The organism is Cupriavidus oxalaticus (genome assembly GCF_016894385.1).
Lineage (GTDB): Bacteria > Pseudomonadota > Gammaproteobacteria > Burkholderiales > Burkholderiaceae > Cupriavidus > Cupriavidus oxalaticus.
Window position 1 is genome coordinate 3,557,718 of the sequence record NZ_CP069812.1, and the last position, 44,783, is coordinate 3,602,500.

The following is a 44,783-nucleotide window of genomic DNA, read 5'->3' on the forward strand; positions in this document are numbered from 1 at the left end:
AGACCTGCGGGCGGCCAGTTCTCGAGCTTCATGCCGAGGGTCAGGCCACGCGAGGCGAGGACTTCCTTGATCTCGTTGAGCGACTTGCGACCCAGGTTCGGGGTCTTCAGCAGCTCGTTCTCGGTACGCTGGATCAGGTCGCCGATGTAGTAGATGTTCTCGGCCTTCAGGCAGTTGGCCGAACGCACCGTCAGCTCCAGGTCGTCGACCGGGCGCAGCAGGATCGGATCGATCTGCGGCGTGCGGCTCGAAGCAGCCTCGGCTGCCGACTCGGTACCTTCCAGCGCGGCGAACACGGACAACTGGTCGACCAGGATGCGGGCCGACTGGCGGATCGCTTCCTCGGGCGAGATCACGCCGTCGGTTTCGATGTTCATCACCAGCTTGTCCAGGTCGGTACGCTGCTCCACGCGAGCGGACTCAACGGCGTACGACACGCGGCGCACCGGCGAGAACGAAGCGTCCAGCACGATGCGGCCGATGACCTTGCCCGACTCGTCGCCGAACTTGCGCACGTTGCCCGGCACGTAGCCACGGCCTTGCTCGACCTTGATCTGCATGTCCAGCTTGCCGCCGGCCGACAGATGGGCGATCACGTGGTTCGGGTTGATGATCTCGACGTCGTGCGGCAGCTCGATATCGGCAGCCGTGACAACGCCTTCACCATCCTTGCGCAGCGACACCGTGACTTCATCACGGTTGTGCAGCTTGAACACCACGCCCTTCAGGTTGAGCAGCAGGTTGACGACGTCTTCCTGCACGCCGTCGATGGTGGAATACTCGTGGACCACCCCAGCGATCGTGACTTCGGTCGGGGCATAGCCGACCATCGACGACAGCAGCACGCGACGCAGGGCGTTACCGAGCGTATGGCCGTAGCCGCGCTCGAACGGCTCCATCACGACTTTGGCGTGATGGTCGCCCAGAGGCTCGACGGCGATGATTTTTGGCTTGAGGAGTGCTGTTTGCATTAGGTTGTCCTTTTCAATACCCTCGGCTCGTTACACCGATAAGGCTGACGTTTGGAACCTGAAAATACCCATCGCAACGATGGGCGAAGCCCGACCGCGCGTAGCGCGCGTCGGGCTGGAAGAGAAGCTTTGCGGAGAACGCAAGCGCTGGGCCGTCCGCTCGCGGATTAACGCGAGTACAGTTCGACGATCAGGCTTTCGTTGATGTCACCCGAGATATCGGCGCGATCCGGAACTTGCTTGAAGGTACCTTCGAACTTCTTGGCATCCACGGCAACCCAGGTCGGGAAGCCCGACTGCTCGGCCAGCGACAGCGCTTCGGCGATACGGACCTGCTTCTTCGACTGCTCGCGGATGGTGATGATGTCGCCCGACTTGATCTGGGCCGACGGCACGTTCAGGGTCTGACCGTTCACCAGGATCGCCTTGTGCGAAACCAGCTGGCGCGCTTCAGCGCGGGTCGAGCCGAAGCCCATGCGGTACACCACGTTGTCCAGGCGCGATTCCAGCAGTTGCAGCAGGTTTTCGCCGGTGTTGCCCTTGCGGCGGTCGGCTTCGGCGAAGTAGCGGCGGAACTGGCGCTCGAGCACGCCGTAGATGCGCTTGACCTTCTGCTTTTCGCGCAGCTGGTTGCCGTAGTCCGAGGTGCGTGCACCCGAGGTGCGGCCATGCTGGCCCGGCTTGCTGTCCAGCTTGCACTTGTCGGCCAGCGAGCGGCGCGAGCTCTTCAGGAACAGGTCGGTGCCTTCACGGCGGGAAAGTTTGGCCTTCGGGCCGGTATAACGTGCCACGTTGTCTTCCTTTGATCGATCGCGGCGCCTTCTTGACGCGCCGCGAGTCCGTCAACGCAGTGCCTCCCAGAGCCCTGGGAAGACCGTGACGGACGGTGGGCTTATGAAGCGCGCCCTGGCCGGAGCTGGCCGGGTACGACGCTGAAAGCATTTACAGTGCATCGACACCGGGATGTGCTTTATGCGACATTCCATCGATGCAAAACGAAAACCTGCCGCATCAAATGCAGCAGGTCAACGCGCGATACTACCATATCCAAAACCGGCAGGTAAACCCACCGGCCTCGGACACGCCAACGCTTAGATGCGGCGGCGCTTCGGCGGACGGCAGCCGTTGTGCGGAATCGGCGTGACGTCTTCGATGATCGCGATCTTGATGCCCAGCGCGTTCAGTGCGCGGACAGCCGACTCACGGCCAGGGCCGGGGCCCTTGATGCGCACTTCCAGGTTCTTGATACCCTGGTCTTGCGCCACGCGGCCGGCGTTCTCGGCAGCGACCTGGGCAGCGAACGGGGTCGACTTGCGCGAACCCTTGAAGCCCTGGCCACCGGCGGTCGCCCACGACAGGGCATTGCCCTGACGGTCGGTGATCGTGATGATGGTGTTGTTGAACGAGGCGTGGACGTGCGCAATGCCGTCGGCAACGTTCTTCTTGACCTTCTTACGCGCGCGAGCGGCGTTATTCGGACCTTTTGCCATTAGTTTCTTCCTCTGCCTTCGGCTTTACTTCTTCAGAGCCACGCCGGCCTTGCGCGGACCCTTGCGGGTACGGGCGTTGGTACGGGTACGCTGACCGCGCATGGGCAGGCCCTTGCGGTGACGCATGCCACGATAGCAACCAAGGTCCATCAGACGCTTGATGTTCATCGTGGTTTCACGACGCAGGTCACCCTCGACCGTGACCTTGCCCACTTCGTCACGAAGCTTTTCCAGGTCGGCGTCGGTCAGATCCTTGACCTTCTTGTCAAACGGTACACCGGTGGCCTCGCAAATCTTGCGGGCGCGCGAGCGGCCGATACCGTAAATGGCGGTCAGGCCGATTTCGGTATGCTTGTGGTTCGGGATGTTAACCCCTGCGATACGTGCCATTCGTCAATCCTCTTTCCGATTAGCCTTGGCGTTGCTTGTGGCGGGGATCCGACGAGCAGATCACGCGCACGACACCGTTGCGCTTGATGATTTTGCAGTTGCGGCAAATGCGCTTAACAGAAGCCAGCACTTTCATAATTTTCCTCTTCCTTCAATTCCTGTTCGCTCACTTCGTCCGGAAGACGATTCGTGCGCGCGACAGATCATATGGGGTCAATTCGACCGTCACCTTGTCACCCGGAAGGATCCGGATGTAGTGCATTCTCATCTTGCCGGAGATATGGCCCAACACTACATGGCCATTCTCCAGCTTGACTCGGAACGTCGCATTGGGCAGGTTTTCCAGGACCTCGCCCTGCATCTGGATGACGTCGTCTTTAGCCATACCTAGCCTGTACCGATCCGAAGTCAGCGCAAGGTCAGATTGCCCTTGAAATTCGCCTTCTTCAGCAGCGACTCATACTGCTGCGACATGACATAGGACTGAACCTGGGCCATGAAGTCCATCGTGACGACCACGATGATCAGCAGGGAGGTTCCGCCGAAATAGAACGGAACGTTCCAGCGCAGCACCAGGAATTCCGGCAACAGGCAGACCAGTGTGATGTAGATCGCACCAGCCAGCGTCAAACGCACCAGGATCTTGTCGATATAGCGCGTCGTCTGCTCGCCCGGACGAATGCCCGGAATGAAGGCACCGCTTTTCTTCAGGTTGTCTGCCACTTCACGGCTGTTGTAGACCAGGGCCGTGTAGAAGAAGCAGAAAAATACAATCGCAGCAGCGTACAGCAGGATGTAGACCGGCTGGCCTGGCGACAGCGTGGCAGCCAGGTCCTTGATGAACCCACCCACCGAGCCGGTCGCGTCAGACGTAAACCAGCCCGCGATCGTTGCCGGGAACAGGATGATCGACGATGCAAAGATCGGCGGAATCACCCCTGCCATGTTCAGCTTCAGCGGCAGGTGCGACGACTGGCCGCCATACACCTTGTTGCCGACCTGACGCTTGGCATAGTTCACCAGGATCTTGCGCTGGCCACGCTCGACGAACACCACGGCGAAGGTCACCCCGATCACGATCGCCACGATGAAGATCGCCGCGATGATGCTCATGGAACCCGTGCGGACCAGTTCGAACAGTCCGCCGATCGCGTTGGGCAGGCCCGCCGCGATACCGCCGAAGATGATGATCGAGATGCCGTTGCCCAGACCGCGCTCGGTGATCTGCTCACCCAGCCACATCAGGAACATCGTGCCGGTCACCAGCGTGATCACTGCCGTGGCCCGGAACATCAGGCCAGGATCCAGCACCAGCCCGGGCTGCGACTCCAGCGCCACCGCAATCGACAGCGCCTGGAACGTGGCCAGGACCACGGTGCCGTAACGCGTGTACTGCGTGATCTTGCGCTGCCCTGCCTGCCCTTCCTTCTTCAGCGCTTCCAGGTGCGGCAGCACGATCGTCAGCAACTGCATGATGATCGACGCCGAGATGTACGGCATGATGCCGAGCGCGAAGACGGTAAAGCGCGACAGCGCCCCGCCCGAGAACAGGTTGAACATCCCGAGGATGCCACCCGACTGACTCTGGAAAAGCTTCGCAAGCTGCTCCGGATCGATACCGGGCACCGGAATATGAGCGCCGATGCGGTACACGATCAGGGCCAGCACCAGGAACATCAGCCGGCGCTTGAGGTCGCCGTACTTCGCCGTGTTCCTGGCTTGCGCGCTTGCATTGGGTTTCGCCGTGGCCAAACGATGCTCCGACTGTAACTGCCTATGCTGCGATAAATGCCGTTATCAGGCTGCGATCTGGCCGCCGGCGGCTTCGATCGCGGCCTTGGCGCCAGCGGTGGCGCCCAGACCCTTGATCGTCACCTTGCGGGTCAGCTCGCCGGCCTTGATGACCTTGGCGCTCTTGACCAGGTCGCTGACCAGGCCAGCCTGCTTCAGGACCAGCAGGTCGACTTCGGCCGCTTCCAGGCGCTCGATGTCACGCAGCGTGACTTCGGCGGTGAACGCCTTGGTCAGCGAGGTGAAGCCGCGCTTCGGCAGGCGACGATACAGCGGCATCTGGCCGCCTTCGAAGCCCACCTTGTGGAAGCCGCCCGAACGCGACTTCTGACCCTTGTGACCGCGACCGGCGGTCTTGCCCAGGCCGGAGCCGATACCGCGGCCGACGCGACGCTTGGCGTGCTTCGAACCGGCAGCCGGTTTCAGGTTGTTCAGTTGCATCTTGCTCTCCAAGTCCCGATCAGGCCAGAACCTTGACCAGGTACGAGACCTTGTTGATCATGCCGCGCACGGCGGGCGTGTCCTGCAGCTCCGACACCGAGTTGATGCGGCGCAGGCCCAGGCCACGCACGGTGGCGCGATGATCCTCGCGCGTGCCGATCAGGCTGCGCACGAGTTGCACTTTTACGGTTTTCTGCGACATTGCGTTCACCTTAACCCAGGATGTCTTCGACCGACTTGCCACGCTTCGCGGCGATTTCGCCCGGCGTGCTCATCTTCTGAAGGCCGTCCAGCGTGGCGCGAACCATGTTGTACGGGTTGGTGGAGCCGTGCGACTTGGTCACCACGTTGGTGACACCCATCACTTCGAAGATCGCGCGCATCGGGCCGCCGGCGATCACGCCGGTACCTTCCTTGGCGGGCATCATCAGCACCTTGGCGGCGCCGTGCTTGCCAACGACTTCGTGTTGCAGCGTGCCGTTCTTCAGCGAAACCTTGACCATCTTGCGACGGGCTTCGTCCATTGCCTTCTGAACGGCAACCGGCACTTCCTTGGCCTTGCCCTTGCCCATGCCGATGCGGCCATCGCCGTCACCGACCACGGTCAGCGCAGCGAAACCGAGAATCCGGCCACCCTTCACCACCTTGGTGACACGGTTGACCGAGATCATCTTCTCGCGGAGGCCGTCGTCGCGTTCGTCCTGTTGGACTTTTGCTTGCATCTTTGCCATGACGTATCTCTCTCTATGCGCTTAGAACTTCAGGCCGGCTTCGCGGGCGGCGTCTGCCAGGGCCTTCACGCGGCCATGGAAACGGAAGCCGGCGCGATCGAACGCGACGGTTTCCACGCCGGCAGCCTTCGCCTTCTCGGCGATGCGCTTGCCAACCACGGTGGCGGCAGCGGCGGTAGCGCCCTTGCCATCCAGTTCCTTGCGCACTTCCACCTCTGCGGTCGAAGCCGAAGCCAGCACCTTGGTGCCGCACTCCGAGAAGACCTGGGCGTAAATATGCGAATTCGTACGGAACACGGTCAGACGATTGACTTTCATCTCCGCGATCTTGGCGCGGGTCTGACGTGCACGGCGCAAACGAGCGTCTTTCTTGTTCATCATTGCACCCCTTACTTCTTCTTGGTTTCCTTCAGGATGACGCGCTCGTCGCTGTAACGCACACCCTTGCCCTTGTAGGGCTCGGGCGGACGGTACGCGCGGACTTCCGCGGCAACCTGACCGACTTTCTGCTTGTCCGCACCCTTGATCAGGATTTCGGTCTGCGTCGGCGTTTCGGCCTTCACGCCTTCCGGCATCTCATGGATCACGTCGTGCGAGAAACCAAGCTGGAGCTTCAGCGCAGTGCCTTGCAGCTGGGCACGGTAGCCCACGCCAACAAGGTTCAGCTTGCGCTCGAAACCGGTGGTCACGCCCTTGACCATGTTCGCCACCAGGGCGCGCATGGTGCCTTGCAGGGCGTTTGCTTCACGCGACTCGTCAGCCGGCGAGAAGGTCAGCGTGTCGTTCTCGACATTGACCTTGACCAGGCTGTGAATCGGCTGCGACAGCGTACCCAGCGGACCCTTCACAGAGAGCACGCCAGCTGCCACGTTCACTTCCGCGCCCTTGGGGAGCGCGATGGGAGCCTTACCTACACGGGACATGGTTCTCTCCTTAAGCGACGTAGCAGAGAACTTCGCCGCCCACGCCAGTGGCGCGAGCCTTGCGGTCGGTCATCAGACCCTGCGGGGTCGAGATGATCGCCACACCCAGGCCGTTCATCACTTGCGGGATGTCGCTGCGGCCCTTGTACACGCGCAGGCCGGGCTTCGAGACGCGCTCGATGCGCTCGATCACCGGACGGCCGGCGTAGTACTTCAGGCCGATGCTCAGTTGTGCCTTGCCGCCATCTTCCTGGACGGCGTAATCGTCGATGTAGCCTTCGTCCTTCAGGACCTTGGCGATTGCCACTTTCAGCTTCGACGACGGCATGACAACCGACGCCTTCTGCACGCCCTGGGCGTTGCGGATGCGCGTCAGCATATCGGCGATAGGATCGCTCATGCTCATACTGTTTCTCCTGTAGCCTGTGCGTAATTACCAGCTGGCTTTCGTCAGACCCGGGATTTCGCCCTTGAAGGCGATTTCGCGGATCTTGTTACGCGCCAGGCCAAACTTGCGGAAGGTACCGCGGGGACGACCGGTGATCGCGCAGCGGTTACGCTGGCGAGTCGGGTTCGCGTTGCGCGGGAGCTGTTGCAGCTCGAGACGCGCCATATAACGCTCTTCTTCCGACTTCTCTTGGTCGTCGATAATGGCCTTGAGGGCAGCGCGCTTGGGGGCGAACTTCGCCGCCAGCTTGGCGCGCTTCTTCTCACGTTCAATCAGAGCCAGTTTAGCCACGGTTACCCCTTAATTGCGGAACGGGAACTTGAACGCACCGAGGAGTGCCTTGGCTTCCTCGTCGTTCTTTGCCGTCGTCGTGATGCTGATGTTCAGACCACGCAGTGCGTCGATCTTGTCGTACTCGATTTCGGGGAAAATGATCTGCTCTTTCACACCGATGTTGTAGTTGCCACGACCGTCGAACGAACGGCCCGACACACCACGGAAGTCACGCACGCGCGGCAGGGCCACGGTGACGAAACGATCGAGGAATTCGAACATGCGCTCGCCGCGCAGGGTCACCATCGCACCGATGGGGTAGCCCTGGCGGATCTTGAAGCCGGCGATGGCCTTCTTGGCCTTCGTCACGACCGGCTTCTGACCGGCGATCTTGGTCAGGTCGCCGACGGCGTTTTCAATGATCTTCTTGTCATTGATCGCTTCGCCAAGGCCCATGTTCAGGGTGATCTTGGTGATGCGCGGCACTTCCATGACCGACTTGTAGCCGAACTGTTCGATCAGCTTCGGCACAACCTGTTCTTTGTAAAACTCTTGCAGACGTGCTGCCATGCTCAACTCCTAAACGTGCCCAGAATCAAGCTGCCACGACGGCGCCGGTGGTCTTCAGCACGCGCACGCGCTTGCCGTCTTCCACCTTGATGCCGACGCGCGACGGCTTGCCATTGGCATCCACGAGCGCAACGTTGGAAATATGCAGCGGCATGACCTTGTCAACCACGCCACCGGTGGTGCCCAGCATCGGGTTCGGGCGCGCGTGCTTCTTGGCGATGTTCACGCCTTGCACTGCAACCTTGTCACCGAGCACAGCCTGCACGGTACCGCGCTTGCCCTTGTCCTTGCCGGTCAGGACGATGACTTCATCGCCTTTGCGAATCTTGTTCATGTCGGCTCCTTACAGCACTTCCGGAGCGAGCGACACGATCTTCATGAAGCGCTCGGTACGGAGTTCACGAGTCACCGGCCCGAAGATACGGGTGCCGATCGGCTCGAGCTTGTTGTTCAGCAGGACGGCGGCATTGCCGTCGAACTTGATCAGCGAACCGTCAGCGCGGCGCACGCCCTTGGCGGTACGCACGACGACGGCGTTGTAGATGTCGCCCTTCTTCACGCGACCGCGCGGCGCTGCGTCCTTGACGGTCACCTTGATGATGTCGCCAACGCTTGCGTAGCGGCGCTTGGAGCCACCCAGCACCTTGATGCACAGCACTTCGCGCGCACCAGTGTTATCGGCCACTTCGAGCCGGCTTTCTGTCTGAATCATGGTGTTTGTCTTCCCAACTTAATCCGCCAGGTGCGATAGCGCCCGTCGGTCAGTCTTGGTCCCGTCGGCTCCGGCCTTGCGCCAGCACCGTCTGGGTTGATCAACTTTGAAGTCGGTAGGAACCCGGCAATCCCGACAGATCGTCGAGGCCGCCTGGCCCTGGCTCGCTAAACAGGCCCGCCCGGGTGGTACTGCTAAGGCGAACGCAATAAAGCGGAAGTCCAGGATTATAGCTACATAATCCTGGACTTGCAAGTCAAGCTAAGAACGTGTTGCTCTTAGATGACGCGTGCAGCCTCTACCAGCCGGGAAACCACCCAGGACTTGGTCCGCGACAGCGGACGGCCTTCCTGGATTTCGACCTTGTCGCCTTCCTTGTACTGGTTGGCTTCGTCGTGTGCGTGGTACTTCTTGGAACGCAGCACGTACTTGCCGTACAGGGGATGCTTGACGCGGTTTTCCACCAAGACCGTAACGGTCTTGTCCATCTTGTCGCTCACGACACGGCCGACCAGGGTGCGGCGAAGCGACTTTTCCGTTTGTGCAGCTTCAGTCATTTCGCGTTCGCCTTTTCAGTCAGCACGGTTTGCACGCGCGCGATGTCCTTGCGAACCTTCTTCAGCTGGCTGGTGTTCTGCAGCTGTTGGGTTGCCTTTTGCATGCGCAGGCTAAATTGGGCCTTCAGCAGCTCGGAGAGCTCCTGGTTCAGGCCTGCGGCGTCCTTGCCGCGAAGTTCGGATGCTTTCATCCCTGCTCTCCTTACGTCCCGACCTGGCGCACCACGAAATTGGTGGCGATCGGCAGCTTGGCCGCTGCGAGGCGGAACGCCTCACGCGCCAGCTCTTCGCTCACGCCATCCATTTCGTACAGCATCTTGCCCGGCTGGATTTCAGCCACGTAGTATTCCGGATTGCCCTTGCCGTTACCCATACGGACTTCAGCGGGCTTCTTCGAGATCGGCTTGTCCGGGAAGATCCGGATCCAGATGCGGCCGCCACGCTTGATGTGACGGGTCATCGCACGACGTGCCGACTCGATCTGGCGAGCCGTCAGGCGGCCACGGCCCATTGCCTTCAGGCCGAATTCGCCGAAAGACACGGCGTTGCCACGGGTAGCCTTACCCGTGTTGCGGCCTTTCTGCTCCTTGCGGTATTTTCTGCGCTTAGGTTGCAGCATCGTTATTCTCCACTCTTCCCATCTGCGCCAGGCGCAGCGCGACGACCGGCACCGGCACCGCCACGGCGGTTGCCACCCGGACGGCCTTCGCCTTCACGGCGGCGGCCTTCCGGACGACCCGGGCGACGACGACGGTCGTCTTGCGGCTCTTCCACCACCGGCGCGTCATTGCGGCCGAGGTGATCCCCCTTGTAGACCCACACCTTGACACCGATGATGCCGTAGGTGGTTTCTGCTTCGGAGAAGCCGTAGTCGATGTCGGCGCGCAGGGTGTGCAGGGGCACACGGCCTTCGCGGTACCACTCGGTACGTGCGATTTCGATACCGTTCAGACGACCGGCGCTCATGATCTTGATGCCCTGGGCGCCCAGGCGCATCGCGTTCTGCATGGCGCGCTTCATGGCGCGGCGGAACATGATGCGGCGCTCGAGCTGCTGGGTGATCGAGTCGGCGATCAGCTGGGCATCGGTTTCCGGCTTGCGGATTTCCTCGATGTTCACGTGCACGGGCACGCCCATGCGACGCTGCAGTTCGGCCTTCAGCAGTTCGATGTCCTCACCCTTCTTGCCGATCACCACGCCCGGACGCGAGCTGTAAATGGTGATGCGGGCATTGCGGGCGGGGCGCTCGATGACGACGCGGCCAACCGATGCGTTCTTCAGCTTCTTCTTCAGGAAGTCGCGAACTTCGATGTCTTCCTTCAGCATGCCGGCGAACTTCGTGTTGCTGGCGTACCAGCGCGAAGCCCAGTTACGGCTGACAGCCAGACGGAAGCCAGTCGGATGAATCTTCTGTCCCATCGTGACTCCTTAGTTGCCGAGCGTCACAGTGATGTGACAGGTTTGTTTCTCGATGCGGTTGCCGCGGCCCTTCGCCCGTGCGGTGAAGCGCTTGAGCGAGGTCGCCTTGTCGACGTAGATCGATTTGACCTTCAGTTCGTCGATGTCGGCGCCTTCGTTGTGCTCAGCGTTGGCGATGGCCGATTCGACCACCTTCTTCACGATCCCGGCAGCCTTTTTCGGGCTGAACTGCAGGACATTGAGCGCGCGCTCGATCGGCAGACCGCGGATCTGGTCAGCGACCAGGCGCGTCTTCTGGGCGGAGATGCGGGCACCGCGATGAATCGCTTTCACTTCCATGATGGCACCTTACCTCTTCGCTTTCTTGTCAGCCGCGTGGCCCTTGAACGTGCGGGTGATCGCAAATTCGCCGAGCTTGTGGCCAACCATGTTTTCCGTCACGTACACCGGCACGTGTTGACGGCCGTTGTGCACGGCGATCGTCAGGCCAATGAACTCCGGCAGAATGGTCGAGCGGCGCGACCACGTCTTGATGGGCTTCTTGTCCTTGCCGCTGACTGCAACTTCCACCTTCTTCAGCAGGTGGGCGTCGCAGAACGGACCCTTTTTAGCGGAACGAGTCATATCTTTAGCTCCTACCTACCGATTAACGCTTGTGGCGCTTCTGGACGATCATGCTGTCCGTGCGCTTGTTGCTGCGGGTACGGTAACCCTTGGCCGGGGTACCCCACGGCGAAACCGGATCACGACCAGCGGCGGTCTTGCCTTCACCACCACCGTGCGGGTGATCCACCGGGTTCATCACGACACCACGCACCGTCGGGCGGATACCGCGCCAGCGGGTCGCACCGGCCTTGCCGATGACGCGCAGGCTGTGCTCTTCGTTGCCCACTTCACCGATGGTGGCGCGGCATTCGATGTGCACGCGGCGGACTTCACCCGAGCGCAGGCGAACCTGGGCGTACAGGCCTTCACGGGCCAGCAGCACGGCGGAGCCGCCTGCAGCGCGGGCGATCTGGGCGCCCTTGCCCGGCAGCATTTCCACGTTGTTGATCGTGGTACCGACCGGAATGTTGCGGATCGGCAGGTTGTTGCCAGCCTTGATCGGCGCTTCCGAGCCATTCAGCAGCGATTGGCCGGCAACCATGCCCTTGGTGGCGATGATGTAGCGGCGCTCGCCGTCGGCGAACACGACCAGCGCGATGTTGGCGCTGCGGTTCGGATCGTATTCCAGGCGCTCGACCTTGGCGGGGATGCCGTCCTTGTCGTTGCGCTTGAAGTCGACCACGCGGTAGTGGTGCTTATGACCACCGCCCTTGTGGCGGGTGGTGATATGACCGTTGTTGTTACGGCCCGACTTCTGGAATTGCTTTTCCAGCAGCGGAGCGTGCGGGGCGCCCTTGTGAAGGTCCTTGTTGACGACCTTCACCATCGAGCGACGACCCGGGGAAGTCGGCTTGGTCTTGACGAGTGCCATGATTACTTGGCCTCCGCTTCAAAATTGATTTCCTGACCCGGCTTCAGCGAAACGTAGGCCTTCTTCACGTGGTTGCGACGCCCCATGAAGCGACCGAAGCGCTTTTGCTTGCCCTTCTGGTTCAGGATCTGAACGGACTGCACCTCGACCTTGAACAGCAGTTCGACGGCGGCCTTCACTTCTGCCTTGTTGGCATCGCGGGCCACTTCGAACACGACTTGTTCGTTCTTGTCGGCGACCAGGGTTGCCTTTTCGGAAACCACCGGCGCGAGCAGCACCTGCATCAAACGATGATCGTTCTTGGCTACTTGCGTCATTTCAGCAACTCCTCGATCTGCGCGACGGCCGCCTTGGTCACCAGCACCTTCTTGTAGTGCACGAGCGACAGCGGATCAGCCTGGCGCGGCTCCACGACTGCCACGTGCGGCAGGTTGCGCGAAGCCAGGTAGAGGTTCTCGTCGAGGCTGTCGGTGATGATCAGCACCGAGTCCAGGCCCATGGCCTTGAACTTGTCGGCCAAGAGCTTGGTCTTGGGCGCGTCGACGGTGAAACCGTCCACCACATTGATACGACCTTCACGTGCGAGCTGCGAGTAGATCGAGCGCATGCCGGCACGGAACATCTTCTTGTTGACCTTCTGGCTGAAGTTCTCTTCCGGCGAATTCGGGAAGATACGGCCGCCCCCGCGCCACAGCGGCGAGGAGGACATACCGGCACGAGCACGGCCCGTACCCTTCTGGCGCCACGGCTTCTTGGTCGTGTGCTTGACCTCTTCACGATCCTTCTGCTTACGGTTACCGCTGCGAGCGTTGGCCTGGTAAGCGACGACGATCTGGTGAACGAGGGCTTCGTTGTAGTCACGGCCGAACACTTCGGGCGACGCGTCAACGCCGGCGCCGATCTGGCCATTGTCCTGGAGGAGCTTGAGTTCCATTACATGCGCTCCTTAAGCTTTGGCTTTGGCCTTGACGGCCGGGGTAACGATGACCTTGCCGTTCTTGGAGCCAGGGATGGCGCCCTTGACCAGCAGCAGCTTGCGCTCTGCGTCGATCTTGGCGATCTCCAGGTTCTGCACGGTGCGGGTGACATCGCCCAGGTGACCGGTCATGCGCTTGCCCGGGAACACACGGCCCGGATCCTGCGCCATACCGATCGAGCCCGGCACGTTGTGCGAGCGCGAGTTACCGTGGGTGGCACGGCCGGAGGCGAAGTGGTAGCGCTTGATGGTACCGGCGTAGCCCTTACCGATGGTCACGCCCTGCACGTCGATCTTCTGACCGACTTCGAACAGGTCGACCGACAGCGAACCGCCAGCTTGCAGTTCGGCAGCCTTGGCTGCATCGATACGGAATTCGCGGATGATTTCGCCGGCTTCCACGCCGGCTTTGGCGAGGTGACCCGCCAGCGGCTTGGTGACGCGGCTTGCGCGTCGTGCGCCGAAGGTGACTTGAACCGCGGTGTAACCGTCGGTCTCGTCCGTCTTGATTTGCGTCACGCGGTTGTCGCCGACCTCGACCACGGTCACGGGAATCGCTTCACCGTCGTCCGTGAAAATACGGGTCATGCCAACCTTGCGACCTACAAGGCCAAGGCTCATGGTTTGCTCCATTCCCAGCTGCGATTGGCCGGGGCTGATTGATACACGAAAACTGTGTTTGCGCTTGTGCGCGGATGGGCTGCGCTAAAGAGGACTGCGCGTGGCCAAAACGGCCAACCCACTACCCGGATACACGGGTAGCCTTACACTATAACCCTTCCCTCAGGAAAGGGCAATAAGCAATTGCGATTTGCCGGTGGGTGTTGCAGGCAGGATTCACGCAGATGTGCGCAAAAGCTGGCACGAAGGCGGCGCGGCGGGCGGCCAGCGCCGCTCGCCGGTGCGCAACGGTCAGGCCGCCACCCGCACAAAGCCGCCGCTGTAGAAGACCAGCGGCTCGCCCTCCTCCGCCGCGATCGACTCCACCGCGCCCACGATCAGCAGGTGGTCGCCAACGGGATCGGCGCGCTCGACGCGGCATGCGAGCGTGGCGAGCGCCTCGTCAAGGTAGGGCACGCCCTGGACGCAGCGGGTGTGGCGCACGCCGGCGAACTTGTCGGCCGCGGGGGTGGCGAAGCGGCGCGCCAGGTCGCCGTGCCCGGCGCGCAGGATGCTGACGCCGAACGGCCGACCCGGCTCGAACAGCCCCGCGTTGGGCGAGTGCGACGCCAGGCTCCACAGGATCAGCGGCGGCGCCAGCGACAGCGACGCGAACGAGTTGACGGTGATGCCGACCGGCCGCTGCTGCGCCGTGCAGGCACCGATGACCGCCACGCCGGTCGCGTAGCGGCCGCAAACCCGGCGCAGTTCGCGCGGATCGAGCGCCGGCGCGGCATGGGTGACAGTGGTGGCGTCCATGTCAGGCAGCCTGCGGCAGGTGGTGGTCGATCAGCTGGTGGCAGGCCTGCGGGTCCATCCACCACGGGAAAAAGTCCGTCGGATTGTCGAAGCCGTTGGCGATACGGGCCGCCAGCGCCGGCGATTGCCCCGCAGCGCCCAGCAGCGCCAGGATATGGGGCGGCGGCGGGGTCAGCAGCGAGTTGGTCCATGCCACCACATCGCCGGCGTATTGCCAGTAGCGGGCGAAGGTCTGCTCCATCCAGTCGCGGTCGAACGGCCGCTCGCCCTGCGCGAGGATGGCGTCGAGGTAGACCTTGCAGCATTTGGCGGCATTGTTGGAGCCTTGCCCGGTGATCGGGTCGTTGACCACCACGGCGTCAGCCATGCCGAATACCAGCCGGCCCGAGGGCAGCGTCAGCACCGGCTTGCGCACCGTCGGCGCGAAGCGGCCCGACAGGATGCCGTTGTCGTCGGTCAGCGCCACCTGCCCGCAACGCTCGGCCTCCCATGGCGCATAGGTCCTCAGGATGCGCAGGCTTTCCGCGAGGTGCTGTGCGGGCGTGCGCGCCTCGGCCCAGCGGTCCATCGGGCCGCCCGGGACGCCTTCGAACACCATGATCTCGCACGGCCCCGACAGCGTCAGCGCGGGGAAGACGAAATATTCGCCGACGCCCGGGATCAGGTTGAAGCACACCCGCGAGAACGGCTCGCGCGGCACCATGCCGGTCACGTAGGTCAGCGCCAGCGCGCGCTGCGGCTTGTCGAACGGACTGCGCTGCGCATCGCGCTCGAAGCGGCTGACGATCTCACCCTTGCCGGCGGCCAGCAGCACCAGCTCGTGTTCGCGCGTCAGGTCTTCCAGCTCGTCCACGCCCACATCGACGATGCGCAGGTCGCCGCCGCGCGCGGCGAAGGCCTCCATCCACGCCGGCATCTTCAGCCGTTGGTCGACCGCCTGTGCCGCCCGGTCCAGCGGCGCGGCCCAGTCGATGACTTTCGCGCCAGGCTGCTCGGGATGCGGCACGGCCAGGCCGATGCCCTCGACCGGAGGGCATGTGTCCTCCCACCAGTTGAGGCCGAGGTCGCGCTCGGTCTGCAAGGCGCGATCGAACATGCACTGGCTTGACATGACCTTGCCGGCACGGACCTGATCCGGCGTGCGGTTGGACAGCAGTGTGACCTGGTAGCCGGCCGCCTGCAGCCCGAGGGCCATTTGCAGCCCGGACTGCCCGGCCCCGACGATGGCGATGCGTTGGCGCATGATGTTGTCTCCTGGTTGGATGGGGATGGCGTGTGCGGGGATGGCGTCAGCCGGCCAGCTTGCCGATTGCCGGGACGTTCTGCTCCGGGCCCATGGCGCTGTAGCCGCCGTCGACGGCATAATCCGCGCCGGTGACGAAGCTGGCATGGTCGGAGCACAGGAACAGCACCACCTGTGCAACCTCGTCGGGCTCGCCAACGCGGCCCAGCAGATGGAACGGCGCAGCGACGGCATCGGTACGGGCGCGGTTGCCGCCGCTGACCTCATCCATCAGCCGGCACCAGGTCCACCCCGGCGAGACCGAGTTCACGCGGATGCGGTCGGGCGCCAGGTCCATCGCCATATTCCGCGTCAGTTGTGCGATGGCGGCCTTCGAGACCGGATAGAGCCAGCGCCCGGTCTGCGCGACGTTGGCCGAGATGCTGGTGAAGTTGACGATGGCGCCGCCGCCGCGCGCGCGCATCAGCGGCTGCACCGCCTGCGCCAGCATCACGCCGGACACGACATTGACATCGAGCGCCGCCAGCCAGTCGGCACGGCTGGAGCGGAAGCCGTCGTCGAGATAGGTGCAGGCCAGGTTGACCAGGAAGTCCACGCCGCCGAAGCGCTGCGCGACCTGGCCCACGGCATCGCGGACCTGTTCGTCCTGCGTGATATCGGCCGCGATAAAAAGCGCGTCCTTGCCCAGCTCCGCGGCAACGCGCTCACCGTTGGCGGCATCGATATCGAAAATCGCCACCCGCGCGCCGGCCGCGACGAAGGCCCGCGCCACGCCCGCGCCGATCAGCGTGGCGCCGCCGGTGACGATGGCCACCTTGTCCTGCAATCCCTTCATGGTTGTCTCCTTGGTTGTCACCGGTACGGCGATAAGGATTGGGCAGGCCTCTGCGGGCCTGCTCCAGGTCGATGCCCCAACGCGCGTTACTTGCCCTCGCTCTCCTGCCAGCGCGCCATCAGCGTGTTCGACGGCAGCATCTCGTCCACCAGCTTGCGCGCTGTCTCCACGCCCGCCACCGGCAGACCCGCCGGGTCGAGCTTGCCGATCTGCACCAGCACGCTGGCCTGGTCCCAGTAGATATGCTCGTGATAGAGCTTGTCGCCGCGGAACTTGACGATGGCGATCAGCGGGATCTCCACGCGCTTGCCCGTGGGCGGCACGCCCGGCAGCATCCAGTCGATCTCGCAGGTATGCGTGAAGCAGAACAGCAGCTCGTCGACGATCTGCGTGGCGCCGACCGTGCGCGACAGCGGGATCAGCGTGGTATCGGCCGGGTTGCTGTGGACGAAGTGGTTCTGGTAGAAGCGCCGCAGCTGCGCGTAGCCGACGCCGCCGGTCATGGTCGGGATGTGGTTCACATAGGGCTGCGGCACCATCGTCGCCATGGTGGCATCGACGTCGCGCGTGGCGAATTCATACTCGCAGTGCTTGTCCCACAGCGCGGAGAAGTCATAGTGCGGACCCATCTCGCGGCGCAGCGCGGCGATCGAGCGCTGGTGCGCCATCAGCGCCGAGGGCTTGTCGAAGTGCTCGCCGCCGGCGCGCGCGAAGGCGTGGTCGACCCCCGGATAGACGTAGACGTCGATGTTGTCGCGCCCGGCGAGGGCTTCGCGGATCGCGGCCTGTGCCTGCGGCGGGCAGAAGCCGTCCTTCTCCGCGATATGCAGCACGAGGCGGCCTCGCACTTGAGCGGCTTCGCCAAGTGCGTGCTCGATGCCCACACCGTAATAGGCCACAGCACAGGCCACGTCCGGCAGCCGGCACGCCGCCAGGTAGGCCAGCTTGCCGCCCAGGCAGAAGCCGAGCACGCCAGTCAGGCCGACACATTCCGGGCGAGCGCGCAGCGCGTCCAGCGCCGCGCCCACGTCCTGCACGCCCCTGGCCTCGTCGAACTGCTGGTACAGGCCCAGCGCGCGCTGGAAATCCTCGCCGCGATCGGTCAGCTCGATGCCAGGCGCGAGGCGCCAGAACAGGTCGGGAACCAGCACCGTGTAACCCTCTTCGGCGTAATAGTCGGCGACCTGCCGCATGGTGGCATTGACGCCGAAGATCTCCTGACACAGCACGATTCCCGGACCCTTGCCTGTCGCGGGAACGGCGAGATAGCCGCTGAAACTGCCTTCGGGGGTCTGGATCTGGATGGTCTGGCCCATGGCCTGCTCTCCTTGTCGTTGTCTCTTTACGGTGTCTGGTGGGGGCTGCCGTGCTGGAATCCATCATGGCGGCTCCGCACCGCAGCAAACTAGCCGCCGGGCGCAGCGGCTATCCGATTAGTGCAGGAAACTGCCGACCCGGTCAACGCCGTGGCGCTGGCGCCGCACGGCGGCCGTGGCCCATCCGCTATAGTGGATCGCGTGGGAAACCGATTGCCGCGCGGCCTTCGACCGCCGGCCCGGACCCTGACCATGCGGTGCGCACGGCGCCAGGCCAGCCTGCCCGGCAGCACCGCGGTCCACGCCAGAGGAGCGAGACAATGCAGCTGCCCCCCGCCGCCACGGCCGCCGGACCGTTGGCGCGCGCCCTGCTCGGCGACCCCGCGCGGTGCGTGTTCGCCTCGACCGACGTAGCCGAGACGCGCGCCGCCGTCGGCCGCGTGTTCAAGCCGCACCGGCTGGAAGTGCGTGGTACCCGGCTGCAGGCGCGCATGCACCATGCCCCGCTGGGCGCGGTGTCGTTCAACCGGTTGGCCTACGGCGCCGATGTCACCATCGATCCCGGCCCGCTGGGCGACTTCCTGCTGGTGCAGATGCCGCTGTCGGGCCAGGCCGATATCCGCTGCGGCGACCAGCACATCCTGTCCACGCCGGACAGCGCCTCGGTGCTGACGCCGGCCGACGCGCTCGCGATGCGCTGGAGCGCGGACAGCGACCAGCTGATCGTGCGCATCGAGCGCAGCGCGCTCGACCGGATCTGCGCCGCCCACCTGGGCCGGCGTCCCGAGCGCCCGCTGCGCTTTGCGCTCGGCATGGCGTGGCGCACCGGCGCCTGGTACGAGCTGATGCGCTACCTCGCCGCGATGCTCGAGACGGCGCCGGAATCGGCCCGGCATCCCCTCACCGCCTGCCAGCTCGAGCAACTGGTGATCGGCACGCTGCTGACCGCGCAGCCGCACAGCCTGTCGGACGCGCTGCGCGAACACGGCAAGCCGCTGGCGCCGCGCCATGTGAAGGTGGTGGAGGAATACATCCATGCCAACGCCGGCGCGGAGTTGACGCCCGCCCTGCTGGCGGAGGTGGCCGGGGTCAGCGTGCGCAGCCTGTTCGCCGGGTTCCGCGAGCATCGCGGGACGGGACCGATGGCCTACCTGCGCACGGTGCGGCTGGAGCGGGTGCGGCGGGACCTGCTGAACGATGCATCGGTGGCATCGGTCAGCGCCGCGGCATTGCGCTGGGGTTTTGCGCATCTGGGGCGCTTCAGCGCGGAATATCGGCGGGCATTCGGTGAATGTCCGGCGCAGACGCTGCGGCGGCGTGGGGCGGGTTGATGTCCGATCTGTACCGGCATACGTGCACCACGCGCTGAACGCAAGCCAACGCCCCTGGTAGAGGCTCCCCTCTCCCGCAGGCGGGAGAGGGGAGCAAACAATCGGCAATTCAAACTTGTCAGCCAACAAAAACGGCGAACCCTACGGTTCGCCGTTTTTGCTGCATCAGGCCACCAACGCGGCCCAAAGCATCTTTACACCTTGATCTCGACGTCCACGCCGGCCGGCAGGTCGAGCTTCATCAGCGCGTCAACCGTCTTGTCGGTCGGATCGACGATGTCCATCAGGCGCTGGTGAGTGCGGATCTCGAACTGATCGCGGCTGGTCTTGTTGACGTGCGGCGAACGCAGGATGTCGAAGCGCTGGATGCGGGTCGGCAGGGGCACCGGGCCCTTGACGATCGCGCCGGTACGCTTGGCGGTATCCACGATTTCGGCAGCCGACTGGTCGATCAGGCGATAGTCGAAAGCCTTCAGGCGGATACGGATCTTCTGGTTCTGCATGATATTTCCTTAAAAGAGCGATTGGGCAACGTGCCCAGTTGGATGGGGACATGCCCGCGGGCATGTCCCAGGAAGTGCTTAGTCGAGGATCTTTGCCACGACGCCGGCGCCGACGGTACGGCCGCCTTCGCGGATTGCGAAGCGCAGGCCTTCTTCCATGGCGATCGGGGCGATCAGCTTGACGGTGATCGACACGTTGTCACCCGGCATCACCATTTCCTTGTCCGCCGGCAGCTCGATCGAGCCGGTCACGTCGGTGGTGCGGAAGTAGAACTGCGGGCGGTAGTTGTTGAAGAACGGGGTGTGACGGCCGCCTTCGTCCTTCGACAGGATGTACACCTCGCCGGTGAAGTGGGTGTGCGGCTTGATCGAACCCGGCTTGCACAGCACCTGGCCGCGCTCCACGTCTTCACGCTTGGTGCCGCGCAGCAGCAGACCGACGTTGTCGCCAGCCTGGCCCTGGTCCAGCAGCTTGCGGAACATTTCCACGCCGGTGCAGGTGGTCTTCACGGTCGGGCGGATACCGACGATTTCGATTTCTTCGCCGACCTTGATGATGCCGCGCTCGATACGGCCGGTCACCACGGTGCCGCGACCCGAGATCGAGAACACGTCTTCCACCGGCATCAGGAAGGTACCGTCAACGGCACGCTCCGGCGTCGGGATGTAGGTGTCCAGCGCTTCGGCCAGGTTCATGATGGCCACTTCGCCCAGCTCGCCCTTGTCGCCTTCCAGCGCCAGCTTGGCCGAACCCTTGATGATCGGGGTGTCGTCGCCGGGGAACTCGTACTTGCTCAGCAGTTCGCGAACTTCCATCTCGACCAGCTCGAGCAGTTCAGCGTCGTCCACCATGTCGCACTTGTTCAGGAACACGATGATGTACGGCACGCCAACCTGACGGGCCAGCAGGATGTGCTCGCGCGTCTGCGGCATCGGGCCGTCAGCGGCCGAGCACACCAGGATCGCGCCGTCCATCTGGGCGGCACCCGTGATCATGTTCTTCACGTAGTCGGCGTGGCCCGGGCAGTCAACGTGCGCGTAGTGGCGGTTGGCCGTCTCGTACTCGACGTGCGCGGTATTGATGGTAATACCGCGGGCCTTTTCTTCCGGCGCTGCGTCGATTTCGTCGTACTTCTTGGCGGCACCGCCGAACTTGGCAGCCAGCACCGTGGCGATCGCTGCGGTCAGCGTGGTCTTGCCGTGGTCAACGTGACCAATCGTACCAACGTTCACGTGCGGCTTGGTCCGCTCGAACTTTTCCTTTGCCATTTCTTAGCTCCTGATAGGAATGCAGTCTTGTTGTTTCATCGCGCCGCCGCACCGGCAGGCGCGGCGGCAAACTTCGAATTACTTGCCCTTGGCCGTCATCACGGCTTCGGCGATGTTCTTCGGTGCCTCAGCGTAGTGCTTGAATTCCATGGTGTACGTGGCGCGGCCTTGCGTGGCCGAGCGCAGCGACGTGGAATAACCGAACATTTCCGACAGCGGGACTTCGGCCTTGATGATCTTGCCGCCGCCCACCATGTCGTCCATGCCCTGCACGATGCCGCGGCGGGACGACAGGTCGCCCATCACGGTACCGGTGTAGTCTTCCGGCGTTTCCACTTCCACGGCCATCATCGGCTCGAGCAGAACCGGGCTGGCCTTGCGCATGGCTTCCTTGAAAGCCATCGAGCCGGCCATGCGGAACGCGTTTTCGTTCGAGTCCACGTCGTGGTACGAACCGAACGTCAGCGTGACCTTCACGTCCACCACCGGGAAGCCAGCCAGGATGCCGTTCGGCAGCGTGTCGACGATACCCTTTTCGACCGCCGGGATGTATTCGCGAGGAATCACACCGCCCTTGATGGCGTCGATGAACTCGAAGCCCTTGCCCGGCTCTTGCGGTTCCAGCGTGATCACGGCGTGACCGTACTGGCCGCGGCCGCCCGACTGCTTGACGAACTTGCCCTCGACGCCTTCGGCCGTCTTGCGAATGGTTTCGCGGTAGGCCACCTGCGGCGCGCCGATGTTGGCTTCCACGTTGAATTCGCGCTTCATGCGGTCGACCAGGATTTCGAGGTGGAGCTCGCCCATGCCCGAAATGATGGTCTGGCCCGATTCTTCATCGGTACGCACGCGGAACGACGGATCTTCAGCGGCCAGGCGGTTCAGGGCGATGCCCATCTTTTCCTGGTCAGCCTTGGTCTTCGGCTCGACAGCCTGCGAGATCACCGGCTCCGGGAACACCATGCGCTCGAGCACGATCGGGGCAGCCGGATCGCACAGCGTATCGCCCGTGGTGGCATCCTTCAGGCCCACCGCAGCGGCGATGTCGCCGGCCAGCACTTCCTTGATTTCTTCGCGCTGGTTGGCGTGCATCTGCAGAATACGGCCGAGGCGTTCCTTCTTGCTCTTGACCGGGTTGTACACGGTGTCGCCCGAATTGATCTTGCCCGAGTACACGCGGAAGAAGATCAGCTGGCCAACGAACGGGTCGGTCATGATCTTGAACGCCAGTGCCGAGAACTTTTCGTTGTCGTCAGCCTTGCGCTCGAGCTTCTTCTCGCTGTCGTCCTCGTCCGTGCCCGTAACCGGCGGAATGTCGACCGGCGACGGCAGGAAGTCGATCACGGCGTCGAGCATGCGCTGCACGCCCTTGTTCTTGAACGCGGTGCCGCACAGCATCGGCTGGATTTCGCAGGCGATGGTACGGTCACGCAGCGCCTTGACGATCTCGGCGCGGGTCAGCTCTTCGCCGCCCAGGTACTTTTCCATCAGCTCTTCGCTGGCTTCGGCGGCGGACTCGACCATCTTCTCGCGCCATTCGTCAGCGGTGGCTTGCAGCTCGGCCGGGATGTCCTGGTATTCGAACTTCACGCCCTGGCTGGCTTCGTCCCAAACGATCGCCTTCATTTCCAGCAGATCGACGACGCCCTGGAAGCCGTCTTCAGCGCCGATCGGCACCACGACCGGCACCGGGTTGGCCTTCAGGCGGGTCTTCAGCTGGTCGTAGACCTTGAAGAAGTTCGCGCCGGTACGGTCCATCTTGTTGACGAACGCCAGACGCGGCACCTTGTACTTGTTGGCCTGACGCCAGACGGTTTCCGACTGCGGCTGCACGCCACCCACTGCGCAGTACACCATGCAGGCGCCGTCCAGCACGCGCATGGAACGCTCCACCTCGATGGTGAAGTCCACGTGGCCCGGGGTGTCGATGATGTTGAAGCGGTGCTCGGGGTAGTTGCCGCCCATGCCCTTCCAGAAGGCGGTGGTCGCAGCAGACGTGATGGTGATGCCGCGCTCCTGCTCCTGCTCCATCCAGTCCATGGTGGCCGCGCCATCATGCACTTCACCGATCTTGTGGTTCACACCGGTGTAGAACAGGATCCGCTCGGTCGTGGTGGTTTTACCCGCGTCAATGTGAGCCGAAATACCGATGTTACGGTAGCGCTCAATAGGAGTCTTACGAGCCACTTTAATCCTCTATTCGTCCGTGAGGCGCCGGCATCTCATGGCCCGCGCCCCTAACACAAACGGGCGAGATGTGTAAAAACACAGCCCGCCCGGCAACCAACAAACGCTATCGCGCGCTTAGAAGCGGAAATGCGAGAACGCCTTGTTGGCTTCGGCCATGCGGTGCACTTCGTCGCGCTTCTTCATCGCGCCGCCACGGCCTTCCGATGCTTCCAGCAGCTCACCTGCCAGGCGCAGCGCCATCGACTTCTCGCTGCGTTTCTTCGCGGCCTCGCGCAGCCAACGCATCGCCAATGCCAGACGACGCGACGGACGGACTTCGACCGGAACCTGATAGTTGGCGCCGCCCACGCGACGGCTCTTCACTTCCACCACCGGCTTCACGTTGTTGATGGCAACGGAGAACACTTCGATGGGGGCCTTGCCTGCCTTCTTTTCGATCTGGTCGAACGCGCCATAGACGATACGTTCGGCAACCGACTTCTTGCCGTCCAGCATCAGCACGTTCATGAACTTGGCAACTTCAACGTTGCCGAACTTCGGATCAGGCAGAACATCCCGCTTGGGGACTTCACGACGACGTGGCATCTTCTTTCCTTTAGATTCAGTTGAGAGCGCGGTCAGTTGTTTCCGCTCTCCGGCCACCAACTAGCTTGCATGCAATAGACAGCAAATTCGCCGGGTGACCACTTACTCGACGGCACGGTTGCCAAAAAGGCGCTCCGTTGTACCGCCGCCTGGTGACAGCACCATGACTCGCGCCACAGGCTATCGTTTGTTGCTGCTTCGGGTCTCGCAGACCCAGGCACCCTAAGCTTAGGCCGCCTTCGGACGCTTCGCGCCGTACTTCGAACGGGCCTGCTTGCGGTCCTTCACGCCTTGCAGATCCAGCGAGCCACGGACGATGTGGTAACGCACACCCGGCAGATCCTTCACACGGCCGCCGCGGATCAGCACGACCGAGTGTTCCTGCAGGTTGTGGCCTTCACCGCCGATGTACGAAATGACTTCGAAACCGTTGGTCAGGCGCACCTTGGCGACCTTACGCAGTGCCGAGTTCGGCTTCTTCGGCGTCGTGGTGTACACGCGGGTGCACACACCACGGCGCTGGGGGCAGTTCTCAAGCGCCGGGCTCTTGCTCTTGATGACTTCAGAGACGCGCGGCTTGCGAACCAGTTGGTTGATAGTTGGCATTGTTCAATCCAGCTTGGTTTTACGAAAAACGCCCCTCGCACCGGCATGCGCCAGGATGGAGAGGCAACTACGGGTTTTTGGGCGGGAGAGATGAGCGGACGCGCTCTGGAGACGGGACTGTGCGGTAACAGCATGCCAAAGAGCGCGAGCCGGCACCCGGATCCCGCATCTGCCGCCACCGGTCCATCAAAACCGGTCCGGAAGGCTTGCCGGCAGCGGCCTGAAAGCCACATATCCGACGGGCGAGCGAAATCCAAAGCCAAAAACTCGAATCTGGCATCCTAGCAGCGGAATCGTATACCGTCAAGTTGTATACCCGTTGCGCCCCGGCGGGTCCCCGTCCCGCACAGTTCGCACAGGCAGACGGGCTAGGTGCCGCGCAGCGCGTCGACAATGGCCTGGCCGTAGCGCTCGAGCTTGGACGCGCCAATCCCGGGAATACCTTCCATGGCCGACAGCGAGTCCGGCGCCGTCCGCGCCAGTTCGGCCAGCGTGGCGTCATGGAAGATCACGTAGGCCGGCACGCCATGCTCGCGGGCCGTCTCGGTGCGCCAGCGGCGCAACGCCTCCCAGTTGGACAGCGTCTGAGCGTCCATGTCCGCGGTGTGGTCGATACGGTTGCCGCGCGCCGGGCGCTCGCCGGACTTGCCGGGCCGGGTGGCCTGCCGCCGCAGGATGATCTGGCGCTCGCCCTTGAGCACCTCGCGCGCGCGCTCACCCAGCAGCAGCGCACCGTGCCCGCCATGGTCGATCACCAGCAAACCCTGCGCGATCAACTGGCGGAACACGGTATGCCACTCGTGGACCGAGCGATCCTTGCCGATGCCGAAGGTCGAGACCTTGTCATGGCCCCACTGCTTGATCTTTTCGGAGGCATTTCCCCGCAGCACGTCGACCAGGTGGGTGGCGCCAAAATGCACGCGGCTGGCTTGTGCCGTACGGTACACGCACGACAGCGCCATCTGCGCCTCGCGCGTGCCGTCCCAGGTGGCCGGCGGCTCCAGGCAGGTATCGCAGTTGCCGCAGGGTTCGCTGGCTTCGTCGAAGTAGGCGAGGATGCGCTGGCGCCGGCAGCCGGCGGTTTCGCACAAACTCAGCAGCGCGTCCAGCTTGGACGACGACACGCGCTTGAAGGCCTCGTCCGCGTCGGACTCGTCGATCATGCGCTTCTGCTGCACCACGTCGCCCAGGCCATAGGCCATCCAGGCATTGGCCGGCAGCCCGTCGCGGCCGGCGCGGCCGGTCTCCTGGTAATAGCCCTCCATGCTCTTGGGCAGGTCCAGGTGGCCAACGAAGCGCACGTCAGGCTTGTCGATGCCCATGCCGAAGGCGATGGTGGCAACCATCACCAGCCCCTCTTCCTCGCGGAACCTGGCCTGGTGGCGCTGGCGGATGGCCGCGTCCATGCCGGCGTGGTAGGGCAAGGCATTGATGCCGTGGCCCTGCAGCCACGCAGCGGTATCTTCCACCTTCTTGCGCGACAGGCAGTAGATGATGCCGCTGTCGTGGGTGCCATCGGCTGCGGTGTGCTCGGCCTTGATAAAGGCCAGCAATTGCTGGCGCGCATTGTCCTTCTCGACGATGCGGTAGCGGATATTGGGCCGGTCGAAGCTGGAGATGAAAACGCGCGCGTCGTCCAGCGCCAGCCGTTCAATGATCTCGTTGCGCGTCAGCGCGTCGGCGGTAGCGGTCAGCGCAATGCGCGGCACGTACGGGAAGCGTTCGTGCAGCACCGACAGCTGGATGTACTCCGGCCGGAAATCATGGCCCCACTGCGATACGCAATGCGCCTCGTCGATGGCGAACAGTCCGACGCGCGTCCGCTCGAGCAGGTCGAGGAAGCGGGGCGTCATCAGCCGCTCGGGTGCGACGTAGAGGATCTCCACCCTGCCGGCCAGCAGGTCGCGCTCGACGGCGGATGCTTCTGAACCGGTCAGCGTTGAATTCAGCACCGCGGCGCGCACACCGGCTTCGGTCAGCGCCGCGACCTGGTCCTGCATCAGCGCGATCAGCGGCGATACCACGATGCCGACGCCCTGCCCTGTGCGCTGCCGCAGCAGCGCCGGAATCTGGTAGCACAGCGACTTGCCGCCGCCGGTCGGCATCAGCACCAGGCTGTCGCCGCCTTCGGCAACGTGGTCGATGATCTCGGCCTGGCGCCCGCGAAAGGCGTGGTAGCCGAAGACATCCTTGAGGATCGCCAGTGCTTGCGACATGGACAACGGAATTGCTGGAGCCGGAAAAGCCGTAACCTTACCACTAAGGGACCCGGCCACCGCGCCTGACGGGCAAACTCTCCGACGTTTCTCACGAAAGGTCACGCCACGCGCGGATACAAAAAAAGCCCGGCTGGATCAGCCGGGCTTTTGACCGCCTTGCGGCGGGAATTCACTGCATTGAGATCAGGCGTTGTCGCCTTCACCCTCGGTCGTCGCCTGCACCACCGGCGGCGGCTCGATGAAGAGCGACTGCTCTTCTTCGGCGATCGCCTGGGCACGTTCGCGCTCGGAGGCCTCGCGCGCCTTGCGGGCACGGTGGTAGGCCAGGCCGGTACCGGCCGGGATCAGACGACCCACGATCACGTTTTCCTTCAGACCACGCAGGTCGTCGGTCTTGCCCATGATCGCCGCTTCGGTCAGCACGCGCGTGGTTTCCTGGAACGATGCCGCCGAGATGAAGCTGTCGGTCGACAGCGACGCCTTGGTAATACCCAGCAGCAGGTTCTCGTAGGTCGCCGGACGCTTGCCTTCGGCGATCACGCGGTCGTTCTCGTCGAGCAGTTCCGAACGCTCCACCTGTTCACCCGGGATGAACTTGGTGTCGCCCACGTCGGCGATCTGGACGCGGCGCAGCATCTGGCGAACGATCACCTCGATGTGCTTGTCGTTGATCTTCACGCCCTGCAGACGGTACACGTCCTGCACTTCGTCCACGATGTAGTGCGCCAGCTCTTCGATGCCCTTCAGGCGCAGGATGTCGTGCGGGTCCGCCGGACCTTCCACGATCATTTCGCCCTTGTTCACCACCTGGCCGTCGTGCACCAGCACCTGCTTTTCCTTCGCGATCAGGAACTCGTGGGCGTTGCCGTCCAGGTCCGTGATCACCAGGCGCTGCTTGCCCTTGGTGTCCTTGCCGAACGAGGTCGTGCCGGTGATTTCCGCCAGCACGGCGGCGTCCTTCGGCGAACGCGCTTCGAACAGCTCGGCCACACGCGGCAGACCACCGGTAATGTCGCGAGTCTTCTGCGATTCGGTCGGGATACGCGCGAGCACTTCACCCACATGCACCTGCTGGCCGTCCTTCACGGTAATCAGCGCGCCGACCTGGAAGCCGATGGTCACGGAGTGGTCCGTGCCCGGGATCTTCACTTCCTGGCCGTTGGCGTCGAGCAGCTTCACCTGCGGGCGGATGCCCTTGGTGGCAGCCGTGCGGCGCTTGGCGTCGATCACCACCAGGGTCGACAGGCCCGTCACTTCGTCCATCTGCTTGGCGACGGTCACGCCTTCTTCGACGTTCTCGAACTTGGTCGTGCCGGTGTATTCCGAAACGATCGGACGCGTCAGCGCGTCCCACGTGGCCAGCTGCGTGCCAGCCTTGATGGCCTGGCCGTCCTGCACCAGCAGCGTGGCGCCGTACGGGATCTTGTGGCGCTCGCGCTCGCGGCCGTGGTCGTCGGTGATCAGCGCCTCGCCCGAACGCGAGATGACGATCAGCTCGCCCTTCGCATTGGTGACGTAACGCATGGTCGCCGTGAAACGCACGGTACCGGTTGCCTTGGCTTCCACGCTCGATGCCACTGCCGCACGCGATGCCGCGCCACCGATGTGGAACGTACGCATGGTCAGCTGCGTGCCCGGCTCACCGATCGACTGGGCGGCGATCACGCCAACCGCTTCGCCGGAGTTCACCAGCACGCCGCGGCCCAGGTCGCGGCCATAGCACTTGCCGCACAGGCCGTAGCGCGTGTCGCACGACAGCGGGGTGCGGACCTTGACTTCGTCCACGCCGATGTTGTCGATCAGCTCGACCAGGTCTTCGTCCAGCAGCGTGCCGGACTCGATCGCGGTTTCCTGGGTTTCCGGGTTCACCACGTCGGCCACGGTCACGCGGCCGAGAATACGGTCGCGCAGGGCTTCGATCACTTCACCGCCTTCGACCAGGGCCTTCATGGCCACGCCGTTGGAGGTGCCGCAATCGTCTTCCACCACGACCAGATCCTGGGTCACGTCGACCAGACGACGGGTCAGGTAACCCGAGTTCGCGGTCTTCAGTGCCGTATCGGCCAGACCCTTACGTGCACCGTGGGTCGAGATGAAGTACTGCAGAACGTTCAGGCCTTCACGGAAGTTCGCCGTAATCGGCGTTTCAATGATCGAGCCATCCGGCTTGGCCATCAGGCCACGCATGCCGGCCAGCTGGCGGATCTGCGCGGCGGAGCCCCGTGCGCCCGAGTCGGCCATCATGTAGATGGAGTTGAACGACTCTTGCTTCACGGTCTTGCCTTCGCGGTCGACCACGTCCTCGTGCTGGAGCTGCTCCATCATCGCCTTGCCCACCTGGTCGCCGGCGGCGCCCCAGATGTCCACGACGTTGTTGTAGCGTTCCTGGTCCGTCACCAGACCCGACATGTACTGCTTGTCGTATTCCTTCACCTTGGCCGAGGCCTCGGCGATGATCTTTTCCTTGGCGGGCGGCACCAGCATGTCGTCGATCGCGATCGAGATACCGGCGCGGGTTGCCAGGCGGAAGCCCGACTGCAGCAGCTTGTCGGCGAAGATCACGGTCTCGCGCAGGCCGCACTTGCGGAACGCAGTGTTGATCAGGCGCGAGATTTCCTTCTTCTTGAGCGGCTTGTTCAGCACCGAGAACGGCAGGCCCTTCGGCAGGATCTCGGACAGGATCGCGCGGCCGACCGTGGTGGCCTGCAGCGTGGTCTTGGGTGCGAAACGGGCGTCGCCCTCGGCGTCCTTGTCCACCAGCTCATACTCGGTGATACGCACGTTCACGCGGGAAGCCAGCTCGACCTCCTTGTTCTCGTAGGCGCGGATCACTTCGCTGATGTCGGCAAAGGTCATGCCCTCGCCGCGGCCGTTGATCTTGTCGCGGGTCGTGTAGTACAGACCCAGCACCACGTCTTGCGACGGGACGATCGACGGATCGCCGTTGGCCGGGAACAGCACGTTGTTGGAGGCCAGCATCAGGGTGCGGGCTTCCATCTGCGCTTCCAGCGACAGCGGGACGTGGACAGCCATCTGGTCGCCGTCGAAGTCAGCGTTGAACGCCGCGCAGACCAGCGGGTGCAGCTGGATGGCCTTGCCTTCGATCAGCACCGGCTCGAACGCCTGGATACCCAGGCGGTGCAGCGTCGGCGCGCGGTTCAGCATCACCGGGTGCTCGCGGATCACCTCTTCGAGGATGTCCCACACCACCGGGGTCTGGCTTTCGACTTCCTTCTTCGCCGCCTTGATGGTGGTGGCGATGCCCATCGTTTCCAGCTTGTGGAAGATGAACGGCTTGAACAGCTCGAGCGCCATCAGCTTGGGCAGGCCGCACTGGTGCAGCTTGAGCGTCGGGCCCACCACGATGACCGAACGGCCCGAGTAGTCGACACGCTTGCCCAGCAGGTTCTGACGGAAACGGCCGCCCTTGCCCTTGATCATTTCGGCCAGGGACTTCAGCGGACGCTTGTTGGCACCGGTCATCGCCTTGCCGCGACGGCCGTTGTCCAGCAGCGAGTCAACCGCTTCCTGCAGCATGCGCTTTTCGTTGCGCACGATGATCTCGGGCGCCTTCAGTTCCAGCAGGCGCTTCAGGCGGTTGTTACGGTTGATGACGCGGCGATACAGGTCGTTCAGGTCCGAGGTCGCGAAGCGGCCACCGTCCAGCGGCACCAGCGGGCGCAGCTCGGGCGGCAGCACCGGCAGCACTTCGAGGATCATCCACTCGGGCTTGATGCCCGAACGCTGGAAGGCCTCGAGCACCTTCAGGCGCTTGGCAAACTTCTTGATCTTGGCTTCGGAGCCGGTGGCCTGCAGCTCGGCGCGGATCTGTTCGATCTGCTTCTCGATGTCGATGCCGCGCAGCAGTTCACGGATGCCCTCGGCACCCATCATGGCGACGAACTCGCCCTCGCCGTACTCGTCGCACTTCGCCAGGTAGTCGTCTTCCGACATGATCTGGCTCTTCTTGAGCGGGGTCATGCCAGGCTCGAGCACCACGAATGCTTCGAAGTACAGCACGCGCTCGATGTCGCGCAGCGTCATGTCGAGCACCATGCCCAGGCGCGACGGGAGCGACTTCAGGAACCAGATGTGCGCGGTCGGCGCGGCCAGTTCGATGTGGCCCATGCGCTCGCGGCGCACCTTGGCCAGCGTCACTTCAACGCCGCACTTCTCGCAGATCACGCCGCGGTGCTTCAGGCGCTTGTACTTGCCGCACAGGCACTCGTAGTCCTTGATCGGGCCAAAGATCTTGGCGCAGAACAGGCCGTCGCGTTCCGGCTTGAACGTACGGTAGTTGATCGTTTCCGGCTTCTTGACTTCGCCGTACGACCACGAACGGATCTTCTCGGGCGAGGCCAGGCCGATCTTGATCGCGTCGAACTGCTCTTCCTGCTGTACCTGCTTAAAGAGATCGAGCAATGCTTTCATTGCAACTCCTTGTTTCGCCACCGGCCCGGAGTCTGTCCGGGGCGATGGCATTCATTCTGTGGGAAATCCTGCGCTGGTGAGTGCCGGCCGCAGCCGGCACCCGCATCGGCTCGATCAGTAGCGATCGAGGTCGATGTCGATACCCAGCGAGCGGATTTCCTTCACCAGCACGTTGAACGATTCCGGCATGCCGGCATCGATCGAGTGCTCGCCCTTGACGATGTTCTCGTACACCTTGGTACGGCCGTTCACGTCATCGGACTTGACCGTCAGCATTTCCTGCAGCACGTACGACGCGCCGTAGGCTTCCAGTGCCCACACTTCCATCTCACCGAAACGCTGGCCACCGAACTGCGCCTTGCCGCCCAGCGGCTGCTGCGTCACCAGCGAGTACGGGCCGGTGGAACGCGCGTGCATCTTGTCGTCGACCAGGTGGTGCAGCTTCAGCATGTGCATCACACCCAGCGTGACCGGACGCTCGAACGCTTCGCCGGTGCGGCCGTCGAACAGCGTGACCTGTTGCTTGGAAGCGGTCAGGCCCTTCTCCTTCGCAATCTCTTCCGGATAGGCGAGGTCCAGCATGCGGCGGATTTCGTCCTCATGCGCACCATCGAACACCGGCGTCGCGAACGGCACGCCCTTCTTCAGGTTGTCGGCCAGTTCCAGGACTTCCGCATCCGACAGGCTGTCCAGGTCTTCGACCTTGCCGCTCTCGTTGTAGATCTGCGTGAGCAGGTTGCGCACTTCGGCTGCCTTGGCTTGCGCCTTCAGCATGTTGCCGATGCGCTCGCCCAGACCGCGCGCGGCCCAGCCCAGGTGCGTCTCGAGAATCTGACCCACGTTCATCCGCGAAGGCACGCCCAGCGGATTCAGCACGATGTCAGCCGGCGTACCGTCGGCCATGTAGGGCATGTCTTCGATCGGGGTGATCTTCGACACCACACCCTTGTTGCCGTGACGGCCTGCCATCTTGTCGCCAGGCTGCAGGCGGCGCTTCACGGCCAGGTAGACCTTGACCATCTTGATCACGCCCGGCGGCAGTTCGTCGCCCTGCGTCAGCTTCTTGCGCTTCTCTTCGAAGGCCAGGTCGAACTCGTGGCGCTTTTGCTCGATGGCTTCCTTGACGGCTTCCAGCTGGGCAGCCAGTTCCTCGTCCGCCGGACGGATGTCGAACCAGTGGTACTTGTCGACGTCGGCCAGGTACTCCTTGGTGATCTTGGCGCCCTTGGCCAGCTTCTTCGGACCGCCGTTGACGGTCTTGTCGATCAGCAGGCGCTCCAGGCGCTGGAAGGCATCGCCTTCCACGATACGCAGCTGGTCGTTCAGGTCCAGGCGGTAGCGCTTCAGTTCGTCGTCGATGATCGACTGGGCACGCTTGTCGCGGGTCACGCCTTCGCGGGTGAAGACCTGGACGTCGATCACGATGCCGCTCATGCCCGACGGCACGCGCAGCGAGGTGTCCTTCACGTCCGACGCCTTCTCGCCGAAGATCGCGCGCAGCAGCTTCTCTTCCGGGGTCAGCTGGGTCTCGCCCTTCGGCGTGACCTTGCCCACCAGCACGTCGCCGGCTTCAACCTCGGCACCGATGTAGGTGATGCCCGACTCGTCCAGGCGCGCCAGCTGGGCCTCGGCCAGGTTCGAGATATCGCGCGTGATTTCCTCGGGTCCCAGCTTGGTGTCGCGGGCAACGACCGACAGTTCCTCGATGTGGATCGAGGTATAGCGGTCTTCGGCCACCACACGCTCCGAGATCAGGATCGAATCCTCGAAGTTGTAGCCGTTCCACGGCATGAACGCCACCAGCATGTTCTGGCCGAGCGCCAGTTCACCCAGGTCGGTCGAGGCGCCGTCGGCGATCACGTCGTTGCGGGCAACAATATCGCCAACCTTGACCATCGGACGCTGGTTGATGTTGGTGTTCTGGTTCGAGCGCGTGTACTTGATCAGGTTGTAGATGTCCACGCCGACTTCACCGGCCACGGCTTCGTCGTCGTTCACGCGGATCACGATACGCATCGCGTCGACGTAGTCGACCACGCCGCCACGCATCGCCTGCACGGCAGTACCCGAGTCGACCGCAACGGTGCGCTCGATGCCGGTGCCGACCAGCGGCTTGTCCGGACGCAGGCAAGGCACGGCCTGACGCTGCATGTTCGCGCCCATCAGTGCACGGTTCGCGTCATCGTGTTCCAGGAACGGCACCAGCGAGGCAGCGGCCGACACGATCTGCGACGGCGCCACGTCGATGTACTGCACGCGGTCCGGCGTCACCATACGGGTTTCACGCTCGGAGCCTTCACGCGCCGACACCAGTTCGTCGGTCAGGTTGCCATCGGCGTCGACGGTCGCGTTGGCCTGCGCCACCACGTACTTGCCTTCCTCGATCGCGGACAGGTAGTCGACCTGGTCGGTCAGCTTGCTGTTCTCGACCTTGCGGTACGGGGTTTCCAGGAAGCCGTACTCGTTCAGGCGCGCATACAGTGCCAGCGAGTTGATCAGGCCAATGTTCGGACCTTCCGGCGTTTCGATCGGGCACACGCGGCCATAGTGGGTCGGGTGCACGTCGCGGACTTCAAAGCCGGCGCGCTCGCGCGTCAGACCGCCCGGGCCCAGTGCGGAGACACGGCGCTTGTGCGTGATCTCAGACAGCGGGTTGGTCTGGTCCATGAACTGCGACAGCTGCGACGAACCGAAGAACTCGCGGATCGCCGACGAGATCGGCTTCGAGTTGATCAGGTCGTGCGGCATCAGGTTCTCGGTCTCGGCCTGGCCCAGACGTTCCTTGACGGCACGCTCCACGCGCGACAGGCCGGCGCGGAACTGGTTCTCGGCCAGCTCGCCGACGCAGCGCACGCGACGGTTGCCCAGGTGGTCGATGTCATCGACCTCGCCCTTGCCGTTGCGCAGGTTGACCAGGATCTTGATGGTCTCGAGGATGTCCTCGTCCTGCAGCACCATGGCGCCTTCGCCGCTGGGGCGGCCCAGGCGGCTGTTGACCTTCATGCGGCCAACGCGCGACAGGTCGTACGACTCTTCGCTGTAGAACAGGCGCTGGAACAGCGCTTCCACGGCTTCTTCGGTCGGCGGCTCGCCCGGGCGCATCATGCGGTAGATCGCGATCCGCGCAGCGGTCTGGTCGGCGGTCTCGTCCACGCGCAGGGTCTGCGACATGTACGGGCCCTGGTCCAGGTCGTTGGTGTACAGGGTCTGGATCTGCTTGACGCCGGCTTCGCGCAGGTTTTCCAGCAGCGTTTCGGTGAGCTCGTCGTTGGCGTTGGCAATCACCTCGCCGGTATCCGGGTCGATGATGTTCTTGGCCAGCACGCGGCCCAGCAAGTAGTCTTCCGGCACGCTGATCAGCTTGGTGCCGGCCGAATCCAGGTCGCGGATGTGCTTGGCGTTGATCCGCTTGTCCTTCTCGACCACCACGCGGCCGTTCTTGTCGGCGATGTCGAAGCGCGCGACTTCACCGCGCAGGCGCTCGGGCACGAACTCCAGCTGCGCGCCTTCCGACTGCAGCGTGAAGTTGTCGAACACGAAGAAGTGCGCGAGGATCTGTTCCGGAGTCAGGCCGATCGACTTCAGCAGGATCGTCACCGGCATCTTGCGGCGGCGGTCGACGCGGAAGTACAGGATGTCCTTCGGGTCGAACTCGAAGTCCAGCCACGAACCGCGGTAGGGGATGATACGTGCCGAGAACAGCAGCTTGCCCGAGCTGTGGGTCTTGCCCTTGTCGTGCTCGAAGAACACGCCGGGCGAGCGGTGCAGCTGCGAGACGATGACACGCTCGGTGCCGTTGATCACGAACGAACCCGTGGAAGTCATCAGCGGGATTTCGCCCATGTAGACTTCCTGCTCCTTCACTTCCTTGACCTTGCCCGGGTTCTCGCGATCGTTGATGATCAGGCGAACCTTGGCGCGCAGGGCCGAGTGGAAGGTCAGGCCACGCTGTTGACATTCCTTGACGTCGAACGGCGGGTTGGACAGGTGATACGAGACGAACTCCATACGGGCGAGCCCGTTATGCGAGGAGATCGGGAAGATTGCGTTGAAAGCGGCCTGGAGGCCTTCGGTCTTGCGACGCGCGGTCGGCGTTTCCGCTTGCAAGAACTGGGTGTAGGATTCAATCTGGGTGGCAAGCAGGAATGGAACCTGATGTACCGTAGCGCGCTTCGCAAAGCTTTTGCGAATGCGCTTCTTTTCGGTGAAGCTGTACGCCATGGGATCTCCGAATCATCGCAGGACGGCTGGACCTGGCCGTGCCTGAGGTGTTCAGCGACTGGGAGGGGATTTGGCGGTTGGCCGCTACCAACCTCTGGCTGACGGTGCCCGCACGCTGCGGGCGGTGTGGTCGTCGCATCAGCGCAACGCCTGCACTCGCCCGGGGGACACCCGACCAAACTTGTCTTCTGCAGTCGGTTCAGAAGACAAACATCAGCAGCAACCACTTAGTGTGCCACTGATGTTTGGCCTCTGCTGAGTTGCCGGCAAATCAAGTGCCGTCAGGACTCGCAAACATCACTTCTCACGACTTTGCCGCTGTGCGGAGTGGTGATTAAAACACAATCGCACAAGCGCAAAAAGGCTGGCGCCGGGAATCTTCCCTTTGCCAGCCCCATTCGCGTGCCGCAAGGGCACGCGAGCACAGCATTACTTGACGTCGACCTTGGCGCCGGCGTCTTCCAGCTTCTTCTTGGCATCGGCAGCAGCTGCCTTGTCCACGCCTTCCTTGACGGCCTTCGGTGCGCCATCGACCAGGTCCTTGGCTTCCTTCAGGCCCAGGCCGGTGATTTCGCGAACGGCCTTGATCACGCCAACCTTATTGGCGCCGACTTCGGCCAGGATCACGTTGAACTCGGTCTGCTCTTCAGCAGCGGCGGCACCGCCAGCGCCCGGAGCAGCAGCCACGGCCATGGCAGCAGCCGACACGCCAAACTTCTCTTCGAACGCCTTGACCAGGTCGTTCAGTTCCATCACGGACATCGCGCCAACGGCTTCCAGGATGTCGTCTTTGGTGATTGCCATTTGAAATACTCCTACTAGATTTGATTCGGTATCGGTAATGCGATCTTTCGATGCGAGGCCTGGATTGCCTTAGGCGCCGGCGGCTTCCGCTTCCGCGGGAGCGCCTTCTTCCTTCTTGGCAGCCAGTGCAGCCAGCAGACGGGCGAAGCCCGACACCGGTGCCTGCATCACGCCCAGCAGCTGAGCAATCAGTTCGTCGCGGCTCGGGATCGAGGCCAGCGCCTTCACGGCGGCAGCGTCGAGAACCTTGCCGTCATACGACCCGGCGCGCAGGACCAGCTTGTCGTTGGTCTTGGCGAAGTCGTTCAGAACCTTGGCCGAGGTCACTGCATCTTCGGAAATACCGTAGATCAGCGGACCGGTCATCTGCTCAGCGAGGCCTGCGAACGGCGTACCTTCGACGGCGCGGCGAGCCAGCGTGTTCTTCAGAACACGCAGGTACACGCCTTGCTGGCGAGCGGTAGCACGCAGCCTGGTCAGATCGCCAACCGCAATGCCGCGATATTCGGCCACGACGATGGTCTGGGCCTTGGCGACTTGCGCCGAGACCTCAGCAACGACGGCCTTCTTATCTTCAATATTGAGTGGCACGGTTAAGCTCCAAAATGACGCTGTGTCTCCGGCAACACCGGAGCTTTCACGTCAGCACAAACGAACGGCGTCCGATTGGCCCGAATCACCCGGGTCAGTGCCCGGTTGCTTCAATCCCTTCGGGTGCGCCATCTGCGCTGGCTGGCCGGAAAACGTCGCTCAGGCTTGGAAGCCTTCCCGCACGTTCCGACCGATTAAGCCCTTTCCGCATCACTGCCGCGGACAAGGACACCAGCGGTCTTTGATAACCAGCGGTGCCGGCCGATGCTTGCGCACCCGGCCGGCACCACTGCCCAAAGCCATGCTCCATCCCTTGCGGTCCGGAGACGACCCCCGCCATTGCTGGCCAGGGTCTTCAATTCTTCTTGCCGACCGGTGTTATCGGGTGCCGGTCAGCAATTTGCCGTCAGCTCAGGCAGCCAGCGTAGCCTGGTCGACACGCACGCCGACACCCATGGTCGACGAGACGGCGACCTTGCGCAGGTACACGCCCTTGCTGGTAGCCGGCTTGGCCTTGACCAGCGCGTCAAGCAGCGCCGACAGGTTGCTCTTCAGCGCGGCGTCTTCGAACGAACGGCGGCCGATGGTCGCGTGGATGATACCGGCCTTGTCGACACGGAACTGAACCTGACCGGCCTTGGCGTTCTTCACGGCCTGGGCCACGTCCGGGGTCACGGTACCGACCTTCGGGTTCGGCATCAGGCCGCGCGGGCCCAGGATCTGGCCCAGCGTACCGACGATACGCATCGTGTCCGGCGAAGCGATCACGACGTCGAAGTTCAGGTTGCCGGCCTTGACTTGCTCGGCCAGGTCTTCCATGCCGACGATGTCAGCACCGGCGGCCTTGGCGGCCTCGGCCTTTTCGCCCTGGGCGAACACAGCCACGCGCACCGACTTGCCGGTACCGGCGGGCAGCACCACGGAACCACGAACCACCTGGTCCGACTTCTTGGCGTCGATGCCCAGTTGCACGGCCACGTCGATCGACTCGTCGAACTTCGCCGAGGCGCAGCCCTTCACCAGGCCCAGGGCCTCGTCGATCGGGTAGAACTTGGTACGCTCGATCTTCGCCTTGTTGGCGGCGACGCGCTTGGAAACCTTAGCCATTTACAGACCCTCCACGGTGATGCCCATCGAACGCGCCGAACCGGCGATGGTACGCACGGCGGCGTCCAGGTCGGCGGCGGTCAGGTCAGCGTTCTTGGCCTTGGCGATTTCTTCAGCCTGGGCGCGGGTGATCTTGCCAACCTTGTCGGTGTGGGGCTTCGGCGAACCCTTGGTGATACCGGCTGCCTTCTTGATCAGCACGGTCGCCGGCGGCGACTTCATCACGAAGGTGAAGCTCTTGTCGGCGAAGGCGGTAATCACCACCGGCACCGGCAGACCAGGCTCCATGCCTTGGGTCTGGGCGTTGAACGCCTTGCAGAACTCCATGATGTTCAGACCACGCTGACCCAGTGCGGGACCAACGGGCGGGGAGGGATTTGCCTTACCAGCCGGAATCTGCAGCTTGATAAAGCCAATGATCTTCTTGGCCATCTCTACTCCAATCCGGATCGCTCCACTCGGGGAAGACGATCCTGTTGAGTCGTAACGCGCTGTCGCCGCACCGGTGGCACGGCCTCACGCTCCTCTTTGGCAACGCCCTGAGGCACTGCCATTACCGATTGCCGCCCTCTCGGCCGACAACCGGCAAATTCCTTAAACCTTCTCGACCTGGCCGAACTCGAGCTCGACTGGCGTGGCGCGTCCGAAGATCGTGACCGAGACGCGCAGGCGCGACTTCTCGTAGTTCACTTCTTCCACGTTGCCGTTGAAGTCGGTGAACGGGCCGTCCTTGACGCGCACCATTTCGCCCACTTCGAACAGCGTCTTGGGACGCGGCTTCTCGACCCCTTCCTGCATCTGGGTCATGATCTTGTCGACTTCGCGCTGCGAAATCGGGCTCGGGCGGTTGCGGGCACCGCCCACGAAACCGGTGACCTTGCTGGTGTTCTTCACCAGGTGCCAGGTCTCGTCGGTCATTTCCATTTCCACCAGCACGTAGCCAGGGAAGAAACGGCGTTCGGTCACCGACTTGTGGCCGCCCTTGATTTCCACCACTTCTTCGGACGGCACCAGGATGCGGCCAAACTTGTCCTGCATCTCGGCGCGCTCGATGCGCTCCTGCAGCGCGCGCTGCACGCTCTTCTCCATGCCGGAGTAGGCATGCACGACATACCAGCGCTTCTTCGATGAAGGCGACTCCGGCGCGGTGGTTTCCTGCTGAGCGTTATCCGTCATGTGCTACCTCTTATTTCCAGCCCAGTACGAGCGAAAACACGATCCACTCGATGAGCTTGTCCGCCGACCACAGGAACAGTGCCATGATGACGACAAAGACGAAGACCAGCCCCGTCATTTGCCCGGATTCCTTGCGCGTCGGCCAGACGACCTTGCGAACTTCCCGATACGATTCTTTGGCGAACCCAATGAAGTCCTTGCCCGGTGCCGACACCAGTGCAACGACGACACCCAGTGCAATACCGCCGAACAGCGCAGCGCCACGTACATAAGACGGTTGCTGTGCGAGTGCATAGAAACCGATGACGCCGGCAACCACCAGCAGCACCGCGACGCCGAGCATCCACTTGCCGCTGTTGGCGTTCACGGTTTCAACATTGGGATTGGCCATGTTTCGCAAACGAGACTAAGCCGCGTCACGATTGTTCTTCGCGACGCGGCTGATTGATTTGGCAGGGGCAGAGGGAATCGAACCCCCAACCTTCGGTTTTGGAGACCGACGCTCTGCCAGTTGAGCTATACCCCTAAAACTACTGAGAGCCGGCGCTTGCGCCCACCCTCTTCTGGCAACGAACGCGGCCGGTTGGTGCCACGTTCGCTATCGAACAGCTTAGTCGAGGATCTTTGCCACGACGCCGGCGCCGACGGTACGGCCGCCTTCGCGGATTGCGAAGCGCAGGCCTTCTTCCATGGCGATCGGGGCGATCAGCTTGACGGTGATCGACACGTTGTCACCCGGCATCACCATTTCCTTGTCCGCCGGCAGCTCGATCGAGCCGGTCACGTCGGTGGTGCGGAAGTAGAACTGCGGGCGGTAGTTGTTGAAGAACGGGGTGTGACGGCCGCCTTCGTCCTTCGACAGGATGTACACCTCGCCGGTGAAGTGGGTGTGCGGCTTGATCGAACCCGGCTTGCACAGCACCTGGCCGCGCTCCACGTCTTCACGCTTGGTGCCGCGCAGCAGCAGACCGACGTTGTCGCCAGCCTGGCCCTGGTCCAGCAGCTTGCGGAACATTTCCACGCCGGTGCAGGTGGTCTTCACGGTCGGGCGGATACCGACGATTTCGATTTCTTCGCCGACCTTGATGATGCCGCGCTCGATACGGCCGGTCACCACGGTGCCGCGACCCGAGATCGAGAACACGTCTTCCACCGGCATCAGGAAGGTACCGTCAACGGCACGCTCCGGCGTCGGGATGTAGGTGTCCAGCGCTTCGGCCAGGTTCATGATGGCCACTTCGCCCAGCTCGCCCTTGTCGCCTTCCAGCGCCAGCTTGGCCGAACCCTTGATGATCGGGGTGTCGTCGCCGGGGAACTCGTACTTGCTCAGCAGTTCGCGAACTTCCATCTCGACCAGCTCGAGCAGTTCAGCGTCGTCCACCATGTCGCACTTGTTCAGGAACACGATGATGTACGGCACGCCAACCTGACGGGCCAGCAGGATGTGCTCGCGCGTCTGCGGCATCGGGCCGTCAGCGGCCGAGCACACCAGGATCGCGCCGTCCATCTGGGCGGCACCCGTGATCATGTTCTTCACGTAGTCGGCGTGGCCCGGGCAGTCAACGTGCGCGTAGTGGCGGTTGGCCGTCTCGTACTCGACGTGCGCGGTATTGATGGTAATACCGCGGGCCTTTTCTTCCGGCGCTGCGTCGATTTCGTCGTACTTCTTGGCGGCACCGCCGAACTTGGCAGCCAGCACCGTGGCGATCGCTGCGGTCAGCGTGGTCTTGCCGTGGTCAACGTGACCAATCGTACCAACGTTCACGTGCGGCTTAGTCCGCTCGAACTTTTCCTTTGCCATTGCGCGACTCCTGTCTCGGTAGCGATGTTGCCAGTGCGGTGGTATTTGGTGCCCATGGGCAGGATCGAACTGCCGACCTCTCCCTTACCAAGGGAGTGCTCTACCACTGAGCCACATGGGCGAAACTAGACGTACTACTTTATGACAGCAACCGCGCGACTTGGAGCGGGTGAAGGGAATCGAACCCTCGTCGTAAGCTTGGAAGGCTTCTGCTCTACCATTGAGCTACACCCGCCCGGTTCTTTCCTGCTTCTTCACCGGCGCTGCCGGCTGCCGTCTTGCATTCTGGTGGAGAGGGCTGGATTCGAACCAGCGTAGGCGTAAGCCAACAGATTTACAGTCTGCCCCCTTTAGCCACTCGGGCACCTCTCCGCAGAGAACTATCGATTATGGGGCTGTTCACCTCGTCTGTCAAGCACTTTCCGTTGCGGATGCTGTGCCAGGCTCAGACTCGGGAAGGCGTTCCAGCGTGGCGCCAGATGCCGCCTGATCGCTCCCACAAGCGCAGATTAGATTTCTACGTTCTCACCCTATAGGGGCTTTGCAGAGCGGCTCCTGGCGGCTCTGAGGCGGGCCTGGCGGGGGCTTCGCCCAGGTCGTGAAGGCTGGCCGCAAAAAGCAAAAACCCCTCGCAGCACACGCTGTCGAGGGGTTTTGCACAATAAGAGCCTGGCGATGACCTACTTTCACACGGGAATCCGCACTATCATCGGCGCGGAGTTGTTTCACGGACCTGTTCGGGATGGGAAGGGGTGGTTCCAACTCGCTATGGTCACCAGGCATGAGGGGTTGCGGCGTTGCGCTTGCGTCAACGTCGCGAATAGGGATGTAGTCTTGGTTGTGTGTATCGTGGCACAAGGCGATCGACTCACCAGGTGAAACACACTGGTTATAGGATCAAGCCTTACGGGCAATTAGTACTGGTTAGCTTAACGCATTACTGCGCTTCCACACCCAGCCTATCAACGTCCTGGTCTCGAACGACCCTTCAAGGAGGTCAAGCCTCCAGGGAATCCTCATCTTCAGGCGAGTTTCCCGCTTAGATGCTTTCAGCGGTTATCTCTTCCGTACATAGCTACCCTGCGATGCCTCTGGCGAGACAACAGGTACACCAGCGGTACGTCCACTCCGGTCCTCTCGTACTAGGAGCAGCCCCCGTCAAGATTCCAACGCCCACGGCAGATAGGGACCAAACTGTCTCACGACGTTTTAAACCCAGCTCACGTACCTCTTTAAATGGCGAACAGCCATACCCTTGGGACCGGCTACAGCCCCAGGATGAGATGAGCCGACATCGAGGTGCCAAACACCGCCGTCGATATGAACTCTTGGGCGGTATCAGCCTGTTATCCCCAGAGTACCTTTTATCCGTTGAGCGATGGCCCTTCCATTCAGAACCACCGGATCACTATGTCCTGCTTTCGCACCTGCTCGACTTGTCGGTCTCGCAGTTAAGCACGCTTTTGCCATTGCACTTTAGGTACGATGTCCGACCGTACCAAGCGTACCTTCGAACTCCTCCGTTACACTTTGGGAGGAGACCGCCCCAGTCAAACTGCCTACCATGCACTGTCCCCGACCCGGATTCACGGGCCAAGGTTAGAACCTCAAACAAACCAGGGTGGTATTTCAAGGACGGCTCCACGTGAACTAGCGTCCACGCTTCTAAGCCTCCCACCTATCCTACACAGATCGGTTCAAAGTCCAATGCAAAGCTACAGTAAAGGTTCATGGGGTCTTTCCGTCTAGCCGCGGGGAGATTGCATCATCACAAACACTTCAACTTCGCTGAGTCTCGGGAGGAGACAGTGTGGCCATCGTTACGCCATTCGTGCAGGTCGGAACTTACCCGACAAGGAATTTCGCTACCTTAGGACCGTTATAGTTACGGCCGCCGTTTACCGGGACTTCAATCAAGAGCTTGCACCCCATCATTTAATCTTCCGGCACCGGGCAGGCGTCACACCCTATACGTCCACTTTCGTGTTTGCAGAGTGCTGTGTTTTTATTAAACAGTCGCAGCCACCATTTTATTGCAACCCCTTCACCCTTCTGGCGCAGGCCAGTCAAGCTACCAGGGCGTACCTTATCCCGAAGTTACGGTACCAATTTGCCGAGTTCCTTCTCCCGAGTTCTCTCAAGCGCCTTAGAATACTCATCTCGCCCACCTGTGTCGGTTTGCGGTACGGTCTCGTATGACTGAAGCTTAGAGGCTTTTCTTGGAACCACTTCCAATTGCTTCGCAGCTCTAGGCCGCTCGCCCCACATCCTTGAATTCCGCGCCCGGATTTGCCTAAGCGCCTTCTCCAATGCAGGGACCGGGACTTCCAACACCCGGACAACCTTCCGCGATCCGTCCCCCCATCGCATCATACGACGGTGCAGGAATATTAACCTGCTTCCCATCAGCTACGCATCTCTGCCTCGCCTTAGGGGCCGACTCACCCTACGCCGATGAACGTTGCGTAGGAAACCTTGGGCTTACGGCGAGGGGGCCTTTCACCCCCTTTATCGCTACTCATGTCAGCATTCGCACTTCTGATACCTCCAGCATCCTTTACAAGACACCTTCACAGGCTTACAGAACGCTCTCCTACCACGCACTTGCGTGCGTCCGCAGCTTCGGTATATAGCTTAGCCCCGTTACATCTTCCGCGCAGGACGACTCGATCAGTGAGCTATTACGCTTTCTTTAAAGGGTGGCTGCTTCTAAGCCAACCTCCTGACTGTTTTAGCCTTCCCACTTCGTTTCCCACTTAGCTATATTTGGGGACCTTAGCTGGCGGTCTGGGTTGTTTCCCTCTTGACACCGGACGTTAGCACCCGATGTCTGTCTCCCGTGATTGCACTCTTCGGTATTCGGAGTTTGCTATGGCGGGGTAATCAGCAATAGACCCCCCAACCATGACAGTGCTCTACCCCCGAAGGTGAGACACGAGGCACTACCTAAATAGTTTTCGGAGAGAACCAGCTATTTCCAGATTTGTTTAGCCTTTCACCCCTATCCACAGCTCATCCCCTAACTTTTCAACGTTAGTGGGTTCGGTCCTCCAGTACGTGTTACCGCACCTTCAACCTGGCCATGGATAGATCATCTGGTTTCGGGTCTACACCCAGCGACTCAACGCCCTGTTCGGACTCGCTTTCGCTACGCCTTCCCTAATCGGTTAAGCTTGCCACTGAATGTAAGTCGCTGACCCATTATACAAAAGGTACGCCGTCACCCCCGAAAGGGCTCCGACTGTTTGTATGCATGCGGTTTCAGGATCTATTTCACTCCCCTCCCGGGGTTCTTTTCGCCTTTCCCTCACGGTACTGGTTCACTATCGGTCGATCACGAGTATTTAGCCTTGGAGGATGGTCCCCCCATCTTCAGACAGGATTTCACGTGTCCCGCCCTACTTGTCGTACACCTAGTTCCACAACGCTGTTTTCGCATACAGGGCTATCACCTGCTAGGGCCGGGCTTTCCATCCCGTTCTGCTAACAACACTGCTAAAGAGTACAAGGCTCTTCCCATTTCGTTCGCCACTACTTTGGGAATCTCGGTTGATTTCTGTTCCTGCAGCTACTTAGATGTTTCAGTTCGCCGCGTTCGCTTCCCACACCTATGAATTCAGTGTGGGATGACCCATACGGGCCGGGTTTCCCCATTCGGACATCTTCGGATCAAAGCTTGTTTGCCAGCTCCCCGAAGCTTTTCGCAGGCTACCGCGTCCTTCATCGCCTGTGATCGCCAAGGCATCCACCACATGCACTTGTTCGCTTGACCCTATAACAAGTGTGTCTCAAGCTTGCGCTCAGGACACCGCTCACTACAGGTTGAGTTCTCGCATTTGTGCCGTATTCCAAGTCATCTTTCGATCACTTAAATACATTTTGGTTGATACAATCACAACCCGGTATCGCGTTTTGTGCTACAGCGTCTCATCAACGCTCGCGCGACACCTTTACTACATCCCATATT

At 62.4% G+C, this 44,783-nt stretch carries 47 protein-coding genes, 4 tRNA genes and 2 rRNA genes (1 of these 53 only partly in view); 1 reads left to right on the top strand and 52 read right to left on the bottom strand.

Annotated features, from left to right (window positions below; all coding sequences use genetic code 11):
- The 31 genes from JTE92_RS28825 to JTE92_RS28975 form a co-directional block, all read right to left on the bottom strand.
- Window positions 1-971, bottom strand: the 5' portion of a protein-coding gene (locus JTE92_RS28825; protein ID WP_010812374.1) for a DNA-directed RNA polymerase subunit alpha. The gene continues 10 nt to the left of window position 1, outside the view; the window shows 971 of its 981 coding nt (coding positions 1-971); the start codon lies at window positions 969-971; its stop codon lies beyond the left edge, outside the window.
- Between the two features lie 167 nt (window positions 972-1,138).
- Window positions 1,139-1,762: a 30S ribosomal protein S4 gene (rpsD, locus tag JTE92_RS28830; protein ID WP_063241270.1), complete on the bottom strand. Its 624-nt coding sequence runs from the start codon at window positions 1,760-1,762 to the stop codon at window positions 1,139-1,141.
- A gap of 300 nt (window positions 1,763-2,062) precedes the next feature.
- Window positions 2,063-2,461, bottom strand: coding sequence for a 30S ribosomal protein S11 (gene rpsK, locus JTE92_RS28835; RefSeq protein ID WP_010812376.1), 399 nt, complete (start codon window positions 2,459-2,461; stop codon window positions 2,063-2,065).
- 24 nt (window positions 2,462-2,485) lie between these two features.
- Window positions 2,486-2,851: a 30S ribosomal protein S13 gene (gene rpsM, locus JTE92_RS28840; RefSeq protein ID WP_008642961.1), complete on the bottom strand. Its 366-nt coding sequence runs from the start codon at window positions 2,849-2,851 to the stop codon at window positions 2,486-2,488.
- A gap of 19 nt (window positions 2,852-2,870) precedes the next feature.
- On the bottom strand, window positions 2,871-2,987 hold the full coding sequence (gene rpmJ, locus JTE92_RS28845; protein WP_008642959.1) for a 50S ribosomal protein L36: 117 nt from the start codon (window positions 2,985-2,987) through the stop codon (window positions 2,871-2,873).
- A 30-nt stretch (window positions 2,988-3,017) separates the two neighbouring features.
- A complete protein-coding gene (gene infA, locus JTE92_RS28850) occupies window positions 3,018-3,236 on the bottom strand; it encodes a translation initiation factor IF-1 (RefSeq protein WP_029047590.1) in 219 nt (72 codons plus the stop codon).
- 23 nt (window positions 3,237-3,259) lie between these two features.
- On the bottom strand, window positions 3,260-4,603 hold the full coding sequence (gene secY / locus JTE92_RS28855) for a preprotein translocase subunit SecY (protein WP_063241271.1): 1,344 nt from the start codon (window positions 4,601-4,603) through the stop codon (window positions 3,260-3,262).
- Window positions 4,604-4,648: 45 nt separating this feature from the next.
- Window positions 4,649-5,083 carry a 50S ribosomal protein L15 gene (gene rplO, locus JTE92_RS28860; RefSeq protein ID WP_063241272.1) on the bottom strand — a complete coding sequence of 145 codons (435 nt, stop codon included), beginning with the start codon at window positions 5,081-5,083 and terminating at the stop codon, window positions 4,649-4,651.
- Between the two features lie 19 nt (window positions 5,084-5,102).
- Window positions 5,103-5,285: a 50S ribosomal protein L30 gene (rpmD, locus tag JTE92_RS28865; RefSeq protein WP_010812381.1), complete on the bottom strand. Its 183-nt coding sequence runs from the start codon at window positions 5,283-5,285 to the stop codon at window positions 5,103-5,105.
- 10 nt (window positions 5,286-5,295) lie between these two features.
- The gene (gene rpsE, locus JTE92_RS28870; RefSeq protein WP_006160449.1) at window positions 5,296-5,814 is read right to left on the bottom strand and encodes a 30S ribosomal protein S5; all 519 of its coding nucleotides are present in this window, start codon (window positions 5,812-5,814) and stop codon (window positions 5,296-5,298) included.
- Window positions 5,815-5,835: 21 nt separating this feature from the next.
- Entirely contained in the window at window positions 5,836-6,192 is a 357-nt protein-coding gene (gene rplR, locus JTE92_RS28875; RefSeq protein WP_010812382.1) for a 50S ribosomal protein L18, read from the bottom strand.
- Between the two features lie 11 nt (window positions 6,193-6,203).
- Window positions 6,204-6,737, bottom strand: coding sequence for a 50S ribosomal protein L6 (gene rplF, locus JTE92_RS28880; protein WP_063241273.1), 534 nt, complete (start codon window positions 6,735-6,737; stop codon window positions 6,204-6,206).
- A 10-nt stretch (window positions 6,738-6,747) separates the two neighbouring features.
- Window positions 6,748-7,143, bottom strand: coding sequence for a 30S ribosomal protein S8 (gene rpsH / locus JTE92_RS28885; protein ID WP_010812384.1), 396 nt, complete (start codon window positions 7,141-7,143; stop codon window positions 6,748-6,750).
- 27 nt (window positions 7,144-7,170) lie between these two features.
- Window positions 7,171-7,476, bottom strand: a complete 306-nt coding sequence (gene rpsN, locus JTE92_RS28890) for a 30S ribosomal protein S14 (protein ID WP_011299304.1) — start codon at window positions 7,474-7,476, stop codon at window positions 7,171-7,173.
- Between the two features lie 9 nt (window positions 7,477-7,485).
- On the bottom strand, window positions 7,486-8,028 hold the full coding sequence (gene rplE, locus JTE92_RS28895) for a 50S ribosomal protein L5 (RefSeq protein ID WP_010812386.1): 543 nt from the start codon (window positions 8,026-8,028) through the stop codon (window positions 7,486-7,488).
- Window positions 8,029-8,053: 25 nt separating this feature from the next.
- A complete protein-coding gene (rplX, locus tag JTE92_RS28900; RefSeq protein ID WP_010812387.1) occupies window positions 8,054-8,362 on the bottom strand; it encodes a 50S ribosomal protein L24 in 309 nt (102 codons plus the stop codon).
- A gap of 9 nt (window positions 8,363-8,371) precedes the next feature.
- Window positions 8,372-8,740: a 50S ribosomal protein L14 gene (rplN, locus tag JTE92_RS28905; protein ID WP_010812388.1), complete on the bottom strand. Its 369-nt coding sequence runs from the start codon at window positions 8,738-8,740 to the stop codon at window positions 8,372-8,374.
- A gap of 278 nt (window positions 8,741-9,018) precedes the next feature.
- The gene (gene rpsQ, locus JTE92_RS28910) at window positions 9,019-9,297 is read right to left on the bottom strand and encodes a 30S ribosomal protein S17 (RefSeq protein WP_010812389.1); all 279 of its coding nucleotides are present in this window, start codon (window positions 9,295-9,297) and stop codon (window positions 9,019-9,021) included.
- Window positions 9,294-9,488 (bottom strand): 50S ribosomal protein L29, encoded by a 195-nt coding sequence (gene rpmC, locus JTE92_RS28915; RefSeq protein ID WP_008642937.1) that lies wholly within the window; start codon window positions 9,486-9,488, stop codon window positions 9,294-9,296. The genes rpsQ and rpmC overlap by 4 nt, the downstream gene beginning before the upstream one ends.
- Before the next feature lie 11 nt (window positions 9,489-9,499).
- Window positions 9,500-9,916, bottom strand: coding sequence for a 50S ribosomal protein L16 (gene rplP, locus JTE92_RS28920; RefSeq protein WP_006576240.1), 417 nt, complete (start codon window positions 9,914-9,916; stop codon window positions 9,500-9,502).
- Between the two features lie 2 nt (window positions 9,917-9,918).
- Window positions 9,919-10,716 (bottom strand): 30S ribosomal protein S3, encoded by a 798-nt coding sequence (rpsC, locus tag JTE92_RS28925; RefSeq protein WP_063241274.1) that lies wholly within the window; start codon window positions 10,714-10,716, stop codon window positions 9,919-9,921.
- Between the two features lie 9 nt (window positions 10,717-10,725).
- Entirely contained in the window at window positions 10,726-11,055 is a 330-nt protein-coding gene (rplV, locus tag JTE92_RS28930; RefSeq protein ID WP_063241275.1) for a 50S ribosomal protein L22, read from the bottom strand.
- 9 nt (window positions 11,056-11,064) lie between these two features.
- Window positions 11,065-11,340 carry a 30S ribosomal protein S19 gene (gene rpsS, locus JTE92_RS28935; RefSeq protein WP_029047585.1) on the bottom strand — a complete coding sequence of 92 codons (276 nt, stop codon included), beginning with the start codon at window positions 11,338-11,340 and terminating at the stop codon, window positions 11,065-11,067.
- A 22-nt stretch (window positions 11,341-11,362) separates the two neighbouring features.
- Entirely contained in the window at window positions 11,363-12,193 is an 831-nt protein-coding gene (gene rplB / locus JTE92_RS28940; RefSeq protein WP_063241276.1) for a 50S ribosomal protein L2, read from the bottom strand.
- A 2-nt stretch (window positions 12,194-12,195) separates the two neighbouring features.
- On the bottom strand, window positions 12,196-12,510 hold the full coding sequence (gene rplW, locus JTE92_RS28945) for a 50S ribosomal protein L23 (RefSeq protein ID WP_006576245.1): 315 nt from the start codon (window positions 12,508-12,510) through the stop codon (window positions 12,196-12,198).
- The gene (gene rplD / locus JTE92_RS28950) at window positions 12,507-13,127 is read right to left on the bottom strand and encodes a 50S ribosomal protein L4 (RefSeq protein WP_022536862.1); all 621 of its coding nucleotides are present in this window, start codon (window positions 13,125-13,127) and stop codon (window positions 12,507-12,509) included. The genes rplW and rplD overlap by 4 nt, the downstream gene beginning before the upstream one ends.
- Before the next feature lie 12 nt (window positions 13,128-13,139).
- Window positions 13,140-13,790, bottom strand: a complete 651-nt coding sequence (gene rplC / locus JTE92_RS28955) for a 50S ribosomal protein L3 (RefSeq protein ID WP_010812397.1) — start codon at window positions 13,788-13,790, stop codon at window positions 13,140-13,142.
- 291 nt (window positions 13,791-14,081) lie between these two features.
- A complete protein-coding gene (locus JTE92_RS28960; RefSeq protein ID WP_063241277.1) occupies window positions 14,082-14,588 on the bottom strand; it encodes a flavin reductase family protein in 507 nt (168 codons plus the stop codon).
- Window position 14,589: 1 nt separating this feature from the next.
- Window positions 14,590-15,831, bottom strand: coding sequence for a styrene monooxygenase/indole monooxygenase family protein (locus JTE92_RS28965; protein ID WP_063241278.1), 1,242 nt, complete (start codon window positions 15,829-15,831; stop codon window positions 14,590-14,592).
- A gap of 46 nt (window positions 15,832-15,877) precedes the next feature.
- Window positions 15,878-16,666: an SDR family oxidoreductase gene (locus JTE92_RS28970; protein WP_063241279.1), complete on the bottom strand. Its 789-nt coding sequence runs from the start codon at window positions 16,664-16,666 to the stop codon at window positions 15,878-15,880.
- Window positions 16,667-16,752: 86 nt separating this feature from the next.
- On the bottom strand, window positions 16,753-17,982 hold the full coding sequence (locus JTE92_RS28975) for a dienelactone hydrolase family protein (protein WP_063241280.1): 1,230 nt from the start codon (window positions 17,980-17,982) through the stop codon (window positions 16,753-16,755).
- A gap of 320 nt (window positions 17,983-18,302) precedes the next feature.
- Here JTE92_RS28975 and JTE92_RS28980 point away from each other — a divergent pair, with 320 nt between their 5' ends.
- Window positions 18,303-19,313: an AraC family transcriptional regulator gene (locus JTE92_RS28980; protein ID WP_063241281.1), complete on the top strand. Its 1,011-nt coding sequence runs from the start codon at window positions 18,303-18,305 to the stop codon at window positions 19,311-19,313.
- Window positions 19,314-19,507: 194 nt separating this feature from the next.
- Here JTE92_RS28980 and rpsJ read toward each other — a convergent pair whose 3' ends face one another.
- From rpsJ to JTE92_RS29085, 21 genes are all read right to left on the bottom strand, one after another.
- Window positions 19,508-19,816 (bottom strand): 30S ribosomal protein S10, encoded by a 309-nt coding sequence (rpsJ, locus tag JTE92_RS28985; RefSeq protein ID WP_006160488.1) that lies wholly within the window; start codon window positions 19,814-19,816, stop codon window positions 19,508-19,510.
- 78 nt (window positions 19,817-19,894) lie between these two features.
- Entirely contained in the window at window positions 19,895-21,085 is a 1,191-nt protein-coding gene (gene tuf, locus JTE92_RS28990) for an elongation factor Tu (protein ID WP_063242169.1), read from the bottom strand.
- A gap of 78 nt (window positions 21,086-21,163) precedes the next feature.
- A complete protein-coding gene (fusA, locus tag JTE92_RS28995) occupies window positions 21,164-23,272 on the bottom strand; it encodes an elongation factor G (protein ID WP_063242130.1) in 2,109 nt (702 codons plus the stop codon).
- A gap of 117 nt (window positions 23,273-23,389) precedes the next feature.
- On the bottom strand, window positions 23,390-23,860 hold the full coding sequence (rpsG, locus tag JTE92_RS29000) for a 30S ribosomal protein S7 (RefSeq protein ID WP_010810459.1): 471 nt from the start codon (window positions 23,858-23,860) through the stop codon (window positions 23,390-23,392).
- A gap of 228 nt (window positions 23,861-24,088) precedes the next feature.
- Window positions 24,089-24,466, bottom strand: coding sequence for a 30S ribosomal protein S12 (gene rpsL, locus JTE92_RS29005; protein WP_006576501.1), 378 nt, complete (start codon window positions 24,464-24,466; stop codon window positions 24,089-24,091).
- A 368-nt stretch (window positions 24,467-24,834) separates the two neighbouring features.
- Entirely contained in the window at window positions 24,835-26,682 is a 1,848-nt protein-coding gene (gene recQ / locus JTE92_RS29010; RefSeq protein WP_063242129.1) for a DNA helicase RecQ, read from the bottom strand.
- A 186-nt stretch (window positions 26,683-26,868) separates the two neighbouring features.
- Window positions 26,869-31,116: a DNA-directed RNA polymerase subunit beta' gene (rpoC, locus tag JTE92_RS29015; RefSeq protein ID WP_063242128.1), complete on the bottom strand. Its 4,248-nt coding sequence runs from the start codon at window positions 31,114-31,116 to the stop codon at window positions 26,869-26,871.
- Between the two features lie 114 nt (window positions 31,117-31,230).
- Entirely contained in the window at window positions 31,231-35,337 is a 4,107-nt protein-coding gene (gene rpoB / locus JTE92_RS29020) for a DNA-directed RNA polymerase subunit beta (protein WP_063242127.1), read from the bottom strand.
- A 429-nt stretch (window positions 35,338-35,766) separates the two neighbouring features.
- On the bottom strand, window positions 35,767-36,141 hold the full coding sequence (rplL, locus tag JTE92_RS29025) for a 50S ribosomal protein L7/L12 (RefSeq protein ID WP_063242126.1): 375 nt from the start codon (window positions 36,139-36,141) through the stop codon (window positions 35,767-35,769).
- Between the two features lie 69 nt (window positions 36,142-36,210).
- Window positions 36,211-36,732 (bottom strand): 50S ribosomal protein L10, encoded by a 522-nt coding sequence (gene rplJ / locus JTE92_RS29030; RefSeq protein WP_063242125.1) that lies wholly within the window; start codon window positions 36,730-36,732, stop codon window positions 36,211-36,213.
- 411 nt (window positions 36,733-37,143) lie between these two features.
- Window positions 37,144-37,839 carry a 50S ribosomal protein L1 gene (gene rplA, locus JTE92_RS29035; RefSeq protein ID WP_063242124.1) on the bottom strand — a complete coding sequence of 232 codons (696 nt, stop codon included), beginning with the start codon at window positions 37,837-37,839 and terminating at the stop codon, window positions 37,144-37,146.
- A complete protein-coding gene (gene rplK / locus JTE92_RS29040) occupies window positions 37,840-38,271 on the bottom strand; it encodes a 50S ribosomal protein L11 (protein ID WP_010810467.1) in 432 nt (143 codons plus the stop codon). It abuts the gene before it with no gap.
- Between the two features lie 162 nt (window positions 38,272-38,433).
- A complete protein-coding gene (gene nusG, locus JTE92_RS29045) occupies window positions 38,434-39,015 on the bottom strand; it encodes a transcription termination/antitermination protein NusG (RefSeq protein WP_010810468.1) in 582 nt (193 codons plus the stop codon).
- Between the two features lie 10 nt (window positions 39,016-39,025).
- Entirely contained in the window at window positions 39,026-39,406 is a 381-nt protein-coding gene (secE, locus tag JTE92_RS29050; protein WP_029049797.1) for a preprotein translocase subunit SecE, read from the bottom strand.
- Window positions 39,407-39,465: 59 nt separating this feature from the next.
- Window positions 39,466-39,541: transfer RNA gene (locus JTE92_RS29055), tRNA-Trp, on the bottom strand.
- An 84-nt stretch (window positions 39,542-39,625) separates the two neighbouring features.
- Window positions 39,626-40,816 (bottom strand): elongation factor Tu, encoded by a 1,191-nt coding sequence (gene tuf, locus JTE92_RS29060; RefSeq protein WP_063242169.1) that lies wholly within the window; start codon window positions 40,814-40,816, stop codon window positions 39,626-39,628.
- A gap of 46 nt (window positions 40,817-40,862) precedes the next feature.
- Window positions 40,863-40,937: transfer RNA gene (locus JTE92_RS29065), tRNA-Thr, on the bottom strand.
- 40 nt (window positions 40,938-40,977) lie between these two features.
- Window positions 40,978-41,051, bottom strand: a tRNA-Gly gene (locus JTE92_RS29070).
- Between the two features lie 51 nt (window positions 41,052-41,102).
- Window positions 41,103-41,188, bottom strand: a tRNA-Tyr gene (locus tag JTE92_RS29075).
- A gap of 295 nt (window positions 41,189-41,483) precedes the next feature.
- Window positions 41,484-41,596 (bottom strand): 5S ribosomal RNA (rrf, locus tag JTE92_RS29080).
- A gap of 113 nt (window positions 41,597-41,709) precedes the next feature.
- Window positions 41,710-44,588 (bottom strand): 23S ribosomal RNA (locus JTE92_RS29085).
- Between the last annotated feature and the right edge of the window lie 195 nt (window positions 44,589-44,783).

Excerpts from the sequence above, each read along its gene's own strand:
- rpsC (WP_063241274.1), bottom strand. The coding sequence starts at position 10,716 with ATGGGACAGAAGATTCATCCGACTGGCTTCCGTCTGGCTGTCAGCCGT.
- rplO (WP_063241272.1), bottom strand. The coding sequence starts at position 5,083 with ATGCAACTGAACAACCTGAAACCGGCTGCCGGTTCGAAGCACGCCAAG.
- JTE92_RS28980 (WP_063241281.1), top strand. The coding sequence starts at position 18,303 with ATGCAGCTGCCCCCCGCCGCCACGGCCGCCGGACCGTTGGCGCGCGCC.
- rpsL (WP_006576501.1), bottom strand. The coding sequence starts at position 24,466 with ATGCCAACTATCAACCAACTGGTTCGCAAGCCGCGCGTCTCTGAAGTC.
- rpsH (WP_010812384.1), bottom strand. The coding sequence starts at position 7,143 with ATGAGCATGAGCGATCCTATCGCCGATATGCTGACGCGCATCCGCAAC.
- rpsM (WP_008642961.1), bottom strand. The coding sequence starts at position 2,851 with ATGGCACGTATCGCAGGGGTTAACATCCCGAACCACAAGCATACCGAA.
- rpmD (WP_010812381.1), bottom strand. The coding sequence starts at position 5,285 with ATGTCGCAGAAAACCGTAAAAGTGCAACTCGTGCGCAGCCTGATCGGC.
- rplR (WP_010812382.1), bottom strand. The coding sequence starts at position 6,192 with ATGAACAAGAAAGACGCTCGTTTGCGCCGTGCACGTCAGACCCGCGCC.
- recQ (WP_063242129.1), bottom strand. The coding sequence starts at position 26,682 with ATGTCGCAAGCACTGGCGATCCTCAAGGATGTCTTCGGCTACCACGCC.
- rpmJ (WP_008642959.1), bottom strand. The coding sequence starts at position 2,987 with ATGAAAGTGCTGGCTTCTGTTAAGCGCATTTGCCGCAACTGCAAAATC.
- rplE (WP_010812386.1), bottom strand. The coding sequence starts at position 8,028 with ATGGCAGCACGTCTGCAAGAGTTTTACAAAGAACAGGTTGTGCCGAAG.
- rplB (WP_063241276.1), bottom strand. The coding sequence starts at position 12,193 with ATGGCACTCGTCAAGACCAAGCCGACTTCCCCGGGTCGTCGCTCGATG.
- tuf (WP_063242169.1), bottom strand. The coding sequence starts at position 21,085 with ATGGCAAAGGAAAAGTTCGAGCGGACCAAGCCGCACGTGAACGTTGGT.
- rpoC (WP_063242128.1), bottom strand. The coding sequence starts at position 31,116 with ATGAAAGCATTGCTCGATCTCTTTAAGCAGGTACAGCAGGAAGAGCAG.
- rplF (WP_063241273.1), bottom strand. The coding sequence starts at position 6,737 with ATGTCCCGTGTAGGTAAGGCTCCCATCGCGCTCCCCAAGGGCGCGGAA.
- rpoB (WP_063242127.1), bottom strand. The coding sequence starts at position 35,337 with ATGGCGTACAGCTTCACCGAAAAGAAGCGCATTCGCAAAAGCTTTGCG.
- rplK (WP_010810467.1), bottom strand. The coding sequence starts at position 38,271 with ATGGCCAAGAAGATCATTGGCTTTATCAAGCTGCAGATTCCGGCTGGT.
- nusG (WP_010810468.1), bottom strand. The coding sequence starts at position 39,015 with ATGACGGATAACGCTCAGCAGGAAACCACCGCGCCGGAGTCGCCTTCA.
- JTE92_RS28970 (WP_063241279.1), bottom strand. The coding sequence starts at position 16,666 with ATGAAGGGATTGCAGGACAAGGTGGCCATCGTCACCGGCGGCGCCACG.
- rpsE (WP_006160449.1), bottom strand. The coding sequence starts at position 5,814 with ATGGCAAAGATGCAAGCAAAAGTCCAACAGGACGAACGCGACGACGGC.
- rplP (WP_006576240.1), bottom strand. The coding sequence starts at position 9,916 with ATGCTGCAACCTAAGCGCAGAAAATACCGCAAGGAGCAGAAAGGCCGC.
- rpsS (WP_029047585.1), bottom strand. The coding sequence starts at position 11,340 with ATGACTCGTTCCGCTAAAAAGGGTCCGTTCTGCGACGCCCACCTGCTG.
- rplW (WP_006576245.1), bottom strand. The coding sequence starts at position 12,510 with ATGACGCAAGTAGCCAAGAACGATCATCGTTTGATGCAGGTGCTGCTC.
- rplV (WP_063241275.1), bottom strand. The coding sequence starts at position 11,055 with ATGGAAGTGAAAGCGATTCATCGCGGTGCCCGCATCTCCGCCCAGAAG.
- rpsG (WP_010810459.1), bottom strand. The coding sequence starts at position 23,860 with ATGCCACGTCGTCGTGAAGTCCCCAAGCGGGATGTTCTGCCTGATCCG.
- JTE92_RS28960 (WP_063241277.1), bottom strand. The coding sequence starts at position 14,588 with ATGGACGCCACCACTGTCACCCATGCCGCGCCGGCGCTCGATCCGCGC.
- rplX (WP_010812387.1), bottom strand. The coding sequence starts at position 8,362 with ATGAACAAGATTCGCAAAGGCGATGAAGTCATCGTCCTGACCGGCAAG.
- infA (WP_029047590.1), bottom strand. The coding sequence starts at position 3,236 with ATGGCTAAAGACGACGTCATCCAGATGCAGGGCGAGGTCCTGGAAAAC.
- rplL (WP_063242126.1), bottom strand. The coding sequence starts at position 36,141 with ATGGCAATCACCAAAGACGACATCCTGGAAGCCGTTGGCGCGATGTCC.
- rpsJ (WP_006160488.1), bottom strand. The coding sequence starts at position 19,816 with ATGCAGAACCAGAAGATCCGTATCCGCCTGAAGGCTTTCGACTATCGC.
- JTE92_RS28975 (WP_063241280.1), bottom strand. The coding sequence starts at position 17,982 with ATGGGCCAGACCATCCAGATCCAGACCCCCGAAGGCAGTTTCAGCGGC.
- secE (WP_029049797.1), bottom strand. The coding sequence starts at position 39,406 with ATGGCCAATCCCAATGTTGAAACCGTGAACGCCAACAGCGGCAAGTGG.
- rplD (WP_022536862.1), bottom strand. The coding sequence starts at position 13,127 with ATGGAACTCAAGCTCCTCCAGGACAATGGCCAGATCGGCGCCGGCGTT.
- JTE92_RS28965 (WP_063241278.1), bottom strand. The coding sequence starts at position 15,831 with ATGCGCCAACGCATCGCCATCGTCGGGGCCGGGCAGTCCGGGCTGCAA.
- rplC (WP_010812397.1), bottom strand. The coding sequence starts at position 13,790 with ATGAGCCTTGGCCTTGTAGGTCGCAAGGTTGGCATGACCCGTATTTTC.
- rpsK (WP_010812376.1), bottom strand. The coding sequence starts at position 2,461 with ATGGCAAAAGGTCCGAATAACGCCGCTCGCGCGCGTAAGAAGGTCAAG.
- tuf (WP_063242169.1), bottom strand. The coding sequence starts at position 40,816 with ATGGCAAAGGAAAAGTTCGAGCGGACTAAGCCGCACGTGAACGTTGGT.
- rplA (WP_063242124.1), bottom strand. The coding sequence starts at position 37,839 with ATGGCTAAGGTTTCCAAGCGCGTCGCCGCCAACAAGGCGAAGATCGAG.
- rplN (WP_010812388.1), bottom strand. The coding sequence starts at position 8,740 with ATGATTCAGACAGAAAGCCGGCTCGAAGTGGCCGATAACACTGGTGCG.
- rpsQ (WP_010812389.1), bottom strand. The coding sequence starts at position 9,297 with ATGACTGAAGCTGCACAAACGGAAAAGTCGCTTCGCCGCACCCTGGTC.
- rpmC (WP_008642937.1), bottom strand. The coding sequence starts at position 9,488 with ATGAAAGCATCCGAACTTCGCGGCAAGGACGCCGCAGGCCTGAACCAG.